Below are 44754 nucleotides of genomic sequence, written 5' to 3'. Positions count from 1 at the left end.
GATGTCGCTGTCCTGTCGCCGGCCATGATCCCGGTCGCTCTGGCACTGTTCGGCATGGGCATGACGGTCGGCAACCTCGTCGGCGGCAAGCTTGCCGACCTCTATCCGGCCCGCGGTATCGTGCTCGGCTTTGCAGCCGCTCTCGCCACGCTGGCTGTGCTTGCAGTCGGCGCGGCAAACCCGTGGCTGCTCTTCCCCGCCCTCTTCGGCGTGGGTGCCGCAACCATGGCTCCGATCCCGACGATCCAGGTGCGCCTCACCCGCTTTGCTCCCGAAGCCCCGAGCCTGATGGGCGCCATGAACCTTGCCGCCCTCAACGTCGCCAATGCCGTCGGTGCCGAGGCCGGAGGTGCGGCGATCGCGGCCGGTCATGGCCTGCTCTCGGCCGTCTGGGCGGGCTTTGCCCTCACCGCTGCCGGCCTCGTTTTCTTCGGCCTCACCCTGCTGTCGAAGGAGGCTCGGCAGTAGGGCCCACATGGTCCCGGCGGTCCTGTCCCCAACCCGCCGGGCCCCACCCGCGCACCTCTGTCGCCTGGCCCGCACGAGCGAAAATCAGGCGCCTCCTGCCACCAAGCCTTGAAGCCCCGCGGTGATCCGACCGCGGGGCTTTGGCGTATTCGCCGTCAAAAGTGAGGTTGCGGGCTGGAAGGGATCGGCATCTCGCGGCTGACGACGCGCGATGCGTCACGCCGCGATGCCCCTTCCATCAGCCCGGCACGAAGGGCCGCAGAGCCTCGACCAATCCCGTCGTTCCGTAACGAACCTCGCCGCCCGGCTCGACGTCGATCAGACCGCCCTTGTTGTGGGCGTCGTAAAGATCGACCAGAAGCCGGGCGGTGCTGGCGCTCAAGGCCCGTTCCAGCGCTTCCTGCCACCCGCCGCGCGGCACCGCCTTCGCGGTGATCGTGCGCCCGAGCAACTGGCTCAGGGCCACGGCCACGTCGCTGGCGCTATAGCGACGCGGTCCCTCGACATGCACAATCTGCTCTGCCGTATCCGCGCCCGGACGGCGGAGAAGCGCCGCAGCCATGCGCCCCACATCTCCGGTCGAAACGGCGGCAAAGGTCCGCTCGACCGGGTGATGCAGGCTCGGCAGAGCACCGGTTGCGATCGCCGCCGGGATGCCGCGCACCCACCCCTCCATGTGTTCGGCCGACCGCAGGAAGATCTTGGGCATGTCGAGCCGGCGAAGCCGCTCCTCGAACAGACGAAACACGGTGGGCATGCCGATATCCCCGGGCACATGGGCGCCATAGTCGGAGATCGCCAGCACGCGTTTCGGCCGCGCCTGCGCCAGCGCTTCGGCCATGCTCTCCGTGAGCGCACGCATTTCTGCTCGGGCATCCCTGGCCTTGAGTGGCGGCGGCAGGATGATCTGCACGGCCTCGGCCTCCGCGATCGCCGCGCCGAGCGCTGCCGTGTCGCGCAGATCGGCAAAGGCGATATCGCAGCCGATCGCCTGCAATGGCCCGGCCTTTGCCGCGTCGCGCAGCACCGCCCGCACCGGCAGCTTCGCCGCGCGCAGTGCCGACGCCGTTGATGCCCCGACCTTTCCGGCCGCTCCGAGAATGACGAACATGATCTCTTTTCCTTGCTGAAGACGGGCAAGGACTAGGGATCAGGCGGACCCCGGTCGCACAGATTCAGCCAGGATTTTGCAGCTTCGGTCAGATTTCGCTGGAGCGCCGCATGATTGCACCCGGCGTCTCGCCGAGAAGTCGGCGCATGGTCGAGGCCATATGGCTTTGATGAGAAAAGCCCGCGGCGACCGCGATCTCGCTTGCCGGCATCGTCGTCGTGGTCATCAGCGCACGAGCAAATTCCACACGGCGGCGGATCACATATTGATGCACCGGCAGGCCGGTGCTGTTGCGAAACAGGACCTTCAGCCGCGTGGCGCTCAAGCCCGCGACCGCCGCGACATCGGCGAGATGCAGCCGCGGGTCCAGATGGGTCTCTATGTACTCGGTCAGCACCCGCAATTGCCGCGCCGAGAGCTTGGGTTCACTGCGCCCTTCCGCCCGCGCGCCGCCGGTCGCGGTCTCGATCAGCCGCACGGCCAGCGCATTGGCGAGAAGGTCGACATAGAGCGGATCGGACGGCGTCTCTGCTTCGAGGTCCGCCTTGATCGCCCAGCCGATCGCCTCGAGCCTGATATCGCGCACCTGCATCTGCGGCAGCAGCTCGACGCTCCCCCGCCCGAGATCCGCCGCCACGCCATCGAGCAGCGAACGCGAGAAACTCAGCCTGAGGATCCGGCAGTCCGCATCATCCTCCCAGGACCCGTCGACGCCCGCCGGCACGATGTCGATATCCCCCGGCTTCTGCACCCGGCGCATGCGACGCCCGCCATAGCGACAATCGGCGTTGACCGGCGGGCCGAAATGCATGCCCAGCCGATGCATTTCGCCGCCGGGCACATCGACCCGCCCGCGGGGAATATGGATGAAATCCGCGGCAAGCCCGCGCCACGCTCTGCCGGCGCTGGTCAACAGCACTTGCGGCGTCTGGATTGCGGAAAGTGTCATGATCTGTCGCGGCTCTGATCCGGGTGTGCGGACGCCATGCTATGTCCCAAACGGTCGCTTAACAACCACTGGCACGAGGCTGCGTATGACAAAGGATCAGAACGGATTGATGTAGTTGGCGATCGCGATCTGGCGCAGGAGAACCCGGCGGATCACATGCGCCGCCTTCACCCGGTCGGTAAAGATCGCCGCATCTCCCGCAGCACCGGCGGGCAGCCGTGCGGCGAAGGCCTGGTCGTCGAGCTTCACCCGCACGACGAAGGGTGCGGCCGCGACCGCCTCCGGCGTTACCGCCGTGCCGGAGACGCGCGCCTGCCCGGAGGCGATTGCCTGCAGCACGCCTTCGACCTGGCCGGTATAGGTCTCGCCGGGCGCGAACTTGAACGTCGCCTCCACCCTCTGGCCGGGCTCGATGTAGCGCGCGTCGATCTGGTTGATCTCCACCCCGATGATCGTCTCGGACGTATCGATGAAGGCCATCGCCGGTGACAGCGGCAGGGTTGCGACCCGCGCGCCCTTGCGGAGCGCAAGATTGGTCACATAGCCATCGGCGGGCGCGCGGACCGTCGTCTTGCCGAGCTCCCATTCGGCATTGGTAATCTGCGCCTTCAGATTGTCGACATCCGCCTGGCGCTGCTGCACGTCGAATTCGGTCGCGGCGTCGCGCGATTGCAGCTTCGTCATCTGCGAAAGCCGGAGCTCCTGCAGCGACAGCTGGGCCTGCAGCGCATCCACCTTCGCCTTGTAGGGCACGGGATCGATGCGGAAGAGCACGTCGCCGGCCTTCAGCGGACTGTTGGAAGCGACCGGCACCTCCAGCACCTCGCCGGCGACATCGGGCACGATCGCCACGGAATTGCGCACCACCAGCGCCTTGCCCTGCGGCGCGCCCCAGTTCATCGGGATGAAAAGGCCGATGAGGAGCAGCAGGAACACGATCGCCGGCGAGACCTTCCAGAAGAGGTTGAAAGGCACGATCCTGAATTTCACCAGGCAGAAGAGGATGGCCAGATAGACATTGAGCAGGACAACGATCATGGCTGGCCCGCCTCGCTCGATAGGCCCCCATTTGTATGCGCCTCATGCGCGCGCGGCACATCCACATAGGCCCAGACGAGCGCGATCGGCCACAGTGCGAAACCGAGGAACAGCGTCACCCAGCCGGCGACATTCACAGCCTCGGCCCATGGGTGATTGCGACGCCTCGCGATCGACCCCGGCAGCATGGCGAGAAACACGAGGACCGCGACCGTGCTCGCCACGAGCACGATCAGCACGATCCAGGCGAAAAGATCGATGAAGCTCATGACGTTTCGCTCCCCTTCTTAAGAGGAAGGCTAGCTCTGGAGACCTCGCGCACGGAAGTACGTAACGGTTACCATCCGCGCCGCATGGGCCAGTGAACGACAGCGCGCCTCAGCCGAGTTCACCACCATCCAGCGGATAGACCGGACGTCGCACGCGCTTGTATGTCCGCGCGCCGATATTGGCGCTGCTCAGGCCATCGCCGTCGATCTCGACGACCTCGGACGCGATCGGGCCGAAGGCGGCGCGGAAATGCTGCTGCGATTTGACGACGACGATCTGGTAATCGGAAGGCTCGATGCCGACGGCGCGGAAGAGGTTGCGGTCGAGCATCTGCTGGCGTTCGCTGCAGATGAGGATGTCGATGCCTTCGACATGAAAGCGCACGCTCGGCCCCATCGTCGCCGGCAGACCCTGAAACATCGGACCCTCGAACACGATCCTGCCGTCCGAGATCGCCTCCACCCTGCCCCGGACCCTAATCGGCCCGCCGCCGACGGCGGGGTCGATCTTGCAGCCGAGCGTCACTTCGCGCGTCGCACCGGTGCCAGCGGCGATCAGCTCGCCCACGACCTCCGGGTCGCAGAGCGCGCCGAAGGCGGCGCTTCGGACGCCGATCTCCAGCAGCCGCGCGAGCATGCAGGTGGAATCGCTATAGGCGCCGCAGCCGGGATTGTCGGAAAAATCGGCGATCACCAGCGGCCCGGCGCGATCTTTCGCTGAATGTGCCTCGACGATGCCGGGCAGCGCGTCAAGTGGCAGTTGCACATCCTGGTGCTCGCGCCGGTCCCAGATCTCGCGGCAGAGACGCTCGGCCTCGGCTTCCGCGTCTTCGGCCGCCACTCGATTACGGTCGTAGCAGATGACGGCCGAGGGGCCGGTGTTGAAGATATCGGCATCGTAGAAGCCGGCATTGATCGAGGTCGCGAGCATGCCGTCGCGTGCCGCGATCCCGTCGGCGATGTCGAGAATCTCGGTCATGGCGCAGGCATGGGTCGTGCGCCCGTCGTTGCAGCCGTTCAGCATCGGCGGCTGGCGGATGGCGAGCGCCGGGCGGATTTCGCCGCGCATGGCGCGGTTCAAGAGCGCGCCGGCCTTGTGGGCGCATTCGGCCATGTCGACATGCGGATAGGTGCGGAAGGAGACGGCGATATCGAGCAGGCCGGCCATCTCCGGCGCCGAATTGGCATGCAGGTCGAAGGTCGCGGCGATCGGCAGATCCGGCCCGACGATACCGCGCACCACCTCCAGCAACTGGATCTGCGCATCATCAGCCGTCTCCGTGCACATGGCGCCGTGGAAGACGATGAAGACGCCGTCGAGCTTTTCGCCTTCAAGCGCGCTTTGGAGATCGGCGACGAAGCGCTGTCGCATCGCCTCCTCTATCCTGCCGCCGGGCTCGGCCCGCGCCGCCACGGTATAGACCGGCTGCCAGCCATAGCGCTCGCAGCAGTCGATGAAACCGCCGATCTCCGAATTGGTGCCGCGGCAATGGCTTTCGATCTCGGCGCCGACGAAATAGTGGCACGCCTCGAAATCGCGAAACCCGGTTTTGAGCTTCGAAAACGTATTGGTTTCCTGGTTGAATTCGAGAATGGCGACCCTGAAGCTCATCGCATGCACTTTCATTTTCGGATTGGAGAAGGAGACGGGCGCCGGGGAAAACGCGAAACCCCGGCGCCGCGCCTGTCCACCGGCCGCACGATGCGTCGAACGCATAGCGCGACCGGCGAATTCTGGGTGGAGTTGGACTTGGATCCGCGGTGGCCACTCACGGCACCTTGGAAGAGACGCCCCTCACGCATCTTTCGAGGAGGTTGCCCCTCTCCTCGGGTTGAACCCGAGGACTAACCCACTCCCCGCAGGCGGGCAGTGGGAACGAGTTCAGCGGCCTTCCCCTTCACCTGGGGCATGCCTCCCGACGGAGGCACAGCAAGACCGCCGAGAGTGGAGCGAGCGGATGCCACACTGTCCCTTCTCCCGCCAATCCGGGAGAAGGTGGCCGGCAGGCCGGATGAGGGGCAGAACCTCAAACTTCGGCAGGCAGGGCCGCAAAGCTCAGCGGAAATACTCGCTCGTAGTCTTCGGCTTCGCCATGATGTCGAAGTCGAAATACTGCTTGCGGATCCTGTCGTAGGTGCCGTTTTCCATGATCGTCTTCAGGCCGGCATTGAGCTTGGCGAGAAGCGCCGCGTCGCCCTTGCGCACCGCCATGGCGTTACCCTCGGCCGTGTCGAGCACGAAGCTCTCGCCGACAAAGGCGCAGCAGCCGCTTTCTTCCTTGGCGAGCCACTCGGTAAAGGCCATCTGCCCTTCGAGGATCAGGTCCAGCCGGCCGTTCTCCATGTCGAGAAACACTTCGCTCATCGTCGGATAGAGCTTCACTTCGCTATCCGGAAAGAACTGCTGCAGCGCCTCGACCGCGACCGAGCCGGACTGCGTGCCGATCACCTTGCCCTTCAGCGCCTCAGGCGAGATGTCCTTGAGGCCGAGATCCTTGCGGGCGACGAAGCGCATGGCGTTGAAGTAATAGGGGTTGGTGAAGTCGACCTGCGTCTTGCGGTCCGGATTGATCGCCATGGAGGCGATCATCACGTCGAATTTCTTGGCCTGCAGCGCCGGGATGATGCCCGACCATTCATTGGTGCTCCAGACGCAATCCACCTTGATTTCGGCGCAGACCGCCTGGCCGATATCGTAGTCGAAGCCTTTGATCTCGCCGGCGGCCGTCACATAGTTGAACGGCGCGTAATCGCCCTCTGTGCCGATCGAAAGCGTTTCTGCCCGGGCGCTCCCGGCGGCCATCAGAATCAGCAATGCCGATGCGGTCATGAACTTCTTTTTCATCTCGTTCCCTTTGTCCTTCCTGTCGGCCGGCCATGACGTTCCGTTCGCAAGCATGGTCATCGGGCTATCCCCGACGTGTCTGTCGCGCGAAACTGCCTGGATTTTCGGCCGATTTCAGTTTTCGTTTTGCTTTATTATGGATCGACAATGCGGGAGACCACCGCCCTTCGCAATGTGAAAGAAATCATTCCAGCCATCGAAAAAATTCATGTAGGCTGCGCGCGATCCAGAACCCGGAGCAGCCTATGCGTGACCTGCCGAGCCTCAAGTCCCTGCGTGCCTTCGAGGCGGCCGCCCGCAACGGCAGCCTGACGGCCGCCGCCGACGAGCTCTGTATCGGCCAGGGCGCCATCAGCCACCAGGTCAGGAATCTGGAGCTCAATCTGGGACTCCGGGTCTTCGTCAGAAAGCAGCATGGCGTCGAGCTGACGCCCGAGGGCGGACTGCTCTACGCCTCCTGCCAGCGTGCCTTCGACGATCTCGAAGGCGTCGTCCAGCACATCCGTCCGCGCGTCAGCGGCAAGATCCTGCGCGTGCGCGTCGGGCCGTTCTTTTCGATGAAGGTGATCGCGCCGCGCATCTCCGAGTTCCTCGCCGCCAATCCCGGCGTGCAGATTCACCTCTCCCATCTCGAAACCATCACCGCCGGCACAGGCCCGGCCGACGTGACCATCGCCTATTGCCTGCAGCCGCCGGCCGGACGCTTCGCCCGAAAGCTGCTGCGCGAACGCCTGGTGCCGGTCTGCGGCCGCGACCTCTTTGAAAAGCAGCAAGACAAGCAGGCGCTGCTGTCCGGCAACCGCCTGCATTATCGTGGCCTTCAGGAATGGCAGAGCTGGATCACCTCCTCCGGCTTGGCGCTTCCGCGCAGCCACCAGGACCTGATCTTCGACGACCAGCACATCATCCTTGAAGCGGTGAAGGAGGGCCAGGGCGTGGCGCTGATCGACCGCACGATGGTCGAACACGAACTGAAGACCGGCCAGATCCGCCTGGTGCACGACCATTTCTACGAGCCGGCCGAAACCTACCAGTTCGTCTGCCAGGAGGAACTGTTGCGCACCAAGCCGGTGACGAAGAGTTTTCTCAACTGGCTGATCGCAGAGATCGAGGAGCGCGAGCGGCAGATGGCGGGAAGCAACGACGACTCGATTTAAGATAGGCCTTGCAGTCAATGGCGCTATTCATGCTCGCTTTGCAAGAAGGCGCTGCACAGCCACGCTAAGCTGCTTGTTCTCCTGTTTAAGCAAGGCAATTCTTTCAATAAGATCGCTGAGAACGAGCCGTACAGCTTGAGCATTGGAGAGGCAATCTTCATCGCTCTCGCCGTGAAGCCCTACGCTTAGGGCGCCATGCAGCGCGTTGAGCGGATTGTGCCCATCGATAAGCAAGCCCTGAGGGAGACCGGTCTTAATCTTTTCCATGGACTTGGAGAAAGAGATCTCTTTCTTCGCCGCCTTAAGCTCTTCGATCAGTTCTGCTGATGCCCCAACCGTCTGACAGACCTTGATGATCTCATCAAACAGGTCGTTTCGGTGATTCTCGACGACGCGACGGTAGTACGCAAAAGCTGCGATCCCGTAGCCAAGATTTTCGCACTGCCTCCCCTTGAGGAAGAGTTCCGCATCAACCTTACCAAACAAGCGGAGCACTCGATTGGAGACGGGAATACCGAACGGTGGATACTCTCCGTACTTATAAAGTTGACCATCCCCTTCGTCAGCAAAAGTAATTCTCAGGGAATACTGTTTAGTTTCTTCTAGGCAATCACCACATCTGTAGATCGGGTGAGCGCTAGTGATCCGAAAATCCCAAGATATACTATTACTTGTAGTCGCGCAGCGGAACGTCCGCTCACCTTCGCACACCCGACAGTGCAGCCGTATGTCGGGGTAGACAGGTTTCCGCCTTCGTGAAGTGCCAACGCCACCTTCGAGCTCCCACAAGTCAAAAACTGACTTCTGGGCGGAAGGGTGGGTTTTCTCAAGAAAGTCTTTGACGCTGATGGGTTGGTTTATCTCGATCCCTTCGCCTTCGGCAACCACCGTGTCTGCGTCCGTCATATTGCACCCCCAATAGCCCACGCCTCAACCCAATGTATATTCCGTGGATGAAAGCGCAACGATGAGGTTTTGTGGCGCCGGCGCTTAGATGTATTAGCTTAGCGTTACATGGAATACCGGACGCACGTCTTGGCGAGACAATCGCCACTAGCGTAGGTATTGGCAGCGTATGGTTTCGGACGCTTTCGGGGGATGCGCAAGCTACCGTGCAATGGCAGCCTGAACCGGATCGCCGATCGCACACACTCCTCCCTCCATCTGACCGAAAGGCTGGTGCATGCACGTTCGAAAACTCTACGTCATGAGCGCCGACTTTCGTCCCCGTCACCCCGCATGCTGCGCGCCATGCGCATGGACCACCGCGTCCGCTTCCTTGCCGTACAGCTCCTCGAAATGGTCGAAGCTTTTCGAAAAATAGCCGATCCCCTGCGTCGCCGCCCTTAGCGCCCGGGCGAGATCGTCGAGCGCCGATCCCGGCACCAGGGCGCGAAAGATGTCCCAGCCCTTGGCGGTCTCGTCGCGGTCGAAGCCGAGCACCTGGCCCTTGTAGGTGGAGACGATCGGCACCAGGCTGCCGGAATAGATCGAGGGGATGTGGATCTCGATGCGGATGACCGGCTGCATCAGCACGGCTGATGCCTGCGACAGCGCCTGGCGCACGCCCATCTTGGCGGCCGCGCGGAAGGCGAAGTCGTTGCTGTCGACCGAATGGTGCTGGCCGTCGGTCAAGGTCACGCCGACATCGATCACCTGAAAGCCGAGCGGGCCCTTCTCCATCGCTTCGCGGGCGCCGGCCTCGATCGCCGGGATGAAGTTGCGCGGCACCGCCCCGCCCTTCACCGTTTCGGCAAAGGAGAAACCCGCCCCGCGCTCGTTCGGATGCACGCTGAGCTTGACGTCGGCGAACTGCCCGGCGCCGCCTGTCTGCTTGCGGTGGCGGTAGTGCACGTCGGAGGGCTTCAGCACCGTTTCGCGATAGGTCGGGCTCGGAGATTTGTCGGTGACGCCGACATGGAAGACGTCGGCGAGCGTCCTGCAGAGATCGCGCAGATGCATCGGCCCCTGCACGCAGACGAGCTGGGCGCCGGTTCCCTCCTCCTGCATGACCGCAAGCCCGCGGTCGGTCTCGGCGAGCTTGGCGAGCGTGCCGGAAAGCTTGGTCTCGTCGCGCTCGCTGTCGGGCACCAATATGCGCTCCAGCATCGGCGTCGGCGGCACCGTCCAGTCCGGCGCCTCGGCGGTCGCATTGGCGGCAAGCAGCGCCGGCACCGGCAGGTGCTCGGATTTCACCGCCGCGATGATCGCGCCCGCCTCTGGCGTTGCGTTCGGCAGCGGCTTTCCGGTTGCCGGGTCCTGCAGCGAGCCGAGGCTGCCGCCGCCGAGCGTCGAGCCCTGCTTGATCCCCGATGTCAGCGCCCTTACCAGGACGGTCTTGCCGACATTGGCGCGGTGGTAAGCGTGGAAGCTCACGGCGGAAAGCGCTGCCTCGGCCATCGGGCCCGCCGCCGCCAGTCTTCTTCGCAGCGCCTCGACATCAGGCGCCTCGTGGCGCAGCGCCTTCATCAGCCGCAGGATGCCGTTGGCATGGCTCGCAGAGCCGACGAGCACCGGGATGATCCGGTTTTCCTTCAAGAGCCGCGTGGAGATCGCATAGATCGTGTCGCTCGCCGGCGCCCGATCCTCGATCAGTTCTTCGAGCAGCCAGTCGTCGAATTCGGAGAAATGTTCGAGAAGCTCGGCGCGCGCCTCCTTCTCCCGCTCCATCACCGTATCGGGTATCTCGACCAGCGCCGAAGTCTGCCCTTCACGGTAGCGCCAGGCACGCTCGGAGATCAGGTCGCAGGTGCCGACGATCTTGTCGCCTTCGCGGATCGGCACCTGGCGCAACAGCAGCATGTGGCCGGAATAGTCCTGCAGCGCCGCGATCACGTCGCGCAGCCGCGCCCGCGGCTCGTCCATGCGGTTGATGAAGAGAATGCAGGGCGTGCCCGAAGCCTCGATGACCTTGAGGTAGGGGGCCGCCAGCACCGCCTCCTCCGGCGTCGGCGAGACACAGAGCACACAGGCGTCGCTGGCGATCAGCGCATGCTGCGCATGGCCCAGCGCCTCGGTTCCGCCGGGCGCATCCAGCGCGCACCAGGGTTCGCCGCCAAACTCGAATTCCGTGAGGTTCAGTCCATAGGGTGAAACAGCTTTTCTGGAGGCCCCCTCCAAACCGGCCAGCTTTTCTACCAGCGTGGTCTTTCCGGTCTGTGAGGGCCCAAGTACCGTGAAGCAGCGCATCGGCGATCCTCCCCTGTCGCGATTGCCAATACATGTCTCCTCAAATCGGCGTCGATTTAAGGACAAAGACATGCAGCAGATCAAAGGACTACGGCGACCTTTGCGCGCCTGATGAAGACGCGGTGCCGTAGAGGCGCCGAGCGTTACGACACCCTTCCCTCTATTAATTCTAGGGCAGCTTTTGCGCTTTCAATGGCTGTGCGCAAAATCGGCACAGATCCGGCGCCCGCCGCCGCATTTATCGGCTTCGTTCGGCGTCAAAATCCGATTGTTTATTCAAACCGGTTGTGAAATTATATCATTTATCGAGATCGACAATCGAAAGCGTGGCGCTAGTTCTATCGCAACGCCATCGGCCCATTGGACCCGTCCGAACCGGAGACCCTCCGCATGTCCCTCACACTCTACCAGCATCCGCTCGCATCCTTCTGCCATAAGGTGCTGATTGCGCTTTATGAGAACGAGACGCCCTTCAAGAGCAGCCTTGTCGATCTGCTCGACCCGGAGGAGGCAGCGCGCTTCGCCGCACTCTGGCCGGTCGGCAAGATGCCGGTTCTCACCGATAGCGCCCGTGACGTCGTGATGCCGGAAACGTCGATCATCATCGAATATCTCGATCGCCATTATCCCGGCCGCCAGCGGCTGATCCCCGATGATCAGGACACCGCGCTGAAGGCGCGGCTTTGGGATCGCTTCTTCGATCTCTACATCCATGTGCCCATGCAGAAGATCGTCACGGACACGCTGCGCGCATCCGGCGAAAACGACCACCGCGGCGTCAGCGACGCCCGCGCGGCGCTTGGCCTTGCCTATGGCATGGCCAACAAGCACTTCGCTGACAACACATACGCCGCCGGTGATGCCTTCAGCCTTGCCGATTGCGCCGCGACGCCCGCGCTCTTCTATGGCGGCATCGTCGAGCCCTTCGATGAGAAATACCCGCACCTCGCCGCCTATTTCGAACGCCTGCTGGAGCGCGCCTCCGTGCGCCGCGTGCTCGCCGAAGCGCGGCCCTATTTCCACATGTTCCCATACAGGAACCTGATGCCGCCGCGCTTTGTCGATATGTAGGCGCGCGATTCACCCTACAGCCCGCGTCAGACGCGCAAAGGTCGCCGTATCGCGTTGAAGTCAGGCATCCGAGCGGCGCCATGTGGCGCCGAAGTGCTGCTCCAGCCACATGGCGCTCTCGAACAAAGCCGTCTCGTCGGAAATGCCGCTGCGGAACTGGCCCGTGAGTTGGCGCGCCAGCCGATCGGCGCGCTTTCCATAACGTGGGATGTTGCACCAGATGCACACCCGATCGAAGGTGCGTTGAAGCATGTCGAGTTCGTCCGGGCTGATCTGGCCGTCCACTTCGCCTGCGATCTCGTGTATCAAGCCCTCCCGGCTCCCGTGGACAAGCTTGTCAGCGTTTTCCCGAGACACCGATCTCAACTCGAAACCGATCGTATGTTTCAGGGCTGTCGCCTTGCGGATTCCCGCTGGTAACAATTGAAGATGCGTTTTGCGATTGTGGACGCGGCCTCGCAATCTCGCGACAGGCCGCGCTCACGCAGAATGTCACCGAAGATCTGATCGATCTCGTTCATTTCGTGGGGGAGAAGCATCTTCGCGGAAGACAACGCTCGACCTCCTGTACTGGGGCGAAAGCGCGACTGATCTTCCAGCCGCCGGGGCCCTTAGCACAGCCCAGCGATAACGAGAGTATGCGCCGATCCGGCGACAAAGCAACTCCGGCTGCGCCCGAGGCCGAAAGAGCCGGCGCAGATGCTGACGAAGCTTACTTGACCTGCGCCGGCGGCGTGCCGATCGGGAAGGCAACGGTGACGAAACCGGCGGTACCTTCCGGCCGGTTCTTGGCGCCGAATTCCTGGAAGACCTTCAGCGTCAGTGACACCGGCGTCTCGGCCATCTTGAAATTGTAGCCCATGGTGCCGCCGATTGCGGCGATACGGCCTTTGAAGGGGCCGAGCCTTGCGCCGGCGCCGCTGTCGCCAGTCACCTGCTGGTAGAAATAGCCCGCAACACCCGCGGAAAATTCCGGATTGAAGTGCTGGGTGACCGCCCATTCCGCGTGGAATTCCGTACCCGTGCGATAATCGGTCGCCGGGTTCTCACCGTTGAAGGTGAAGCCCGCCGCACCCGAAAGGTCGAGGCCGGTTTCCGGATTGAACCAGGTGCCGGCGAGCGTGAAGTCACCCGCCCAGCGATTGAACGACAGGTTGGCGAGCTGACCCTTCTGGTAATCGCCGATCGGCACGTTGACGGTGGCGTTCGCGGTCCAGTGAAAATCGCCCTCGTGCCAACCGAGGACGGCGCCGAACACGGGATCGCCGATCGTGAAGATCGAGTCGCTGACAGAGGCCGAGCGGCCGGCCCTGGGGGCGGAAAGCGTGGCCTCGACGTTGGGGCCGCCGAAAGGCACGATCGCCGTGAAGCCGAGATTGCCGCCCATCACCTCCTCGGGCAGGACCCAGAGGCCGGTGACGAAGTCGCCAAAGAGCTTCGCATCGACTTCGCCGACAATCTCGCCGCCGAGCGGAAGCTGCTTGTTGCCCTTGAGCTCGCCGAAATAGAAATAGGTATCGTTCTGGATGTAGTGCCCGGGCGGTGCCAGCAGGCCGGCCATCGGGCCACGCGCACCAAGCAGATAGAAGCCGGCGCCGTTTTCAGCCGCATTCGCCGTCAAAGGCGCACCAACGCAAGACAGACTGGCAACGATTGCCGACGCGGACAGCAGACGCTTCGCAACGTTCATCGAGTGATTCCCCTCATCTCTCGGCCGGGACGATACCATTTCACCGTGTGCAAGCCAGCCCTAAGAAACAGGAGCCTCACCAAGCGTGAACATCCGTTTGCAGGGTGTTGCAGGCGTACACACCTTGCCCGGCCGGAACACGCTGCTACCTTACGGCCAGTATCACGCTCGGCTTGATCCACAACGGTGGCTTGCGTCCCCGTTCCGTTCTGCCTGCACCAGCAAAGGACCCGCGACCATGGAATACCGGCTGCTCGGCCGCTCCGGCCTGAAAATCTCCACGATCACCATGGGCACGATGACCATCGGCGGGCGCGGCAAGTTCGCCGAGGTCGGCAATGTCGGCCTCAAGGAGGCGAGCCGTTACGTCGATCTTTGCCTCGATGCCGGCGTCAACCTGATCGACACGGCCGACATCTACTCGACCGGCGCCTGCGAGGAGATCGTCGGCGACGTGCTCGGCGGCAAGCGCAAGAATGGCGTGCTGGTTGCAACCAAAGCGCGTTTCTCCATGGGGCCTGGACCCAACGACGGCGGCCTCTCGCGCCAGCACCTGATCGCCGCCTGCGAGGCGAGCCTGAAGCGGCTGAAGACCGACGTCATCGATCTCTACCAGGTGCATGAATGGGACGGCCTCACACCGCTCGAAGAGACGATGGAGGCGCTCGACAGCCTCGTTCGAAGCGGCAAGGTTCGCTACATCGGCTGCTCCAATTTTTCCGGCTGGCACATCATGAAGGCGCTCGGCATCAGTGCGCTCGAAGGCCGGCAGCGCTTCGTCAGCCAGCAGATCCACTACACGCTGGAGGCGCGCGAGGCCGAATACGAGCTGATGCCGATCTCGATCGACCAGGGGCTCGGCGTGCTCGTCTGGAGCCCGCTTGCCGGCGGCCTGCTCTCCGGCAAGCACCGCCGAAACGAAACGCCCGAGGGCACCCGCCAGCTCGCCGGCTGGAAGGAGCCGCCGATCCGCGACGAAGAGCGGCTGTGGAAGATCGTCGACATGCTCGTTGCCATCGCCGGCGAGCGCGGCGTGTCGCCGGCGCAAGTGGCGCTTGCCTGGCTGATCGGCCGCAAGGGCGTCACCTCGGTCATCATCGGCGGCCGCACGGATGCGCAGTTCTCGGACAACCTCGCCGCCGCCAACCTGAAGCTCTCCGACGAGGAACGCGAACTGCTCGACGCCGTCAGCCTGCCGCCGGTGATCTACCCCTATTGGCACCAGCTCTGGACCGCGAAGGACCGTCTCGGCGAGGCCGATCTGTCGCTGCTGGGGCCGCATCTGTAGAAGGCGGCTCCCTATCCGGCCCGCCAACGCTCCTTCGGCATTATGGAGCAAGTGCCATTGAAGGCGGCACTCCTGTAGCGTCGCCAGATGACCGCCGCGGTGGTATCATCAACCGGCGCGGTCGCGGTGTCGGGCAGCCGGATTGTGCATGTCGCGTCAATCGCCTGGGGTTCATTCGGCGGATCTCCTGAGGGGGAGACAGCCATGGCAACTGCAAGAGCAGAGCGGCGGCTGGCCGCGATCCTGGCCGCTGACGTCGTCGGCTATTCCCGCCTCGTCGAACACGACGAGGCTGGGACGTTGTCGGCTCTCAAGGATCTGCGCCGGGTGGTGATCGATCCGCTGCTCGCCGAGCATCAGGGCCGGATCGTCAAGCTGATGGGCGACGGTGCGCTCGTGGAGTTCGGCTCGGTCGTCGATGCCGTGGCGTGCGCGGTCGCCATCCAGAAGGGGGTAACCGAGAACCAGGCCGATATCGCGCGGGAGCGACGCATCATCTTTCGGATCGGCGTCAATCTCGCGGATGTGATCCACGAGGTTGATGGGGATCTCTACGGCGATGGCGTCAACATCGCCGCCCGCCTCCAGACCGTGGCGGATCCAGGCGGCATCTGCATCTCCGGCACGGCTTACGATCACCTCCAGGGCAAGCTTGACTGCGACTACGAGTATCTCGGCGAACGCGCGCTCAAGAACATGGACCGGCCGGTGCGGCTGTACCGCCCCGTTCTGGAAAGGACGACCGCACAAACGGCATCACCGAGGCCCGCACTTCCGGACCGACCATCCATTGCCGTGCTGCCGTTCAACACCATGAGCGCCGACCCGGAGCAGGACTTCTTCAGCGATGGGCTCACCGAGGACATCACGACCGCGCTGTCCAAGCTCAAGGGCTTCTTCGTGATCGCCCGCAACACGATGTTCACCTACAAGGGAAAGCCCGTGGATGTGCGCGCCATCGGGCGCGAACTCGGGGTCCGCTACGTTCTCGAGGGGAGTGTCCGCAAGGCCGGCAACCGGATGAGAGTGAGCGCGCAGCTCATCGATGCGGCCTCCGAAGTCCATCTCTGGGCCGAGAGGTACGACGGCGACCTCGGCGACATCTTTGCCATTCAGGACGAAATCACCGCAAGCGTCGTCGGCCGCATCGGGCCGGAACTGCTCGCGGCAGAGCATGCCCGCGAAAGTCCCAAGCCGCATCACGGCCTTGATGCCTGGGAATGTGTCGTGCGGGCAGTGTTCCTATGTTCGCAATTGTCTGAGGAGAGCAGCGAAAAGATGCTCCCCCTGCTCGATCGGGCAATCGGGCTGGCTCCCGGCTATGCCCAGGCGCTTGCCATGAAAGGTTGGATTACCATGTGGCGCGCGTTCCAGGGGTGGGAGGACATGGGGTACGCGCTGGCCCTTGGCAGGGATTACGTCCAGCAAGCCATTGCCGCGGACGACAAGGAGCCGTGGACCTACCTTGCGCAGGCGATGATCGCCTTTGCGACACGTGACAATGTGCTGGCAATGGCGGCAATCAGCCAGGCTGTCGCGATCAACCCCAACTCCGCGTTTGCGCACGGCCAGTTGGGACTTGCGCATGCCAACGGGGGCCGCGCGTCGGATGCCATTCCTTGCATCGACTACGCCCTCAGGCTGAGCCCGCGCGAGGCTTTTCTCGGCGACTTTCAGTTTTACTACGCCATGGCCTATTTCCAGGGCGCAAATTACGAACTTGGATTGAGCTACGCGCGAGAGGCGCATCGCTTGCGGTCCGGCCACGCGGTTCCGCTGATCATCGGCACGGCCTGTGCCGGACTTCTGGACAACCGGGAGGCTGCCACGGACCTGCTCGGACGGCTGAAATCGATCGTTCCAGACATCTCACGCGACGCGGTCGGAGCAACATCGTCTTTCGTGCGCGCCGAGGATCGGGCGCGCCTGATCGAGGGACTAGCCCGTGCCGGCCTGAATTGACGAGTTGGATTGACCTCGACCGAATGCCGGACAAAGCCGAGCCTCGCCACCGATATCCCTTCGGCAACACTCCACACAGCAAACTCGTCATCGTCCCTTGACTTTCCTCACCACATCGCCATTTCATATCATATGATACATTCAGTCACCGCATAGGAGACGACCATGGCCAGCACTCAACCGGCTTTCGCCCCCGACAGGCAAGCGGCCCGCCAGGAAGAGGCCGTCATCGTCAAGGCCGTGGTCAAGGCCTGTGACCTCTGGCATCTCACCAACAGGGAGGCCGCCCAGCTCTTCGATGTGCCGATCGCCACCTGGAACCGGATGAAGGCGGGGGACTTCAAGGGCAAGCTCGACCAGGACAAGCGCATGCGCGCGAGCCTGATCGTCGGCATCTTCAAGGGGTTGCGCCTCTTCTTCAACGGACCGCTCACCTACCAGTGGCCGAAGGCGGTCAACACCGGGCCGCTGTTTGCCGGCCATTCACCGGTCGAGCTGATGATCGAGGGCGGCATTCCGATGATGCTGAAGGTGCGGCGCTACCTCGATGGCCTGCGCGGCGGCCTGTGAACTGATGATCCCGGAGATCGATTTCAACGAGCCGGCGACCGTCCGCCTGATCTCGACCGCCTACATTACCGAGCCCGCCGTCAAGCCGCTGGCGGACGATGACGACGAGGTCGAGATCCTCAACCGGCTGGAGGCGATGACCTCGGCGCGGCTGAGCCCGCTTGCCCTGCCCGCCGGCGTCGATCCGGCCGAGCTTCTGAACGAGACCTTCGGCTATGGCTGGTCGCTGATCAATGCCGCCTTCTGCCATGCCCGCCCGCCGGGCAACCGCTTCAACGGCGAGGAACGTGGCGCCTGGTACTGCGCCTTCGGCCCGCGCGCGCTTCAGACCTGCCAGACGGAGATCGTCTACCACCGCACCCGGGCGCTCCGCGAAGCCGGCAGCTTCCACGATATCGGCCGCTACCGCGAACTGATCGCCGGCTTCACCTGCCGCTTCCATGATGTGCGCGGCGAAAAGGATGCCGCCTATCTCTCCCCAGATACGGCTGTCGCCTACCCCGCCGGCCAGGCGCTCGCCGCCACCATTCTTGCCGAAGGCGGCAACGGCCTGATCTATCCCTCCGCCCGCGATCAGCAAGGCGAGTGCCTCGCCGTCTTCCGCCCCTCGGTCATCCAGAACGTCCGCCAGGGCCGCACCATCACCTTTCAATGGTCGGGCACGCCCGAGCCGCGCATTCTGGACGAGAATTGAGCGGCGAACCGGCGTGACCGCAGAGCCGCCAAGCGGTCCGCAATGTTCCCGCAATGCGCATCCTCGACAAGGGCTCGCCTTTCCGGTTTCCCGCGCTACACTTGCCGCGGCCGGATTCGGCCTGAATAGAAACCACTTATAAATCAAATTGTTATTGACGCCTTTGCCCCGCTGGATATGCGCCGGCGCCTGGAAGCCAGGCCTCACTCTCTCTTAGGCTGCCAGGAGAGGAAAACGGCTGCACCACGTTCCACTTGACGACCGCCCGTTTCGCGTAGGCTGCGACGCGACCGGCGCGTTCTCCAGGCTTGGGATGTGGCCGCTGCGAGCGCCGCATCGTCCCTTCTCCCCACCCGTGATGAGAAGGCGCCGGCAGGGCGGCCGGGAAGCAAAGCGTCGACCATGAGGAACGAATGACGATTACACTTTTGCCCGTCGATGCCGTCGATGCCGACGTCATCCGAAAGCTCGACGTTCACGAAAACCAGATGAATTTCATCGCCAGCAATGAGGAGTCTCTCGAAGAACTCGCCGAGCGCCAGGAATGCGTGGGTTTTGCCGTCATTGCCGAGGGCGCCCCCGTCGGCTTTGCCATGTATGCGCTCGATCCGGATGACGGCAATCACTGGATCTACCGGCTGATGATCGACGCCCGCCATCAGGGCAAGGGCTATGGCGCCAAGGCGCTGGCAGCCCTGCTCGACCACATGGCCACGATCCCCGAATGCGGCGACATCTATCTCGGCGTCTACCCGGACAACGCCCGCGCCTACGCCCTCTATCATCGGTTCGGCTTCCGCGAGACCGGTATGATGCTCGGCGAGGAAAAGGTCATGTGGCTGGATCGCACGTCGAAGTAGACCACGGGGCTGCGTCCCGCTCGGCGCGGATCGGATCAATCCGGTCCCATCCGCGTACCATAACCCTGCCCTCGGCGCGCTACGACGCGACCGGGGCCGCCACCGGCTTCGTCAGGCGCAGGCCGAGCACCAGCAAGCCGCCCAGCGCATAGACGAAGACGACGGACAGCCAGACGGCGCCCGGCCATTGTTCGCGAACGGCAAAGTAGATGCTCGAAAAGGCGAGCGGGCTGATGATCGAGGCGAGGCTCACGGCCGAGGCCAACACACCCTGGAACTGGCCCTGCTGGCTCTCGTCGACCTGCCGGGTTGCCAGCGACTGCAGCGCCGGCACGCCGATGCCGCCGAGCGCAAAGACCGGCATGATCGCAAAGATCATCCAGCCCTCGGTCGCAAAGGCCATGACGGTGAGCGCAAGGCATACGCCGGCGATACCCGCCAGAATGGCGCCGCGCTCGCCGAAGAGCTTCACCGCCGGCCCGGGTAGAAACGTCTGGGCGAGCGTCTGGCAGACGCCGAAGGCGCCGAGCGACAGGCCGATCCAGAAGCCGTTCCACTGAAACGTCTCGCTGCCCCAGAGCGCCCAGCAGGTGCCATAGGCCTCGCCCGTGGCGCTGAAGACCAGGAAGAGGAAGACGATCGGCAGCACGCTCTTGACCGAGAACACCCAGCGCAGCGGCTTGAGCGGGCTGAGCGCATCGAGGTCGATCCTCTCCCGGCTCGGTGTGCGCGACTCCGGCAGCACGAAATAGGCCAGAGCCAGATTGCAGCCATTCAGCACCGCCGCGGCGATGAACGGCAGACGCAGCCAGTGATCGCCGGCGACGCCGCCGAGAACCGGTCCGATTATGAAGCCGATGCCGAACATGGCGTTGAACAGGCCGAAGCGTTGGGCGCGCTTATCCTCGGGCGTGATGTCGGTGATATAGGCGGTCGCAACCGACATGTTGGCGCTTGTCAGCCCGGCGATCGCACGGCCGAGGAAGAGCATTGAGAGATTGGGCGCAAAGGCCAGGACCAGGTAGTTGATGGCCGCACCGGCAAGCGAGATCAAAAGTACCGGCCGGCGGCCCAGCCGGTCGCTGAGCGCCCCCAGAACCGGCGCGAAGATGAATTGCATGACGGCGTAGAGGGCGGTCATGGTGCCGATATAGGGCGCGACGTTTTCGGCCCCTGTGACCTCCTTCAGCAGCGAAGGCAGGATGGGAAAGATAAGGCCGATGCCCACGGCATCGAGCATGATGGCAGTGAAAATGACGATGAGAGGTTTCTTCATGACGCGTTCCGATCGACGCAAGCACGCGCACGCCAACAGGCGCCGATGCCTTGCGATTGGGTGACCTGACGATGCAGGCGATGGGTTTTGGGAAACGCTGGCCGATCCGTGCTCAAAAGCAGGGATGGCGTGTGCTTGACCGCCTGGACGGGAATTCGTCCACCTGTTTACTCCGCCACTGAGCGGATCAAGGGAGGCAGTCGCTTTTCGCGATGGCAGGCACTTAACACCGGATGGCGGAACGCGGCAAGCCCCACAATATTGCCGCACGAGCCGGCAGACAACGCCTGGAAGCGTTCCTCACCGAGCCATGTTCAGTTCGGAGACCGGCATGGAGATGGTGCAGCGCAGGCCATCGGGCGCGAGGGTGAAGCTCGATCTTGCCTGAAGTTGATAGGGCAGCGCCCGCTCGATCAGTTCGCGCCCGTGTCCCGTGCCCGCGCCGGCTTCGGCTGCAGGCGGCATGCGCACGCCGTATTCGTGCCAGTCGAAGTGAAGCCAGAGCTTTTGGTCCTGCCCGGCGTCGATGCGCCAGCGAACGGATAGCGTGGCGCCGGCCTGTCCCAGGGCGCCATACCTGACGGCGTTGGTCGCCAGTTCATGCAGCGCCATCGCCAGCGTTTGCGCCGTCGATGAACGCAGCTTCACGCCGGCGGGGCCTTCAAGCCGCACGCGGCCCATATCCGCATCCACCGCCGCCAGTTCCGCCCGGATAAGCTCATCCAAAGCCACACGCTGCTGGTCGGTCAGGCGCGACAACAGGCCCTGAACCCTGGCCAGCGCCGAAAGGCGACTGTGGAAATGGGCGTAGAAATCCGGCAGGTCCCTGGCTCTGCGCGCGGTGGTCTCGGCAATGGCCCTGACGACCGCCATGAGGTTTCGCGTGCGGTGCTGGAGCTCGGCGACGAGCACCTTCTGGCGGTTTTCCCATTCCCGCCGCTCGGTGGTGTCGGTCATGGCGCCCACCATGCGCACCGCCTGCCCAGTCTGATCGTAGAAGAAGCGGCCGCGCCCCTGCAGCCAGCGAACGGCGCCATCCGGGTGCTTCGTGCGAAACTCCGTGACGAACTCGCTGCGCATCGCCTGCGCCCGCTCCAGCAGGGCTTCGGTCTCCGCCCGGTCGTCCGGGTGAATGCGCGCGGACCAGTTTTCATAGCTCGGCGTCACCTCGTCCACGCCATAGCCCAGCATGCGAAAGTGCTCGCTGCTCCAATGCACGTCTCCAGTCAGGACATTCCAGTCCCAGAGGCCGAGGCCGCCTACCTCCACCGCCGTTCGCAGCCGCTCCTCACTCGCCCGAAGCGCCATCTCCGCCTTTTCGCGCTCGATCAGGTCGGCCGCTTGGCGCGCCACCACGTCCAGCAGGCGCAGCTCCCGCTCCGTCGGCTCGTGAACCTGCTCCCAATGCGTCGACAGCATGCCGATGATCGCGCCACCACGGGAATAGAGCGGGGTCGTCTGAATGGCGCGGATACCCGCCTGCCGATAGGCCACCAGGTCCGCGGTTCCCCGCATGAATTCCGCAGCCTCGACGTCGGACACGATCACGCGCTTTCCAGTGTGAAGCGCACGCGCGCACGTGCATCCGGAGCCCAGGCGAACCCATTGCCAGAACTGCGCTGCCTCGTCGCTGAAGCCGCGATGGGAAAGCAGGTTCAACGCGCCGCCCGGTCCCCGGTCGGCATGCAACATCTGCAGGCTGGCGAATTGCGACCGCATGATGCCGACGGCGCCGTCCAATATGGTCTCGTAGACGGCCTCCGGCCGTCCGTCCTTGATCAGTTCCAGGCTGATGGCCTGCAGCCGCTCGCTGTCTTCCAGCTCGGCACTGATCTGCTGCCGGCTTTGATGATGCGCGATGATCATCGAGGCGGTGTGCGTCAGGTTTTCGGCAACGGCCAGATCGTCCGCGGTCGCCTGCCGCGGCTCTGCGAAAAACATGGCGAAGGTACCAACGACCTTGGACGCAGCCGTCTCGACCGGAAATGACCAGCAGCCGCGATAGCCGGATTCCCGCGCAAGCCACAGCCAGGGCTTCCACCTGGGCTCGTTTTCCACGTCGGGCGTAATGAGAGGCTTGCCGAAATCGATGGGAAGGCCGTGGGCGAGCGCGCTCGGCCCGAGCTTGAAGCCGTTGACCCCGCCCGCAAAGGTATCGGGCATGCCCGTGACATAGTTGAGCTCGGTGCCGTCGGTATTGGCGATATAGAAGGCGCAGTGCGCGATCCCGGCCACCTGACGAAGCGCCAGCGCGATCAGGATATCGAGCGACGCCGAAAGCGGAGCGCCGTTGACGGCGGCCTGGAACGCCTCCATCTGCCCGGTCAACCAGGCACTGCTGCGCTCGAACTCTTCATGAGCCGCAAGAGACAGGCTTGCGTCGTCGTTCATAATCGAGGCGCTCCCTTTTCGACCTGGGCCCGAGGGCGGAGCGGCAATCGTGGCAGAGACGCTTGCGGCAAGTCCGGACGAAGGACCGCCGGGGTCGTCAAAGCGCCATTCGGGCGCCTCTGCGCTTCCCTCTCTATATACCATTTCGGCCCGCCCTTGGCCGAAAACGGCCGAGACCGGCAGTTCGTTCCGCTTGACGTCGCAGCGGCGACGTCAGGCTCGGCAGTGTCTGCTCGTCACAGGCCAGCATTGCAGCCACCGGCCAACCGGCGCAGTATCCCTCCACCTCAACAACGGGATCGATGCACCATGCTGAAAGGCTCATGCCATTGCGGCAACGCGAAGTGGTCACTCGAAGGCGACCCCGGATCGATCACCGCCTGCAACTGCACGCTCTGCCGCCGCTATGGCACGCTCTGGGCCTATGACTACGAAGGCGAGCGGATCGGCGTGACCGGGAAAACCACCTCCTACACCCGCGCCGACGAGAAGACCCCCTCGCTCGAGATCCTGTTCTGCCCGACCTGCGCCGGCGTCGTCGCCTGGCGGAGCCTGCATCTCGACGAACACGGACGCCGGCGCATGGCCGTCAATCTGAGGCTGGCGGAACTGGAGCAAGTCGCCGATCTCCCCATCGACCATTTTGACGGCTTCGACACCTTCAAGGACCTGCCGTCCCGGGGAAAATGCGTGCGCGATCTTTGGGCGTAACGCGTGGCTGTCGTCGACACATCGCCTCACAGCGGCCGGCGCATGTGATCAAACCCTCTCGATGATGCTTGGGCAACGTCTAAGGTCCTCGCGCCCTGGTCCCACTCCTCAGCCATGGGTTGAGGCACTCAATTTCGGGGGATGAAGACATAGAAGCAGGCCGCAGCGCATTTTCTTCGGATGACAGATACCAGTGCGCTGCGTAGCCTGGCGAGCATGGGCGCAGGGGATTGGACAGATGAGGAAAATGACGCGATCGTCGCGGCCTATTTTTCCATGCTGAGCGACGAGCTTTCCGGTCGCCCTTACAACAAGGCCCTGCAAAACCGGGTTCTCCAGGGAGAGCTCGCAAAAAGTCGCGGCTCGATAGAATTCAAACATTGCAACATTTCGGCAGCTGCAAAGGGCTTTGGCCTTCCTATCCTCAGCGGTTACCAGCCGCGTTTCAATTTTCAGATGTCGCTGGCAGAGGCGATATCCCGATGGTTGGCCCGACATCCGCAATGGGATAGCGCCCTTGGCCCCGAGCTTGTGCCCGGTGTGGCGGAGCCACCTGCGCTTTTCATCGGCGTCGCGCCCACTTTGCACAATGCCCCACCACCCGCTGAATTGACGCAGATGCAGACGGTTGCACGGCGTTTCGATGTGGCCGGGAGAGACGAACGCAATCGCGCCCTTGGCCGCGCTGGGGAAGAGCGCGTACTCCATCATGAACGCCTGCAGCTACAACAGAGCGGCCGCCAGGATCTGGCCCGCCAGGTTCGATGGGTGGCCCAGGAAGATGGCGATGGCGCGGGTTATGACATCGCAAGCTTTACCCCGGATGGGCGAGTGCGTTTGATTGAGGTAAAGACCACCAACGGTTGGGAACGAACACCTTTCCATATTTCCCGCAACGAACTTGAGGTGGCCGAGATGCGACGCCAGGAATGGTGTCTCCTCCGTCTCTATGATTTCTCGCGCCATCCGCGAGCCTTCGAACTGCGCCCGCCTCTTGACGTTCATATCTCCCTGATAGCGACCAGCTATCAGGCGAGCTTCCACTGAGTAGGCTTTCGCCAACGCACTTGCCTTTACCGGCAGCGATTGTTGCGCGGGCTCGGTTTCTTCGCTACGAAGGGCCATCCACAAGGACCCGGTGAAACTCCGGGTGGCTCTTCTGGCCGCCGATCCGCCAGACAACACAGCAACGCAACTTCTGTACCCACAGGACCGAGCCCCCTCGGCCCGTTGCATTCAACTGTGAAATTTTTCCCATGCGCGCTTTTTCAAACTACCGTCAGGAGTGGTTCTCCAACATCCGTGGCGACATCCTCTCCGGCATCGTCGTCGCTCTCGCCCTCATCCCGGAAGCGATCGGCTTCTCGGTGATCGCCGGGGTCGACCCCAAGGTCGGGCTCTACGCCTCCTTTGCCATCGCCTGCGTCGCCGCCATCACCGGCGGCCGTCCGGGCATGATTTCGGCGGCGACCGCCGCAACCGCAGTCGTAATGGTCACGCTCGTCAGGGAGCACGGGCTCCAGTATCTCTTTGCCGCCACGATCCTGATGGGCATCATCCAGATCGCAGCCGGCTTCCTGAAGCTCGGCCGGGTGATGCGCTTCGTATCGCGTTCGGTCATCACCGGCTTCGTCAATGCGCTGGCGATCCTCATCTTCATGGCGCAGCTGCCGGAGCTGATCGGCGTCCCGGTCGAGACCTACTTCATGATCGGCGCCGGGCTGGCAATCATCTATCTCTTTCCCTTCGTCACCCGGGCCGTGCCCTCGCCGCTGGTCTCTATCGCCGTGCTCACCCTCATCGCCTGGTGGACGGGCATGGACCTGCGCACGGTCGGCGATCTTGGCGAGCTTCCCTCGTCGCTGCCCGTCTTCACGCTGCCGCAGGTGCCGCTCACCTTTGAAACCCTTCAGATCATCCTGCCCTATTCGGTGACGCTCGCGGCCGTCGGCCTGCTGGAATCGCTGCTGACCGCCCAGATCGTCGACGACATGACGGACACGCCGAGCAACAAGAGCCAGGAATGCATCGGCCAGGGTGCCGGAAACATCGCCTCCGCATTGATCGGCGGCATGGGCGGCTGCGCCATGATCGGCCAGTCCGTCATCAACGTGACGTCAGGCGGCCGCGGCCGGCTGTCGACCTTCGTGGCCGGAGCGTTCCTGTTGTTCCTGATCGTCGTTCTCAACGATCTCGTGCGCATCATTCCGATGGCGGCCCTGGTCGCAGTCATGATCATGGTCTCGATCGGCACCTTCTCCTGGCGCTCGATCGTCGATCTCGGGCGCAATCCGCCGCCTTCATCCGTCGTCATGCTGGCAACGGTCGCAACGGTCGTCGCGACGCACGATCTCGCCAAGGGCGTCATCACAGGCGTGCTTCTCTCCGGCATCTTCTTCGCCGGCAAGGTCGCAAAACTCTTCAGCGTGACCAGGAGCGGGGAAACCGCCGGCACCACGACCTACCGCGTGTCGGGCCAGATCTTCTTCGCCTCGGCCGAAAGCTTCGTGCAGTCATTCGACTTCGCGGACGTGGCCCGGAAGGTGGTGATCGATCTGAATGCGGCCCATCTCTGGGACATCACCGCCGTCGGCGCGCTCGACAAGGTCGTGATCAAGTTCCGCCGCCTCGGCGTCGAGGTCGAGGTGCTGGGCTTCAACGAGGCGAGCGCCGACATGGTCGATCGCTTTGCGTTGCACGACAAGGAGGAACGGCAGGCAGCAAGCGCCACCCTGCATTGACCGGCAAGGCCAGCACCGCTTGCCGCACACCGGCGGTGCGACGCTGTCGCTCCCCCCGGTCCCGTCAGTGCGTCGCCAGCACCCGCGCCTCAACCGGCTGGTTGATGCCCTTCAGCACGAGCAACCGCGTTCCGGCGCCGGCCGTCAGCGCCTGGGCCTCGGCCGCGGTTTCGGGCGAGACGAGGATCTCACCCGCCTCGGCCTGAGATTCGAGCCGGGACGCCAGGTTGACCGTGCCGCCGATCGCGGTGAAATCGCTGCGGAAGGTCGAGAATTCGCCGATCTCGACATCGCCGGTGTGAATGCCGACCCCGACGCCGAGCGTCTCTCCCTTGAGATCGCCGAGCTGCAGGCTGCCAAGGGCGGCCGCGCAGAGCCGCTGGATCTCGCGGGCCGCCAGGATCGCCGCCTCGGCGTGGTCTTTCCGGATAATCGGGAAGTTGAAGATCGCCATCAGGCCGTCGCCCATCTGCTTGTTGACGATGCCGTCATGCGCCCAGATCGCCTGCGCACAGCGGTCCTGAAACAGGCTGACGATCTCGCTCAGGCGGATGCGCTCGATCCTCTCCGAAAGATGGGTGAAACCGCGGATATCGGCAAAGAGAATGGTCGCGCTTGCCGCAACGTGACTCTGCTTCTTCACATAACGGAAGGAGCGTTCGCAAATCGTGCAGATGTTCGGGTTCATCTTGCTCCGGGTGATGCCGAAGGCACGAAACGGCAGCGCCAGGGGCCCGCGAATGGGGATCGGCACATGCATCTGATCCCAGCATCCCCGGCAGATGCGGGCGTCGCCGCGTTGGGTCGGCTGGGTAGTAGAAGCTTCTGTCATGGTCTGCATCTGCTCCGGCTCACTGGGCCCGAGGGGCGTGAAAGAAGCTTCTGCCATTTGGCAAGTTTTAGCAACGGCTGGAAAAACCTGAGGTCAGCGAAAGCCGGCCATCGATGCACGCACTTGGCCGCGCAGCCTTCCCCTCTCTCGACGCGCCGCCGCCCCATCGCATGGACGCCTGCGCGCACAGGTGGTATCGCCGTCACCTTCCGCTTCAGGCAAGGCCCGTCACCCCGATGAAAAACGTTCTCTTCGTCTGCAGCCAGAACAAGCTTCGCAGCCCCACCGCCGAGCAGGTTTTCGCCGACTGGCCGGATATCGAGGTCTCATCGGCCGGCACCAACAACGACGCCGGAAATCCGCTGTCGGCGGAGCAGATCGAATGGGCCGACATTATCTTCGTGATGGAGCGCGCCCACCGCACGAAGGTGCAGGCAAAATATCGAGCCGCTCTCAAGAACAAGCGGCTCATCTGCCTGCACATTCCCGACGACTATGCGTTCATGGAGCCGGCCCTCATCCAACTGCTGAAGGTGAAGGTCCCGCCCTATCTCTAGCGTCGCCGATGCCGACGTTTTCGAACCGGTCCGTCTTCAAGCCTTCTTGACCGGCGGGATGACCCAGGAACCGTCGAGAATGGAGGGCGGGCTGTCATCCGGCCAGTAGAGCCGCATCATCAGGATGAACTTGCCCTTCGGCGCCGGCAGCCAGTTGGCCTCCTTGTCCTTGCCGGGTGATTCATTCTGGATATAGATCTCGGTCGATCCGTCGGCATTGGTCTTGGGGCTCACGCGGGCGCTGATCGAATAGCGGTTGAGCGGATTGTCGACGAAGAAATAGTTCTGGTCATACATGGTGATCGACCAGAAGCCGCGCACCGGCGGCAACTGCCCCTTCGGGAAGGTGACGACGTATTTGTTGGCGCCGTTATAGGCCCGGGAGAAAAGCCCGTCCTTGGATTTCAGCGACGTCGGATAGATCGCATCCTGCGGGCGATTGGCGCCCAGCCCGATTGCCGTGATCAGTGCGCGCTGCAGATAGCCGTTCCCGTAGATGCCGGTCTTGGTGGTAAAGCCCCAGCCGTTGATCTCCTGAATATCGCCATCGCTGAACTTGAAATGCAGCATGATGCGATGGAATGCGGTTACCGGAATGCGCGAGACGAAGGCGGCGTCCAGCTTGCTCTTGTCGAAATCCTTGCCGGGCACGATGCCGATCTGGGCAAACTTCGCGATCGCTTCTCCGTCCGCGGCCGTCGGCGGATTGGTCTTCATCAACTCGCAAAGCAGCGTGAAGTACTCGACCGCATCCATGCGGTTGACCTGCTCGCGCACCGCCGTCTTCATGTCGATGTGCGGATCGACCTTCCCCGGTGGCGGAGTCCAATCCTTGCCGTAGGCGCTGAGCGGCACCAGCTTGCATTCGTCCTGCAGCGCGTGAACCGCCTTGTAGTCTTCGGGCGAGCCGTCGCAATAGATACGGCCGAGGATCCAGACGATGCTCGTCGGCGACTTGTATTCGGTGACGCCATCAGGGACGGTGCCCTGCCAGCCGGGCCCGGTGATTGCGTAGGACTGCGCGCCATCGCCACTCGTCCGTTTTCCAGGCACCTGGAACACCGTCGTCCAGCCGTCGAGCATCGGAAACAGGAAGTAGCGATCCTTCATGTCGGGGATCGACAGAACCCAGGGCTCCTTGCCCACATCGACGAAGGCGGTCGTATAGAGCGTATCGGCGTTTGGTGCCGTGACGTCCTTGAAGGATGCGTTCGGATATTCGCGCAGCTTGATGATGTGGCCCATCGGGCCCTTGGTTCCTTCGGGCTGTTCGACATTGGTGACGACCCGGCGGGTCATTTCGGTGGTCACCAGCGGATAGCCGTAGATATAGGCTTCGACGGCCAACCAGAAATCGTCAGCCGCCTCGATGGGATCGATCAGCGGAGATTCCAGAGCATTCGCATGTGAAAATGATACCGTTGCCAGCAGACCGGCACCGCCCAAAGCGACGGCACGACGTGTCATATCCATGTTCGCCTCCCTCTTGCCTTCATGGCGGCAAGAAAGTTAGCACACACTAAATAACACTACTAGGCATTGTATCGGCCCGGATTTCGCGCCAGATCGCGACAACTGCCCGATCGCGCCGCCGGGCCCTCCTGAGACCCGTCTCTGCCGGCAAATTCGCAACGCAACCCGGAGTGGGTCGGCAACGGCTGCCCCGGATGGCGGGGCAGCGCAAGATGCATTCGGCTGCGGAGCAGCCGATCAGAACGACAGGCGGTTGCTGGACCAGACCGGGCCGAGGCGCTCTTCTTCCTTGAGCGTCGCCGAACCGTAGGAGAAGCGCAGACCACCGAAGATGGTGCTGGTGTCGCCGGAGACCGAAGCGCTCAGGCCTGAAAGCTCCTCGTTGGTGTATTTGTAGCCGGCAAAGAGCGTGACGGGGAAAGCGTCCAGCCGGTAGTTCGCCGTCAGCTTCAGGCTGCGCAGATCGTAATCGATGTCGTCTTCGCTGATGCGATGGAGCGAGCCATCGACGTCGAAGCGCAGGTTGTCGGTCGCGTAAACGCGTGCGCCGAGCGAACCCATATAGTGGTTGGCGTCGATGTCGTCGAAGTCTTCGATGCTCGCCTGGCCATAGCCGACCGAGCCATGCAGCGTCCAGGTATCGAGGAAATAGGCCGCCTCGAAGCCACCCATGTAATCGTTGAGGTCGACGCCGATGCCGGGGTCGAGGCGTGCGCCTTGCACGAAGACACCTGCCGCAAAGAGATCGTTGCGATAGTAGCCGTGCAGCGCGCCGTCATAGCTGTTGGTGTCGAGGTCCTCAAAAGAGGCGCGCGTGTAGCCGAGATCGAGCTGCAGGTTGAAGCCGGCGCCGGCATCGAAGTTCACAGCACCCCGCAGATCCCATGCATCCGCATCGATATCGCCAGGCGAGTCCACGGCAGCGCCGTAGGACGTCTCGACGTAGCCGACGATACCGCCGGACGCCTGCTCCACCGGCACTTCATAGGCATCCTGCGGCCCCACCAGCGGACCATCGATATCGGCCGCGGCCGCGATCGAAACACTTGAAAGAAGAAAAATGACGAAACCGCTCGCCCTGACCATTGCCCCACTCCGGTTCAAACCCCGGGGGAAAGGTAAACGAACACGGTTAATACAATCTCTACGGGAAACAGATCAGACACCCTGCCAAAGTCTACACGATCCGGACACTGTGGCAGCCGTTCATTCCGCGGGCGACCTTCGTCCCCCCTCGCCGCGCCGCGCAACACATTGTCGCCGCACAGCACCAGAGGCTGCCCCTCATCCCGCGGTGAGGGCATAGCCCTTCATCCGCCCGGTGAAGGCTCGCCCTTCATCCGCCCGGTGAGGGCTCGCGCCTCATCCGGTCTGCCGACCACCTTCTCCCCGCCTGGCGGGGAGAAGGCCACGCGCGGTGCCCGCTCGCCTCGACAACAAACGCCACAGTTTCGTTTTGGGCCGACTGCTTGACCCGAGACGAAACCAGCTTTGACGCTGACCGCGGCCGCGGCCGAAAATGCCAGCGATCTGAGCTCGTCCCCTCTCCCCGCTTGGCGGGAAGAGGGTGAAGGGCAAGCAGGGTTGGCTCTCGGGTTAAACCCGAGGTGAGGGACAAACTCACCTTGCGCAGAAGGCGTCCTTACTGGTTGGCGATCTTCTCGCGCAGCCGCTCATCCTGAGCGGCGATCTCCGGCGTCACCAAGTCGCCGAAATCTTCCATCTCGAACACCGGGCGGATTTCGATTTCGCTCGGACCCGGCATCGGATTCGGGCAGCGCTTCACCCAGGCGATCGCCTCGGCCATGTCCTTGACCGTCCAGATCCAGAAGCCGGCGACGAGTTCCTTGGTCTCGGCAAACGGGCCGTCGATAACCATGCGGTCCGCCCCGTCGAAGGCGACGCGGGCGCCGCGCGACGAGGGCTGCAGCCCCTCGCCCGCCTGCATGATGCCGGCATTGACCAGTTCCTCGTTATACTTGCCCATGGCGGCCAGCAGCTCTGTCGACGGCATGTTGCCCGCTTCGCTGTCTTCGGTCGCCTTTACAAAAACCACTACGCGCATTGTCCATTCTCCTCTGTCACGCCGGTCCCGGTCCTCGTGACCTCAAGGGGTGCCGGCATGGTGAAACCCAGATAGGTAGAGCAGGTTACGGGCGAAAGACCCGCGCGGATTTTTTTCCTATCCCGCTCCGGTGGAGGAAGCCGGATTGGCCTCCCTGACTAAATGACGAACGGGAAATGACGGTACCGACAACGATGTCGAATATTTTTTGGACGAAAGCTCAGCGGTCTTCGATAGGGACCGATTTCCACGCATCGAAACTCTCATAGACCTGGGTGTCGGGCCACAGCGGATCATCCTCTCGACGCCATGTGAGATGCACCTGGGCACACCGTCCGTCGGCCAGCAGGAACAGCACGTCATCCCGGCGTCGGCGCCTGCCGAGCGCCGTTGCTGCGATACCTTTTAGAACATGTTCCGGGCAAAGCTCGCGTGGAAGCTCATCCTCGAAGATCTTGCGTTCGCCCGCGTCGACGATTGCAGACCAATCGCCATCCCAATCGTATTCTGCTGTCATTTGACGAGCCTAGCGTGCGCCGCGTCGGGGTCAACCGTTGCCGCGCGAACGGCCAATCATGATGGACGTAGCGCCGGCCCTCCTTGGTGAAAAAAGGGCCACGCCGCGCCGGCATGGCCCTCTGTCATCGCTGTTGTCTCCTGCCGAATGCCGCGGCAGCCGCTCGCCTATTGCACCTGCGTGTGCAGGTCGGCCAGCGCCTGCCGCAGATCGTCGATCGGCGTCTGGCCCGCCATCTTCTTGCCTTCCAGTTCCGGCGGCATCTTCCAGCCGGGATCGATGCCTTCCATGTTGGGCAGCTCGTGCGCGATGCCCTTGTGGCAGTCGATGCAGGTGGCCTTGCCGGAAAGCAGGTAGCGGGTGTGGATCTCGGCGGCGCGCTGCGTCTGCTTCTGCAGGTCCATGGCGACCGAGGAATGGCAGTTGCGGCATTCAAGGCTGTCGTTGGCCTTCATGCGCGCCCATTCGTGCTGCGCCAGTTCCAGCCGCTTTTCGAGGAACTTCGACCGGGTGTTGATCGTGCCGAAGATCTTGCCCCAGACCTCCTTGGAGGCCTGCATCTTGCGGGCGATCTTGTCGGTCCACTGATGCGGCACGTGGCAGTCCGGACAGGTGGCGCGCACGCCCGAGCGGTTGGAGAAGTGGATCGTGCGCGTCAGCTCCTGGTAGACGTTGTCGTGCATCTCGTGACAGGAGGTGCAGAACTTTTCAGTGTTGGTGAGCTCCAGCGCCGTGTTGAAGGCGCCCCAGAACATGACGCCGCCGATGAAGCCGCCGAGCGTGAGGAAGCCCAAGCCGAGCGTGCCGGCCGGTGTCTTCATGATCCCCCAGGCCCAGAGGATGATTTTCCTGATCCATGCGATCATGTCGTCACTCGCTTCCGGCCGGCTTGAAACCCAACTCGCTCATGTCCTTGAAGTTGCTCGGCACCAGAGGATTGGTGTCCGCCTGCGGCACATGGCAGGCCGTGCAGAAGTAGCGCCGCGGCGAAACGTCGGCGATCATCTGCCCGTCGCGCGTCATGTAGTGGGTGACGCTGATCATCGGCGCGCCGGAATCCTGGGTGAACTCGCGCTTGTGGCAGGAAAGGCAGCGGTTGGCATTGACCGAAAGCTCGTAGCCCTCGATCGAATGCGGGATGACCGGCGGCTGGTCGGGATAGGCGCGCATCCGGCGCTTGTCGTCGACCACCCATTTCGGCAGCGGTGCCGCCGCCTCGGTCGCCATTTGCGGTGTGGGCCCCTCGAGCTGCGGCACCAGTTTTTCCGCAACCTGGGCGACGGCGGCGGTGGTGACGAACACCATCACGCCGGCGGCGATTGCCATCCAGACAGGCCGCTTCGGGCCGGCAAAGGTGCGAAGCGGCTGAGCCTGAGGAACTGCCCCGAAACAAAGAGACAGGACGTTTCCAGCAATCCGCTTCAGCCGAGAAAACCCTAGAGGGTTACGGGAACGATCTTGACCGCGCATTTTTTGAAATCCGTCTGTTTGGAGATGGGATCGGTGGCGTCGAGGGTAACCTTGTTGATCAGCTGGCTGGCGTCGAACCAGGGAACGAAGATGACGCCGGGCGGCATGCGGTTGCGGCCGCGGATATCGACGCGCGAGCGGATTTCGCCGCGCCGCGAGACGATGCGCACTTCCATGCCCTGGTTGATGCCACGCTTGCGGGCATCCTCCGCATTCATGAAGACACGCGCACCCGGAAACGCCTTGTAGAGTTCCGGCACCCGCATGGTCATCGAGCCCGAATGCCAGTGTTCCAGCACGCGGCCGGTTACCAGCCAGGTGTCGTATTCCTCGTCGGGGGATTCGGCCGGCGGCTCGTAAGGTACGGCGAGAATGACGGCCTTGCCGTCCTTGTTACCGTAGAACTTCACGCCCTCGCCCGCCTTCACATAGGGGTCGAAGCCTTCGCGGTAGCGCCACTTCGTCTCCTGGCCGTTGACGACGGGCCAGCGCAGGCCGCGCACCTCGTGATAGGTGTCATAGGGTGCCAGGTCATGGCCATGGCCGCGGCCGAAGGTGGCATATTCCTCGAACAGGCCCTTCTGGATGTAGAAGCCGAAGTCCTTCGCTTCGTTGTTGTCGTATTCGGCGCTCACCTCCGTCAGCGGGAAGCGGTCGACCTCACCGTTCTTGAACAGAACCTCAAACAGCGTCTTGCCGCGATAGTTGGGGTTGGCGTCGAGGATTTCCTTCGGCCAAACCTCGTCGGTGGTGAAGCGCTTGGAGAACTCCACCAGCTGCCAGAGATCCGAACGCGCTTCGCCGCGCGCCTGCACGAGCTGGTGCCAGACGTGGGTTCGCCGCTCTGCATTGCCGTAGGCCCCTTCCTTTTCCACCCACATGGCTGCGGGCAGGATCAGGTCGGCGCTCATCGCGGTGATCGTCGGATAGGCATCGGAAACGACGATGAAGTTGTCCGGGTTGCGATAGCCCTGCCAGGTCTCGTTGGCGGTATTGGGCCCCGCCTGGACGTTGTTGTTGACCTGCACCCAGTAGAAATTGAGCTTGCCGTCCTTCAGCATCCGGTCCTGCTGCACGGCGTGGTAGCCGGGCTTTTCCGGGATGATGCCGTGCGGAATGCGCCAGATCTCCTCCGCATGCTTGCGATGCTCGGGATTGGTCACAACCATATCGGCCGGCAGGCGGTGCGCGAAGGTGCCCACCTCACGCGCGGTGCCGCAGGCAGACGGCTGGCCGGTCAGCGAGAACGGGCTGTTGCCGGGCTCGGAGATCTTTCCGGTCAAAAGGTGCAGGTTGTAGACCATCTGGTTGGCCCAGACGCCGCGCACATGCTGGTTGAAGCCCATGGTCCAGAGCGACATGACCTTGCGGCTCGGGTCCGCATAAAGCTCGGCCAGCTGTTTCAGGAACTCCGGTTCGACCCCGGTCAGCTCGACGGTCTTTTCCAGCGTGTATTCGGAAACGAATTCCTTGAACGCCTCGAAATCCATCGGCTCGGTCTTGCCCGGGTCCTTGGAGTTGGCGGCATTGACCTCGATCGGGTTGTCGGGCCGCAGACCGTAGCCGATATCGGTCACGCCGCGGGCAAATTTCGTGTGCTTCTTGACGAAGTCCTCGTTGACCTTGCCGCTCTCGATGATGTGGTTGGCGATATAGTTGAGGATCGCCAGATCCGATCCCGGCTTGAAGACGATCGGGATATCGGCGAGATCCATGCTGCGATGGGTGAAGGTCGAAAGCACCGCGACCCGCACATGCGGCTGGCCGAGACGCCGGTCGGCGACGCGGGTCCACAGAATCGGGTGCATCTCCGCCATGTTCGAGCCCCAGAGCACGAAGGCATCGGCGTTCTCGAAATCGTCATAGCAGCCCATCGGCTCGTCCATGCCGAAGGTGCGCATGAAGGCGACGGCGGCGGACGCCATGCAGTGGCGGGCATTGGGGTCGAGGTTGTTGGAGCGGAAGCCCGCCCGCATCAGCTTGGTCGCCGCATAGCCCTCGAAGATCGTCCATTGCCCGGAGCCGAACATGCCGAGCGCCGTCGGGCCCTTCTCCTTCAGGACCTTCTTCGCCTGCTCGGCCATCACGTTGAAGGCCTCGTCCCAGCTCACCGGCTCGAACTCGCCGTCCTTGGCGTAGACGCCGCCACGCTTCCTTAAGAGCGGCGTCGTCAGCCGGTCGTTGCCGTACATGATCTTGGACAGGAAATAGCCCTTGATGCAGTTGAGGCCGCGGTTGACCTCGGCCTGCATGTCGCCATGGGTGGCGACCACCTGGCCTTCCTTCACGCCCACCATCACGCCGCAGCCCGTGCCGCAGAAGCGGCATGGCGCCTTGGACCATTTGATCTCCAGCGCGTTGACACCGCCCGGCACCGGCTGTGCGGCCGCAGGCAGCGCAATGCCGGCCGTGGCGGCGGCGATGCCGGCCGCATGGGCCTTCAGTATGTCACGCCGCGTCAGTTCTCCGCTCATGGCTCCTGCCCTTCCTCTTCCATTTCGACATGCTCGAAAACCATGTTGGCCGAGATCACCCCGTCGAGCAGCGAGATCTGCGTCAGGCATTCGCCGAGCGCGCCCGTACTTCTGCCTTCGATGACGATGACGATCTTGCCGCCGCCATGGCCGTGGATTTCGACGTTTTCCATTCCTGCGAGCGTCGCTAGCACCGCTTCCGTGCTCTGCGGCATCGTGGCGACCACGGCGCTCGAAATGTGATAGGGCGTGCCCGCCTTTGCCATTGCGGCCTCAGACATGAGCCACCTCCGCTTCCAATGCCTTGACCACGATGGCGCTCACCGGGCAGCCGCCAAGGCAGGCGCCGCAGCCGGTGCATTTGGCTTCGTCGAGTTCGGGCAGGAACGGCCCGCCGATGCGTGGGCGAAAACGGATCGCCTGCTCCGGACAGCTTTCGCCGCAGGACTGGCAGGCGACGTAGCGGCGCGCGAGGCACGTGTCGGCAATGCTTGCGACATGCGGAAAACGCCGCACATCCTTCGCCTCGAACACGGGCTCGGCACAGGCTTCCGCGCAGGCGCCGCAGAAGGTGCATTCGCCGCCGGAAAAGTCGACGAAGGGCCGACCGCCTTCAAGACGGATTATGCCGGTGGGACATCGCTCCGCACAGGCGCCGCAGCCGGTGCAGGCGGCAAGGCTCGGCTCCGAAACACCCGGCGGACGAATGCGAACGGGCTTTGCCGCAGCGCGGCCGGTGAAGAGTTCACGGCGTGAGAGAGACTCAGTGCCCATGGCTCACCTCAATGCCCGGGCGGGCCCGGCGGGCCGAAAATGATCTGCAGCATCCAGACGAGGAAACCATAGCCGCCGACAATACCGACGGCGACAATCGGCCAGATGCCGAAGGCGAGCACGAAGAAGGTAATGAGCTCCGCACGCCGCGACCGCGGGCGGTTTTCAATCGGCTGTTGCTGAACGAGCTCTGGCATTCCTGCGTCCCCCAACACAATCTACGGTAAGATGCGCCAACCGAAATAAAAATCAATCCCATGACCTAAGGATGACACTTCCGCATCCTGCCGCACAGTAGAGGCCAAACAGAGCCGGTCATTGATCTGTGTCAAAACACCCGAAGTCCGACGCAAAAATCGACGGCAATTCTCCGATCGCGCGCCGAAATAACACGCGGAGATCAATCAACTTTCCGAAATCCGTTATATTTACACGAATACATCGCTTCCGACACTTTCGCCAAGGCGGTGAACCAATGCAAGCACAGGGCGAATCTCACGGACGGCGAATGCCGCATCTTCAAGGCGGCAACGGCTGTCCAGATCGCCCTTGCAACCCAGGGCTTCACCTTCTATTCCTCGTCGCATGACACAGCTCATCGAAATCGGAACCGTGCGCGTGCTGAAATGCGCAAGCGAAGGAACGCTGCTCAAGGCGGCCGGCGACGCCAACGATTTTCTCGGCGACGCCTGGGCGCATGAGGCGACCGTGGTGGCGATCCCGGTGGAACGGCTCGGGGCCGATTTCCTCGACCTTTCGACGCGTATCGCCGGCGAAGTGTTCCAGAAGTTCGTCAACTACCGCATGCGGCTCGCCATCGTCGGCGATATCGGCCCGAGGCTAGAGGCCAGCAAGGCGCTGACCGATTTCGTGCGCGAGACCAACAAGGGCAATGCCATCTGGTTCGTGCCGGATTTCGAGGCGCTCCGCGTGAAGCTGGAAAGCGTCGCGGCCGCCTGACTGCCCACGGACCGGCATCCCTTGCCATCATCGGAAAAGCCGATGGCGCTATCGGTTTTCTCCGTTTCCGCTGGTGCCGCCGCTCTGCCAAGTCTCCTTCCGGTCACCACCGAAAGGAACAACGGACAATGAATGCAATCGCCATCAAGAGGATCCTGATTGCCGGCGGCGCTTCCGGCATGGGCCTGGCGCTAACGAAACGGGCGCTCGCCGAAGGCGCCGAGGTCATCGTCGTCGGACGCAACGAAGAGCGGCTGCATCGCCTGCGCCAGGACCTCGACCACTCTTCGCTGACGACGATCGCCGCCGATATCGCGCGCGAAAACGAGGTCGCCGCGCTCTTCCGGCAGCTCGGCCGGGTCGATCATATCGTCAGCACCGCCGCCGATATCGAAGGCGCTTATGAACTCCTGCCTTCGATCGATCTTGCCGCAGCGCAGAAGGTAGTGGAGACGAAGGTCTTCGGCCCGCTGCTCCTGGCGAAATATGGCGCGCCGGTGCTTTCGCCCGCAGGCTCCCTCACCTTCACCTCGGGCATTGCCGCCTACCGCCCCGCCGCCCGCGGCGCCGTCGTCGCCGCGGTCAATGCGGCTCTCGAGGGGCTGGTGCGGGCGCTTGCCGTCGAGCTGGCGCCGATCCGGGTCAACGCGGTTTCGCCCGGCTGGGTCGATACGCCGATCTGGACCTTCGTTGCCGGCGACAGGAAGGACGAGACGCTGCGCGCAATGGCCGAGCGCCTGCCGGTCGGGCGCGTCGGCAAGGCCGACGACATCGCCGATGCCATAGGATTTCTCATCGGCAACGGCTTCACAACGGGTACGGTGCTGCATGTCGAGGGCGGGCACCGGCTGATCTGAACCGGGTCTAGGTCACAGCCGGCGCAAAATCCTCGCTCGCCGCGGCAAGCAGGCGCCGGAGCGCCGGCGGCTGTACGCGGCGGCGGCGCCAGATCATGGAAAGCGGCACGGTGCGTGTCGGCCCCGGCCAGGCGACCGCGCCGATTTCATCGCGCGCCAGCGCATCGGCAACGGCAAGGCGCGGCACCAGGGCAATGCCTGCGCCCGTCGCCACCAGTCTTGCGATCGCGGCAAGGCTGCCCACTTCGGCCGCGCGCCGTGGCGAGACCCCGGCCTCGGCAAAGGCCCTGTCGACGATCGCCCGGTAGACGCAGCCGCGCTCGGTGGTGAGAAAATCCGCTGCCGCAAGCCCCGCCATCGTCGGCGCCCTCGCCAGCGCCACATGCCCCGGCGGCACGATCAGCACGATCGGCTCGGCGGCGATCACCCGCCGCGCCAGCCGCTCGTCGGCCGTGCCCTCGCCAAACGAAAAGGCGACGTCGATCTCACCCGTTTCGAGCCTGCGCAGCAGGTCGCCGCTGCCGGCAACCGTCAGCCGCAGATCCATGTCGCCATGGGCGGCGCGAAACCGCGACAGAAAAGGCGCAAGCTGGGCCGAGGCGATCGTCTCCAGCGCGCCGATCGTCAGCGCGCCCGCCTGCTGCCCGGCCGCCGCCGCCACCGCCGCCCGCGCCTCGTCGGCCAGGGCAAGCATCTCCTCGGCATAAAGACGCAGCGCTTCGCCGGCCGCCGTCAGCTCCAGCCCGGCCTTGGCGCGAACCAGCAGCGTAGCGCCGAGCTCGGCCTCGAGCGACTGTATCTGATCGCTGACGCTCGATTGCGCCAGATGCACCTCCGCCGCCGCCCGCGTGATGTTGCGATGACGGGAGACGGCAAGGAATGTCGTGAGAAGGCGAGGATGCATCGGGAGGAAGCCGCCGGGAGAGATGGGGAAAGGGTGTGGCACCAAGGCTGCCACAGGCATTCGCCGGGCGTCAACCGCGCCCGGCGGCAGACCCCCGACCCCGCCCGCTAGGCCGACGCTTCCCCGCGGCGCAAGGCGCGCTTGCCGAGCGCCCTGCTCCCGGCCGCGATCAAAAGCGCGATCGCCGTCAGCAGCCCTGCGACAGCGAAGGTCACCTGCATGCCCCAGGCCACCGCCTCCGGCGCGGCCTTGGCGATATCGCTTGCCGCAACCGCCGCGGCGAAGATCGCCCCCATCACCGACGCGCCGGTAACGAGGCCGAGATTGCGCGAGAGGTTGAGCAGGCCGGACACGACACCGCGCCCGTCCGCCGCCACCTCAGCCATGACGGCCGTGTTGTTGGCCGCCTGGAACAGCTGATAGCCGGGCGTCAGCAGCGCGATCGCCGCGATGTAGCCGGCAACGCCGGCCAGACCGGGCAGAACGGCGAGCGAAATGCTGCCCGCGACCATCGCCACCAGACCGACCGAGACCACGGAGCGTGCACCCAGGCGATCGACGATGCGACCGGCGACCACGCCGCCGAGGGCCGAGATGACGGGTCCGACCGACATGACGAGCCCGACCATCGCCGCATCGAGCCCCAGCCCGCGCGACAGATAAAACGGCCCGACCACCAGCGTCGCCATCATCACGGTCGAGACCAGCGCATTGGTCGAAATCCCCAGGCTCAGCGTCGGATCACGAAACATCGCCAGCCGGATGAGTGGCGAGCCTACCTTCGTCTCGACCAGCAGGAACAGCCCAAGGCCGATGGCAGCCGCCAGGAGCAGCGCGACATTCAGCACGCCGAAGCTGCCGCGCCCCGCCGTCATTGCCAGCGCATAGGCCCCGAGCGAAAGCGCAAGCAGCAGCGTGCCGGCCAGATCGAAGCGCGGGCGCTCCCTGCCCTTGAGGCTTCGGTCTGCGGGCAGATATCGATGGGCAAGCGCGAGCGCCAGAAGCCCCAGCGGCACGTTGACGAGGAAGATCGTCCGCCATCCGGGGCCGGCAATCAGCGCGCCGCCGAGCGACGGCCCGAGCGCGGTGCCGATGGCCGACATGGTTCCGAGCAGGCCCATGGCGCTGCCGGTCTTCTCCTTCGCCACGGCCTCGCCGACAAAGGCCATGGTCAGCGCCATCATGATCGCCGCGCCGATCCCCTGCACCGCCCGCGCCGCGATCAGCAGCGCAAGGCTCGGCGTCAGGCCGCAAAGGACCGAGGCTGCGGTAAAGAGCGCGATGCCGGCAAGAAGCAGCCGCCGCCGGCCGACGATATCGCCGAGCCGCCCGACGCTGACGATCAGCGTGGTGATGGCAAGCAGATAGGCGAGCACCACCCATTGCACCGCCTGAAACGACGCGCCGAAGGCATCCGCCAGCGCCGGAAGCGCCACATTGGCGCTGCTGGTGCCAAGCGAAGAGAGCAGCATCGACAGCGACAGGCTGGCGAGCACCCAGCGAACCGGTGCGGCGGCGGGAGCGATGGCAGTCTTCGTGACGCTCATCGGCCACCTCCCGCGCGCGAGGCTTCGCGACGCCCGCTCCTGGCGCAAGAAATGGCGTCAAAACAAAGAGATACAGCGCCGTCATGAATCAAAATATGCGGCAAGCGCTTCCGGTCAGACCGGGAAATCGGGGATGGTGCCGCATGCATAAGCAGGTATGGGATCATCGGAAAACCCTCCAATTCGGTTCTCCGAAAAAATAGGCCCCGACCTCACATGGCGGAAGGCGCAACATTTGCACTTCATTCGTGCGTTCAACGCCACATCTGACATGAACTCATGTTATGAAGGACGATGACCAGACCGGATCTCAACCTGCTCGTGACCCTCGATGTGCTGCTTTCGGAAGGCAGCGTCGCCCGCGCCGCCCGGCGCCTGCAGCTCAGCCCCTCGGCCATGAGCCGGGCGCTGGCAAGGCTGCGCGAGGCGACCGGCGATCCGCTCCTGGTGCGCGCCGGCCGCGGCCTCGTCCCCACACCGCGCGCGCTGGAGCTTCGCGGTCGCGTCGGCCCACTGGTGGAAGCGGCCGAAGCCTGCCTCCGCCCCGCCGAGAACCTCGACCTGAAGACGCTCACCCGCACCTTCACGCTCAGGAACCGCGAAGGTTTCGTCGAAAATTTCGGTCCTGATCTGATTGCCCGCGTCGGCGCTCAAGCCCCCGGCGTGCGCCTCCGCTTCGTGCAGAAGCTCGACCGGGACAGCAGCCCCTTGCGCGAAGGTACTGTCGATCTCGAAACCGGTGTTGTCGGCGACATGACCGGCCCGGAACTTCGCGCCCAGGCCCTTTTCCACGACCGCTTCGTCGGCGTGATCCGCCCCGGCCATCCGCTGGCATCGGGCGAAATCACCCCCGCGCGCTACGCTGGAGCCCACCACGTCCAGATCTCGCGCCGCGGCAACGACAGCGGTCCGATCGATACCGCTCTTCAGGCGGCCGGCCTCGGCCGTCAGATCGCCGCCTCCGTCGGCAGCTTCTCCGAGGCCCTGGCACTCGCCCGCGCCACCGATCTCGTTGCCAGCGTCCCCGAACTCTACACCGGAACGCTGCGCCAGGATCTCGTTACCTTCCCGCTCCCCGTCGCGCTCCCCGAAATCACCATCTCGCTGCTCTGGCACCCGCGCCTGGATGCGGATCCGGCGCACCGGTGGTTACGGGCGTGCGTGCGGGAGGTGTGCACCACGTAAGGTCCCGGTTACGTCCGGCGAAGAATGCCAGGCCCGTGGACTGACAGCCGCGCCGGAGACCTGCAGGGCCATGGAGGCCGCTGTTGCCTATGACAGGCCATCGGGGTATCAGCCCAATCCCAGCCGCGAAGCGCCGTCTCGCCAGCGCAAGTCAAACCCGCACAGGAGAACGCGATGTTCGACCACGTCAAATTCGGTGTCCGCGACTATGCGGCAAGCCTCGACTTCTACCTGAAGGCGCTCGAACCGCTCGGCGTCTCCGTCGTCGATCATGGCGCCCACGGCGTGGAAATGAGCACGGACGGCAAGTCGTCGCTGTGCCTCTACCAGACCGAGGAAACGCCGGCGCACCTTCACCTCGCCTTCATGGCCGCGACCCGGCAGCAGGTCGACGCCTTCTACCAAGCAGCCCTTGCGGCCGGCGGCAAGGACAACGGCGCCCCCGGCCTGCGCCCGCGCTACCACGCCAATTATTACGCCGCCTTCGTCCTCGATCCGGATGGGCACAATATCGAGGCCGTCTGCCACGAGGCTGAGGCCTAAGCCTCGCGGACAGCGGCACCTGAGGCGCTCATGCGCTTTTCGAAAGGGACCCCTTGGCGACTGCCGGTGCCGCCTCGTACCAGCCCTTCGACCTGTTCACGATCCAGACGACCGACAGCATTACCGGCACCTCGATGAGCACCCCGACGACGGTGGCAAGCGCCGCGCCCGACTGGAAGCCAAAGAGGCTGATGGCAGCGGCAACGGCGAGCTCGAAGAAATTCGATGCTCCGATGAGGGCCGAGGGGCCGGCCACGCAATGCTTCTCGCCTGACAGGCGATTGAGCAGATAGGCCAGCCCGGCGTTGAAATAGACCTGTATGAGGATCGGCACTGCCAAAAGAGCAATGATGGTCGGCTGTGCGATGATCTGTTCGCCCTGAAAGCCGAACAGCAACACCAGTGTCGCAAGCAGGGCGACCAGCGATATCGGCTGAACCTTCGCGAGGAACCGATCGAGACCGGACGACGATTCACCTACCTTGAGGTACTTTCGAAGCATCTGCGCGACGATCACAGGAACGACGATGTAGAGCACGACGGACAGGGTCAAGGTCGCCCATGGGACGGTAATCGCAGAGAGCCCGAGCAGAAGTCCGACGATCGGCGCGAAGCCGACGATCATGATCGCATCGTTGAGCGCTACCTGGGACAGGGTGAACAGCGGGTCGCCGCGCGTCAGGTTCGACCACACGAAAACCATCGCCGTACACGGTGCAGCCGCAAGGATGATCAGTCCGGCGATGTAGGAGTCGATCTGATCCGCAGGCAACAGCGGACGGAACAGCCAGCCGACGAACAACCAGCCAAGCAGCGCCATCGAAAACGGCTTGATCGCCCAATTGATGAAGAGCGTCACGCCGATGCCGCGCCAGTGGCGCCCCACCCCTGAAAGCGACTGGAAATCGATCTTCACCAGCATCGGGATGATCATGAGCCAGATGAGGGTCGCGACCGGGATGTTGACCTTCGCGATCTCTGCCGCGCCGATGGCCTGAAACACGCCGGGCAGGAGATGGCCAAGCGCGATGCCAACGACGATGCAGACGGCAACCCACAGGGTCAGATAGCGCTCGAAGGCCGACATCACGAAGCACTCCGGCCGGTCGAGCCTTCCATGCCACCGATCTCGCGAAGCTGGCGCTCCAGCGCCATGCGATCGATCGAAGCCATCGGCAGGTTGATGAAAGCCGCAATCCGGTTCTTCAGGAATTTTGCGGCCTTCGCAAAAGCCTGTTGAATTTCGGCCTCGGTTCCTTTGACCTCGGCCGGGTCCTCGATACCCCAATGGGCGGTCATCGGATGGCCGATCCAGACCGGGCAAGCCTCGCCGGCCGCGCTGTCGCAAACCGTAAAGATGAAATCCATCCGTGGAGCGTCAGCGCCGGAAAACACGTCCCAACTCTTCGAGTGCAGCCCGCCCGTCGGATAGCCGAGAGCGTCGAGTTCAAGGATGGCGTGCGGATTGACCTGCCCCTTCGGCTGGCTACCGGCCGAAAAGGCGCGGAAGCGGTCCTTTCCCTCCTTGTTGAGGATGGCTTCGCCAAGAATGGAACGCGCGGAATTGCCCGTGCAAAGGAAGAGCACGTTGTAAACACGATCAGACATGGGTGTCCCTTTAGGTGGAGTGCTCGGGGAGAACGAGCTTCATCAAGGTTGCTGACGACGGGCAGAGCGAGGACGCCTGCCGGGTATTGAGAATTTCCGCCGGGGCCTCCGAACGCTCGATGCATCTGAAGCCGAGACGCTCGAAGAACGGCACCGCCGTTTCCGTGAGCAGAAACACCGATCTCATCGCGAACCGATAGCCGTGCCCGAACATGAGAGGTGGCAATCGGCTTCCGATACCGCGCCCTTGGTATTCCGGCAGGACGACGAGGGAACGCAGCAACGTATGCTGGCCACTCTGTTCCATACCGCCGTATCCGACGACCTTGCCGTGCGAATTGAAGGCAAAGAACTGACGTCCCTCCTCTTCAAGATCATCAACTGGAAGGTTTGCCGCCATCAATGCGGTCCGCAGCCCGGGGTCGCTTCCGGGAATGGGGAGCAAGTCGAGCTCTATCATCCTCTAGCTCCTGAAGGCGCACAACATGGCGCCACAGCGACCGCAGGCGCGCAAATCTCGGGATGCCCGCCGCAGCAGTCTTCCATGAGGAAACGGACCAGACCGCCGAGAGCATCGTAGTCTGCGCGATATATGATTGAACGGGATTCCCGTTGTTGCGTGATCAGGCCTGCCCGCTCCAATTCCTTGAGATGAAAGGAAATGTTCGAAGGCGACACCTCCGCCCTTTCCGCCAGAGCACCCGCTGC

43 protein-coding genes, 2 pseudogenes and 1 other annotated feature are annotated in these 44754 nt (G+C 63.7%); of the genes and pseudogenes, 16 read left to right on the top strand and 29 right to left on the bottom strand.

Annotation, left to right across the window (positions count from 1 at the left end):
- Positions 1 to 468 (top strand): annotated as a pseudogene (locus I8N66_RS05515) (MFS transporter); the annotation flags it as partial.
- A 238-nt stretch (positions 469 to 706) separates the two neighbouring features.
- Here I8N66_RS05515 and I8N66_RS05510 read toward each other — a convergent pair.
- The 6 genes from I8N66_RS05510 to I8N66_RS05485 form a co-directional block, all read right to left on the bottom strand.
- Positions 707 to 1579, bottom strand: coding sequence for an NAD(P)H-binding protein (locus I8N66_RS05510; protein WP_113539027.1), 873 nt, complete (start codon positions 1577 to 1579; stop codon positions 707 to 709).
- Positions 1580 to 1667: 88 nt separating this feature from the next.
- Positions 1668 to 2528, bottom strand: a complete 861-nt coding sequence (locus I8N66_RS05505) for an AraC family transcriptional regulator (RefSeq protein ID WP_291150622.1) — start codon at positions 2526 to 2528, stop codon at positions 1668 to 1670.
- Positions 2529 to 2624: 96 nt separating this feature from the next.
- Entirely contained in the window at positions 2625 to 3566 is a 942-nt protein-coding gene (locus I8N66_RS05500) for an efflux RND transporter periplasmic adaptor subunit (protein ID WP_291150619.1), read from the bottom strand.
- Positions 3563 to 3835 (bottom strand): DUF3302 domain-containing protein, encoded by a 273-nt coding sequence (locus I8N66_RS05495; protein ID WP_113539024.1) that lies wholly within the window; start codon positions 3833 to 3835, stop codon positions 3563 to 3565. The genes I8N66_RS05500 and I8N66_RS05495 overlap by 4 nt, the downstream gene beginning before the upstream one ends.
- A 109-nt stretch (positions 3836 to 3944) precedes the next feature.
- Positions 3945 to 5447, bottom strand: a complete 1503-nt coding sequence (locus tag I8N66_RS05490; protein ID WP_291150615.1) for a M81 family metallopeptidase — start codon at positions 5445 to 5447, stop codon at positions 3945 to 3947.
- A gap of 444 nt (positions 5448 to 5891) precedes the next feature.
- Entirely contained in the window at positions 5892 to 6680 is a 789-nt protein-coding gene (locus tag I8N66_RS05485) for a transporter substrate-binding domain-containing protein (protein ID WP_291150613.1), read from the bottom strand.
- Between the two features lie 245 nt (positions 6681 to 6925).
- On the opposite strand from I8N66_RS05485, the gene I8N66_RS05480 reads away from it, so the two are divergent.
- Positions 6926 to 7837 carry a LysR family transcriptional regulator gene (locus I8N66_RS05480; RefSeq protein ID WP_291150610.1) on the top strand — a complete coding sequence of 304 codons (912 nt, stop codon included), beginning with the start codon at positions 6926 to 6928 and terminating at the stop codon, positions 7835 to 7837.
- Positions 7838 to 7864: 27 nt separating this feature from the next.
- On the opposite strand, the gene I8N66_RS05475 is transcribed toward I8N66_RS05480, so the two are convergent.
- A complete protein-coding gene (locus tag I8N66_RS05475; RefSeq protein ID WP_291150607.1) occupies positions 7865 to 8743 on the bottom strand; it encodes a hypothetical protein in 879 nt (292 codons plus the stop codon).
- A 324-nt stretch (positions 8744 to 9067) separates the two neighbouring features.
- Positions 9068 to 11026, bottom strand: coding sequence for an elongation factor G (locus I8N66_RS05470; protein ID WP_291150604.1), 1959 nt, complete (start codon positions 11024 to 11026; stop codon positions 9068 to 9070).
- Between the two features lie 390 nt (positions 11027 to 11416).
- On the opposite strand from I8N66_RS05470, the gene I8N66_RS05465 reads away from it, so the two are divergent.
- A complete protein-coding gene (locus I8N66_RS05465) occupies positions 11417 to 12097 on the top strand; it encodes a glutathione S-transferase family protein (protein WP_291150601.1) in 681 nt (226 codons plus the stop codon).
- Positions 12098 to 12157: 60 nt separating this feature from the next.
- Here I8N66_RS05465 and I8N66_RS05460 read toward each other — a convergent pair whose 3' ends face one another.
- Both I8N66_RS05460 and I8N66_RS05455 read right to left on the bottom strand, forming a co-directional pair.
- Complete coding sequence (locus tag I8N66_RS05460) at positions 12158 to 12406, bottom strand: hypothetical protein (protein ID WP_291150598.1); 249 nt, start codon at positions 12404 to 12406, stop codon at positions 12158 to 12160.
- 403 nt (positions 12407 to 12809) lie between these two features.
- Entirely contained in the window at positions 12810 to 13787 is a 978-nt protein-coding gene (locus I8N66_RS05455) for a transporter (RefSeq protein WP_113539016.1), read from the bottom strand.
- 238 nt (positions 13788 to 14025) lie between these two features.
- Here I8N66_RS05455 and I8N66_RS05450 point away from each other — a divergent pair, with 238 nt between their 5' ends.
- The 5 genes from I8N66_RS05450 to I8N66_RS05430 all read left to right on the top strand — a co-directional run bounded on the left by I8N66_RS05450 (position 14026) and on the right by I8N66_RS05430 (position 19161).
- A complete protein-coding gene (locus I8N66_RS05450) occupies positions 14026 to 15075 on the top strand; it encodes an aldo/keto reductase (protein WP_113539015.1) in 1050 nt (349 codons plus the stop codon).
- Positions 15076 to 15279: 204 nt separating this feature from the next.
- Positions 15280 to 17037 carry an adenylate/guanylate cyclase domain-containing protein gene (locus tag I8N66_RS05445; protein ID WP_291150594.1) on the top strand — a complete coding sequence of 586 codons (1758 nt, stop codon included), beginning with the start codon at positions 15280 to 15282 and terminating at the stop codon, positions 17035 to 17037.
- Positions 17038 to 17202: 165 nt separating this feature from the next.
- Positions 17203 to 17607, top strand: coding sequence for an antitoxin Xre-like helix-turn-helix domain-containing protein (locus tag I8N66_RS05440; RefSeq protein ID WP_291150591.1), 405 nt, complete (start codon positions 17203 to 17205; stop codon positions 17605 to 17607).
- The gene (locus tag I8N66_RS05435) at positions 17585 to 18301 is read left to right on the top strand and encodes an RES family NAD+ phosphorylase (protein ID WP_291150588.1); all 717 of its coding nucleotides are present in this window, start codon (positions 17585 to 17587) and stop codon (positions 18299 to 18301) included. Before I8N66_RS05440 ends, I8N66_RS05435 begins: the two co-directional genes overlap by 23 nt.
- Before the next feature lie 413 nt (positions 18302 to 18714).
- On the top strand, positions 18715 to 19161 hold the full coding sequence (locus I8N66_RS05430; RefSeq protein WP_291150586.1) for a GNAT family N-acetyltransferase: 447 nt from the start codon (positions 18715 to 18717) through the stop codon (positions 19159 to 19161).
- Positions 19162 to 19240: 79 nt separating this feature from the next.
- On the opposite strand, the gene I8N66_RS05425 is transcribed toward I8N66_RS05430, so the two are convergent.
- Both I8N66_RS05425 and I8N66_RS05420 read right to left on the bottom strand, forming a co-directional pair.
- On the bottom strand, positions 19241 to 20437 hold the full coding sequence (locus tag I8N66_RS05425; protein ID WP_365886848.1) for a TCR/Tet family MFS transporter: 1197 nt from the start codon (positions 20435 to 20437) through the stop codon (positions 19241 to 19243).
- Between the two features lie 300 nt (positions 20438 to 20737).
- On the bottom strand, positions 20738 to 22828 hold the full coding sequence (locus I8N66_RS05420) for a GAF domain-containing protein (RefSeq protein WP_291150581.1): 2091 nt from the start codon (positions 22826 to 22828) through the stop codon (positions 20738 to 20740).
- A gap of 309 nt (positions 22829 to 23137) precedes the next feature.
- On the opposite strand from I8N66_RS05420, the gene I8N66_RS05415 reads away from it, so the two are divergent.
- From I8N66_RS05415 to I8N66_RS05405, 3 genes are all read left to right on the top strand, one after another.
- Positions 23138 to 23539 carry a GFA family protein gene (locus tag I8N66_RS05415; protein ID WP_291150579.1) on the top strand — a complete coding sequence of 134 codons (402 nt, stop codon included), beginning with the start codon at positions 23138 to 23140 and terminating at the stop codon, positions 23537 to 23539.
- 180 nt (positions 23540 to 23719) lie between these two features.
- On the top strand, positions 23720 to 24586 hold the full coding sequence (locus I8N66_RS05410; protein WP_291150578.1) for a DUF3883 domain-containing protein: 867 nt from the start codon (positions 23720 to 23722) through the stop codon (positions 24584 to 24586).
- Between the two features lie 81 nt (positions 24587 to 24667).
- Positions 24668 to 24723, top strand: a sequence feature (sul1 is cis-regulatory element that is thought to sense ions involved in sulfur or methionine metabolism; They are found in Alphaproteobacteria).
- A 72-nt stretch (positions 24724 to 24795) separates the two neighbouring features.
- Positions 24796 to 26280, top strand: a complete 1485-nt coding sequence (locus tag I8N66_RS05405; RefSeq protein WP_291150576.1) for a SulP family inorganic anion transporter — start codon at positions 24796 to 24798, stop codon at positions 26278 to 26280.
- A gap of 64 nt (positions 26281 to 26344) precedes the next feature.
- On the opposite strand, the gene I8N66_RS05400 is transcribed toward I8N66_RS05405, so the two are convergent.
- The gene (locus tag I8N66_RS05400) at positions 26345 to 27112 is read right to left on the bottom strand and encodes an adenylate/guanylate cyclase domain-containing protein (RefSeq protein WP_291150574.1); all 768 of its coding nucleotides are present in this window, start codon (positions 27110 to 27112) and stop codon (positions 26345 to 26347) included.
- A gap of 236 nt (positions 27113 to 27348) precedes the next feature.
- Here I8N66_RS05400 and I8N66_RS05395 point away from each other — a divergent pair, with 236 nt between their 5' ends.
- Positions 27349 to 27669: a low molecular weight protein tyrosine phosphatase family protein gene (locus I8N66_RS05395; protein WP_291150571.1), complete on the top strand. Its 321-nt coding sequence runs from the start codon at positions 27349 to 27351 to the stop codon at positions 27667 to 27669.
- A gap of 36 nt (positions 27670 to 27705) precedes the next feature.
- Here the strand turns inward: I8N66_RS05395 and I8N66_RS05390 are convergent, their stop codons facing one another.
- The 10 genes and pseudogenes from I8N66_RS05390 to napE form a co-directional block, all read right to left on the bottom strand.
- Positions 27706 to 29142, bottom strand: a complete 1437-nt coding sequence (locus I8N66_RS05390) for a DUF1254 domain-containing protein (protein ID WP_113539006.1) — start codon at positions 29140 to 29142, stop codon at positions 27706 to 27708.
- A gap of 237 nt (positions 29143 to 29379) precedes the next feature.
- Entirely contained in the window at positions 29380 to 30228 is an 849-nt protein-coding gene (locus tag I8N66_RS05385; RefSeq protein ID WP_113539005.1) for a hypothetical protein, read from the bottom strand.
- 556 nt (positions 30229 to 30784) lie between these two features.
- Complete coding sequence (locus I8N66_RS05380) at positions 30785 to 31207, bottom strand: YciI family protein (RefSeq protein WP_113539004.1); 423 nt, start codon at positions 31205 to 31207, stop codon at positions 30785 to 30787.
- Between the two features lie 220 nt (positions 31208 to 31427).
- Positions 31428 to 31724, bottom strand: coding sequence for a hypothetical protein (locus I8N66_RS05375; RefSeq protein ID WP_291150566.1), 297 nt, complete (start codon positions 31722 to 31724; stop codon positions 31428 to 31430).
- A gap of 167 nt (positions 31725 to 31891) precedes the next feature.
- Entirely contained in the window at positions 31892 to 32590 is a 699-nt protein-coding gene (locus I8N66_RS05370) for a NapC/NirT family cytochrome c (protein ID WP_113539003.1), read from the bottom strand.
- A 4-nt stretch (positions 32591 to 32594) separates the two neighbouring features.
- Positions 32595 to 33050: a nitrate reductase cytochrome c-type subunit gene (locus I8N66_RS05365; RefSeq protein ID WP_113539002.1), complete on the bottom strand. Its 456-nt coding sequence runs from the start codon at positions 33048 to 33050 to the stop codon at positions 32595 to 32597.
- A gap of 110 nt (positions 33051 to 33160) precedes the next feature.
- Complete coding sequence (napA, locus tag I8N66_RS05360) at positions 33161 to 35668, bottom strand: periplasmic nitrate reductase subunit alpha (RefSeq protein WP_113539001.1); 2508 nt, start codon at positions 35666 to 35668, stop codon at positions 33161 to 33163.
- Positions 35643 to 35934: pseudogene (locus I8N66_RS05355) on the bottom strand (chaperone NapD). The gene napA and the pseudogene I8N66_RS05355 overlap by 26 nt, the downstream one beginning before the upstream one ends.
- Before the next feature lie 7 nt (positions 35935 to 35941).
- On the bottom strand, positions 35942 to 36442 hold the full coding sequence (gene napF / locus I8N66_RS05350) for a ferredoxin-type protein NapF (protein WP_291150559.1): 501 nt from the start codon (positions 36440 to 36442) through the stop codon (positions 35942 to 35944).
- Positions 36443 to 36450: 8 nt separating this feature from the next.
- Positions 36451 to 36639, bottom strand: coding sequence for a periplasmic nitrate reductase, NapE protein (gene napE, locus I8N66_RS05345; protein ID WP_291150557.1), 189 nt, complete (start codon positions 36637 to 36639; stop codon positions 36451 to 36453).
- Between the two features lie 388 nt (positions 36640 to 37027).
- Between napE and I8N66_RS05340 the strand changes: the two genes are divergently transcribed.
- Positions 37028 to 37402, top strand: a complete 375-nt coding sequence (locus I8N66_RS05340) for a DUF4180 domain-containing protein (RefSeq protein WP_291150555.1) — start codon at positions 37028 to 37030, stop codon at positions 37400 to 37402.
- A 128-nt stretch (positions 37403 to 37530) separates the two neighbouring features.
- Positions 37531 to 38259, top strand: coding sequence for an SDR family oxidoreductase (locus tag I8N66_RS05335; RefSeq protein ID WP_291150553.1), 729 nt, complete (start codon positions 37531 to 37533; stop codon positions 38257 to 38259).
- Between the two features lie 7 nt (positions 38260 to 38266).
- Here I8N66_RS05335 and I8N66_RS05330 read toward each other — a convergent pair whose 3' ends face one another.
- Positions 38267 to 39163: a LysR family transcriptional regulator gene (locus tag I8N66_RS05330; RefSeq protein WP_291150550.1), complete on the bottom strand. Its 897-nt coding sequence runs from the start codon at positions 39161 to 39163 to the stop codon at positions 38267 to 38269.
- Between the two features lie 107 nt (positions 39164 to 39270).
- Positions 39271 to 40710 (bottom strand): MFS transporter, encoded by a 1440-nt coding sequence (locus I8N66_RS05325; protein ID WP_291150547.1) that lies wholly within the window; start codon positions 40708 to 40710, stop codon positions 39271 to 39273.
- 294 nt (positions 40711 to 41004) lie between these two features.
- Between I8N66_RS05325 and I8N66_RS05320 the strand changes: the two genes are divergently transcribed.
- Positions 41005 to 41895, top strand: coding sequence for a LysR family transcriptional regulator (locus tag I8N66_RS05320; RefSeq protein ID WP_291150544.1), 891 nt, complete (start codon positions 41005 to 41007; stop codon positions 41893 to 41895).
- Positions 41896 to 42069: 174 nt separating this feature from the next.
- Positions 42070 to 42438, top strand: a complete 369-nt coding sequence (locus I8N66_RS05315; protein ID WP_223724772.1) for a VOC family protein — start codon at positions 42070 to 42072, stop codon at positions 42436 to 42438.
- Positions 42439 to 42466: 28 nt separating this feature from the next.
- On the opposite strand, the gene arsB is transcribed toward I8N66_RS05315, so the two are convergent.
- From arsB to I8N66_RS05295, 4 genes are all read right to left on the bottom strand, one after another.
- The gene (gene arsB, locus I8N66_RS05310) at positions 42467 to 43525 is read right to left on the bottom strand and encodes an ACR3 family arsenite efflux transporter (protein ID WP_291150630.1); all 1059 of its coding nucleotides are present in this window, start codon (positions 43523 to 43525) and stop codon (positions 42467 to 42469) included.
- Positions 43525 to 44046, bottom strand: a complete 522-nt coding sequence (locus I8N66_RS05305) for an arsenate reductase ArsC (RefSeq protein WP_223724774.1) — start codon at positions 44044 to 44046, stop codon at positions 43525 to 43527. The genes arsB and I8N66_RS05305 overlap by 1 nt, the downstream gene beginning before the upstream one ends.
- A gap of 10 nt (positions 44047 to 44056) precedes the next feature.
- Positions 44057 to 44506, bottom strand: coding sequence for an arsenic resistance N-acetyltransferase ArsN2 (gene arsN2, locus I8N66_RS05300; protein WP_291150536.1), 450 nt, complete (start codon positions 44504 to 44506; stop codon positions 44057 to 44059).
- Positions 44503 to 44754: helix-turn-helix domain-containing protein (locus I8N66_RS05295; protein WP_291150533.1), on the bottom strand; the 252-nt coding region annotated here is incomplete at its 5' end. The genes I8N66_RS05295 and arsN2, both read right to left, overlap by 4 nt.

The organism is Ensifer sp. SSB1, from assembly GCF_016652895.1.
GTDB lineage: Bacteria > Pseudomonadota > Alphaproteobacteria > Rhizobiales > Rhizobiaceae > Ensifer.
This window is presented reverse-complemented; position numbering and strand designations above follow the sequence as displayed.

Coding starts and splice junctions, on each gene's coding strand:
- I8N66_RS05510 (WP_113539027.1), bottom strand. CDS start 1,579: ATGTTCGTCATTCTCGGAGCGGCCGGAAAGGTCGGGGCATCAACGGCG.
- I8N66_RS05505 (WP_291150622.1), bottom strand. CDS start 2,528: ATGACACTTTCCGCAATCCAGACGCCGCAAGTGCTGTTGACCAGCGCC.
- I8N66_RS05500 (WP_291150619.1), bottom strand. CDS start 3,566: ATGATCGTTGTCCTGCTCAATGTCTATCTGGCCATCCTCTTCTGCCTG.
- I8N66_RS05495 (WP_113539024.1), bottom strand. CDS start 3,835: ATGAGCTTCATCGATCTTTTCGCCTGGATCGTGCTGATCGTGCTCGTG.
- I8N66_RS05490 (WP_291150615.1), bottom strand. CDS start 5,447: ATGAGCTTCAGGGTCGCCATTCTCGAATTCAACCAGGAAACCAATACG.
- I8N66_RS05485 (WP_291150613.1), bottom strand. CDS start 6,680: ATGAAAAAGAAGTTCATGACCGCATCGGCATTGCTGATTCTGATGGCC.
- I8N66_RS05480 (WP_291150610.1), top strand. CDS start 6,926: ATGCGTGACCTGCCGAGCCTCAAGTCCCTGCGTGCCTTCGAGGCGGCC.
- I8N66_RS05475 (WP_291150607.1), bottom strand. CDS start 8,743: ATGACGGACGCAGACACGGTGGTTGCCGAAGGCGAAGGGATCGAGATA.
- I8N66_RS05470 (WP_291150604.1), bottom strand. CDS start 11,026: ATGCGCTGCTTCACGGTACTTGGGCCCTCACAGACCGGAAAGACCACG.
- I8N66_RS05465 (WP_291150601.1), top strand. CDS start 11,417: ATGTCCCTCACACTCTACCAGCATCCGCTCGCATCCTTCTGCCATAAG.
- I8N66_RS05455 (WP_113539016.1), bottom strand. CDS start 13,787: ATGAACGTTGCGAAGCGTCTGCTGTCCGCGTCGGCAATCGTTGCCAGT.
- I8N66_RS05450 (WP_113539015.1), top strand. CDS start 14,026: ATGGAATACCGGCTGCTCGGCCGCTCCGGCCTGAAAATCTCCACGATC.
- I8N66_RS05445 (WP_291150594.1), top strand. CDS start 15,280: ATGGCAACTGCAAGAGCAGAGCGGCGGCTGGCCGCGATCCTGGCCGCT.
- I8N66_RS05440 (WP_291150591.1), top strand. CDS start 17,203: ATGGCCAGCACTCAACCGGCTTTCGCCCCCGACAGGCAAGCGGCCCGC.
- I8N66_RS05435 (WP_291150588.1), top strand. CDS start 17,585: ATGGCCTGCGCGGCGGCCTGTGAACTGATGATCCCGGAGATCGATTTC.
- I8N66_RS05430 (WP_291150586.1), top strand. CDS start 18,715: ATGACGATTACACTTTTGCCCGTCGATGCCGTCGATGCCGACGTCATC.
- I8N66_RS05425 (WP_365886848.1), bottom strand. CDS start 20,437: ATGAAGAAACCTCTCATCGTCATTTTCACTGCCATCATGCTCGATGCC.
- I8N66_RS05420 (WP_291150581.1), bottom strand. CDS start 22,828: ATGAACGACGACGCAAGCCTGTCTCTTGCGGCTCATGAAGAGTTCGAG.
- I8N66_RS05415 (WP_291150579.1), top strand. CDS start 23,138: ATGCTGAAAGGCTCATGCCATTGCGGCAACGCGAAGTGGTCACTCGAA.
- I8N66_RS05410 (WP_291150578.1), top strand. CDS start 23,720: ATGACAGATACCAGTGCGCTGCGTAGCCTGGCGAGCATGGGCGCAGGG.
- I8N66_RS05405 (WP_291150576.1), top strand. CDS start 24,796: ATGCGCGCTTTTTCAAACTACCGTCAGGAGTGGTTCTCCAACATCCGT.
- I8N66_RS05400 (WP_291150574.1), bottom strand. CDS start 27,112: ATGACAGAAGCTTCTACTACCCAGCCGACCCAACGCGGCGACGCCCGC.
- I8N66_RS05395 (WP_291150571.1), top strand. CDS start 27,349: ATGAAAAACGTTCTCTTCGTCTGCAGCCAGAACAAGCTTCGCAGCCCC.
- I8N66_RS05390 (WP_113539006.1), bottom strand. CDS start 29,142: ATGGATATGACACGTCGTGCCGTCGCTTTGGGCGGTGCCGGTCTGCTG.
- I8N66_RS05385 (WP_113539005.1), bottom strand. CDS start 30,228: ATGGTCAGGGCGAGCGGTTTCGTCATTTTTCTTCTTTCAAGTGTTTCG.
- I8N66_RS05380 (WP_113539004.1), bottom strand. CDS start 31,207: ATGCGCGTAGTGGTTTTTGTAAAGGCGACCGAAGACAGCGAAGCGGGC.
- I8N66_RS05375 (WP_291150566.1), bottom strand. CDS start 31,724: ATGACAGCAGAATACGATTGGGATGGCGATTGGTCTGCAATCGTCGAC.
- I8N66_RS05370 (WP_113539003.1), bottom strand. CDS start 32,590: ATGATCGCATGGATCAGGAAAATCATCCTCTGGGCCTGGGGGATCATG.
- I8N66_RS05365 (WP_113539002.1), bottom strand. CDS start 33,050: ATGGCAATCGCCGCCGGCGTGATGGTGTTCGTCACCACCGCCGCCGTC.
- napA (WP_113539001.1), bottom strand. CDS start 35,668: ATGAGCGGAGAACTGACGCGGCGTGACATACTGAAGGCCCATGCGGCC.
- napF (WP_291150559.1), bottom strand. CDS start 36,442: ATGGGCACTGAGTCTCTCTCACGCCGTGAACTCTTCACCGGCCGCGCT.
- napE (WP_291150557.1), bottom strand. CDS start 36,639: ATGCCAGAGCTCGTTCAGCAACAGCCGATTGAAAACCGCCCGCGGTCG.
- I8N66_RS05340 (WP_291150555.1), top strand. CDS start 37,028: ATGACACAGCTCATCGAAATCGGAACCGTGCGCGTGCTGAAATGCGCA.
- I8N66_RS05335 (WP_291150553.1), top strand. CDS start 37,531: ATGAATGCAATCGCCATCAAGAGGATCCTGATTGCCGGCGGCGCTTCC.
- I8N66_RS05330 (WP_291150550.1), bottom strand. CDS start 39,163: ATGCATCCTCGCCTTCTCACGACATTCCTTGCCGTCTCCCGTCATCGC.
- I8N66_RS05325 (WP_291150547.1), bottom strand. CDS start 40,710: ATGAGCGTCACGAAGACTGCCATCGCTCCCGCCGCCGCACCGGTTCGC.
- I8N66_RS05320 (WP_291150544.1), top strand. CDS start 41,005: ATGACCAGACCGGATCTCAACCTGCTCGTGACCCTCGATGTGCTGCTT.
- I8N66_RS05315 (WP_223724772.1), top strand. CDS start 42,070: ATGTTCGACCACGTCAAATTCGGTGTCCGCGACTATGCGGCAAGCCTC.
- arsB (WP_291150630.1), bottom strand. CDS start 43,525: ATGTCGGCCTTCGAGCGCTATCTGACCCTGTGGGTTGCCGTCTGCATC.
- I8N66_RS05305 (WP_223724774.1), bottom strand. CDS start 44,046: ATGTCTGATCGTGTTTACAACGTGCTCTTCCTTTGCACGGGCAATTCC.
- arsN2 (WP_291150536.1), bottom strand. CDS start 44,506: ATGATAGAGCTCGACTTGCTCCCCATTCCCGGAAGCGACCCCGGGCTG.